Genomic DNA, 57671 nt, shown 5'->3' on the forward strand with positions numbered 1-57671 from the left:
CGGATTTTCTACATGCCTCTTACACAGACGCCAATGGTGATAATATAACCCTTAACGGGATCAATGGAACTGTAGATTTGGCTCAAATTCAAGCATCTTTTGAAGCAAACCCTGAAAACACCTTCTTGATACGACCCAATCTAGCGGGGACCAACTGGTATAAGGAAATCACCAGAATCGCTCCTGCCAACCGTGTCAGCATCGGTTTTGACGGAGGTACTGAGAATGGCCGATTTTTTATGGGCCTCAGTTTGCAAAATCTAGCCGGTATTTTGTTGGAAAATGAACAGAACAGATATACGGCTCGATTTAATTCGGAATGGGACATAACCCCTTGGTTGAGTGTCGGGGAGAATTTACAGGTAACCTATAATTCGGTCAACGGACAACAAGGTGGTAATGGAGGTTTGGGTATTTCGGATGATGAGTCGGAGGTTCTTTCCGCCTACCGGATGCCGACCATCATTCCCGTTTTTGACGAATTGGGTAACTATGCGAGTACCCGAGCGGCAGGGTTCAACAATCCAAGGAACCCGGTGCGAAGGTTGGTCCAGGACAGAGGAAATGACAACAATTATAGTGTGAGTACCTTTGGAAATCTCTATGCTTCCGTACGACCAGCCGATGGTTTGGAACTGCGAACCAGTATCGGTGGTTCGTACTTTACGTTTAACTCGGTGGATTACAACTTCAGATATCTAGGGGATTCGGAACCTCAGGCAAGTTTCTCTTTTAACGAAGCCAACCAATACGGCTTTCAATGGATATGGACCAACACTTTGACCTATGAAAAATTGTTTGGGAAGCACAAGATCAAGTTTCTGGGTGGTGTCGAAGCAATTAAAGGGGCAGATTCCCCAAGAACTCCTCCCCTGGGACGAAGAATCCAGGGATCGGGTATCAACCCATTTTCTACAGACTTGGACTTTGTCTCCTTGCAAACGGTTCAAAGCCCTGTAGTTCAAAGTTTTATTTTCAAAGGGGTGAACTTCAGTTCCCTCTTTGGAAAGTTGGACTACAACTTTGACGAGAAATACTATCTGACCGGGGTGATACGACGGGATGGTTCCTCCGTATTTGGTGAAAACAATCGATACGGGGTTTTCCCGGCAGTCTCCGGTGCCTGGAGGGTGATTGCGGAGCCTTTTATGCAGGATCAAGACTTCATTACCGACCTCAAGATACGCGGTGGATGGGGAGAAATGGGGAACTCCAACAATGTGCGACCCACCAATCAATTCACCTTGGCTGCCTCCAACCTGGGTAATACCTTTTATCCCATCAATGGGCAAAACAGTGGGGCCGACGAAGGGTTTGCCGCAAGTACCATCGGTAATCCGGATGCAAAATGGGAAACCAGTACTACCTTAAATATCGGTTTTGATGCTTCGTTCTTTAACGACAAATTGGAGGTTATCTTAGACTGGTGGAAGAAAGATACCGAGGATCTTCTTTTCGAAGTTCCCCTGGCAGGTGTTACCGGTAATTTCGCCGCTGCGCCAGCAGTAAATGTAGGTTCTATGTTGAATCGAGGGGTTGACGTACAAATCATTGGACGTGGCAACTTCACCGAAGACCTTTCCTTTGAGGTAACCTTGAACAACTCCTTCCTTAAAAACGAAGTTGTCGAATTTGCCCCCGGCATCGAGTTCTTGGATGGAGGTACCTTCAGGGGTATCGCACCGACCCGAAATCAAGTGGGAAGACCCCTCTCCTCCTTCTTCGGTTATCAGGTAATCGGTTACTTTAATAGCGAGCAAGAGGTAGCCAATTCCCCTGATCAGGACGGTAAGGGACTAGGACGTTTCCGCTATGCGGATATCAATGGGGACGGTGTTATCACCCCGGACGACCGTACCTATCTTGGCGATCCCGTGGCCGAGTATAGCGGTGGGGCCGTTTTGAACTTGAAATACAAAAACCTTACCTTGGAAACCTATTGGAACTGGGTAACCGGCGTGGAGATTTTCAATCAATCAAAATGGTTTAGGGATTTCTTTGGGACCTTTGAAGGGTCGGCAAAGGGCGTGGCCGCCTTCAACTCCTGGACTCCTGAATTGGGGAACAACGCAGGAGCCCCCATTTGGGAAAGCGTTTCGAACTTAAGTACCAGTGGAGCATCCAACTCCTGGTATGTTGAGAATGGTGATTACGTAAGGCTACAACGACTTGCTTTGATCTATTCTTTTGACGACAAAATAAAAGACGCCTTGGGCCTTAGTAAATTGGATTTCGGGATTTCCGCCAATAATATTTGGACCATCACGAATTACAGTGGTCTAGACCCAGTGGTAGGGGGTGATGCCGATACCCGTTTCGGTGTCGATGTTGGTAATTATCCGGTAACACCCTCGTACTTGCTCAACCTTAACATAGGTCTGTAAGCGGATAGGATTGTTTTGTGATATTTAAACCAAAAAAAAACAATATATTTACAACAAAAATTAAACTATGAAATCAATTAGTAAAATCAAGAAGTTTACAGGCATTGCTCTGGGAGTTCTCATGTTGGGGGTTTCCTGTAGTGATGAGTTTCTCGAAGTCGCCCCAACGGGCTCCTTGGGGGACGCACAGCTTCAAACCGTTGACGGTATTGAAGGATTGTTAATAGGAACCTATGCCGCCGTCAATGGCGTCTTTGGAAACCGATTTGAGGGTCCGAACCACTGGGTGACCGGTTCGATTATGGGCGGTGAAGCCAATAAGGGTACGGATGCCGGTGACTACTCTAGTATCAATCCGGTACAGCGCTACGAAGCCGATCCGACCCAAGGTGATTTAAACAACCTTTGGCGAGGTCGCTATGAAGGGGTAAGTAGGGCGAATAAGGTACTGGCAACACTCGCCATAACCGAAGTCCCCGAAGCCACCGCCAATCGCATTGCGGGTGAGGCAAGGTTGCTTCGTGGTCATTTCTATTTTGACTTGAAGAAGCATTTTAACAGCATTCCTTATTTTGATGAAACTGCCCTTGCTACCGATATCCCTTTGATTCCAAATACACCGGACGTATGGGATAAGATAGAAGCCGATTTTCAGTTTGCCTATGATAACCTGCCCGGGGATAACGGAGCCGGTCGGGTGAACAAATGGGCCGCTGCGGCCTATATGGGAAAGGCGAAACTGTTCCAACAAAAATGGGCGGAGGCCAAGACCTGGTTTGACGATGTAATCGCCAATGGGACCACCTCCAACGGATTAAAATATGCTTTGTTGGATGATTATTCCGCAATGTTCAACGCGGTAAACGATAACCACGCCGAGGCGGTGATGGACGTAGAATCCTCGAACGAAACAGGAAGCACCCAGAATGCGAATTATTTCGATGACCTTAACTATCCTTACAACACAGGTCCTGATGGTCCCGGTAACTGCTGCGGATTTTTCCAGCCTAGTTTTGAGTTGGCCAATTCATTTAGGACCTCTGGAGGTCTCCCACTATTGGACGGTTCTTACAATCAGGATCCCTTGGCCAACGACTATGGTGTAGAGACCAGTGATCCCTTTACTCTTGATGCAGGTCCGGTAGACCCTCGTCTGGATCATTCTGTAGGACGAAGAGGTATTCCCTACTTGGGATGGGGACCACATCCTGGAAAAGCTTGGATTCGTAGTCAGCCGTATGCGGGGCCTTATTCACCTAAAAAATATGTGTACCGTGCAGGTCAGGATAATACCTTTACCGATGGTAGCTCTTGGACTAGAGGTTATGCCACTATGAACTACATGATTATGCGCTACGCAGATGTTCTTTTAATGGCTGCCGAGGCCGAGGTAGAACTCGGGAATCTTGACCAAGCCTTGGACTACGTGAATCAGGTAAGGCGTAGGGCGGCCAATGCGGAATTCTGGGTGAAAAACGACGATGGAAGCGACGCGGCCAACTATGAAATTGCCGAATATACTGCCTTCCCTAGTCAGGAATTCGCTAGACAAGCAGTGCGTTTTGAGCGTAAGTTGGAACTGTCCGGCGAAGGCCATCGTTTCTTCGACTTGGTTCGATGGGGTGTCGCAGCCGAGGAGCTCAATGCGTATTTGGCGTACGAATCCACGCTGTTGGTGACCAAATTCGGTGGAGCTAGTTTTACTGCTGGTAAAAATGAGTATTATCCTATTCCACAAGCACAGATCGACATCCAGGGATCTGATGTATTGTCGCAGAATCCAGGATATTAATAAATTCCTTTCTTATGAAGTTAAAAGCCGCCTTACGGGCGGCTTTTTTTTGCTTCTTTCCCAAGGTTCGCGCATCTTTGTAGATACACATTTGAATCGAACCAAAACCCATGACTTCAATTGAACTATTTGTCCTCAGGCGTTACTTGGCCTACTTGGTCCCTTTACTTATGGTATTGGGGGCGTGCAGTGAAAAAACCCCTACTACCCTATTTTCCGAGGTAGCCGTAACCGAATCCGGTTTACGCTTTAACAACCAGCTCACCGAAAATGATAGTATTAACATCATCGACAACGAATTTGTATACAATGGTGCTGGGGTAGCATTGGGTGACGTAAACAACGACGGGCTCGACGACATTTTTTTTGCCGGCAACCAAGTGGCCAACAAACTATTTCTGAACAAGGGTAATTTACACTTTGAGGATATATCCGCTTTAGCGAATATTGACAAACCTGATAGCCTCATGTGGTCATCGGGCGTATCGATAATAGATATCAATGCGGATGGTAATTTGGATATCTACGTCTGCAATACCTTTAGACGGGATTCGGTACGTCGTCGCAATCTGCTGTACATTAATCAAGGAATCAAGGAAGGAATACCCATTTTCAAGGAAATGGGTCAAGAATATGGGCTAGCGGACGATAGCTATTCCTCCCATGCCCAATTTTTTGATTTTGATAGGGATGGGGATTTAGACCTGTTCATTGGGGTCAACCGTATCGATGATATTGATCCCGGAGAGTTTAGACCCTTGGATGATGATGGCACTTCCCCCAGTCGCGATCGATTGTACGAAAATACGTTTAGTGATAGTCTCGACCATCAGCTATTTGTAGATGTTTCCGAGAAGGCAGGTATTCGCTATCACGGTTATAGCCACAGTACTTTAATACACGACTTCAATGGGGACAGCTGGCCGGATATCTATGTAGCCAACGATTTTTTGAGTAACGATTTGGTCTACGTCAACAATCAAGACGGTACGTTTACGAATAGTGCCGGAGCCATTTTTAAGCACTTTAGCCTATCTTCTATGGGAAGTGATGTAGCTGATGTAGACAATAATGGCCGTATGGATATTTATACTACCGAGATGCAGCCTTACTACAACAAACGAAAAAAATTGTTTCAGGGGCCTAGCAACTACCAAAAAGAGATTTTTACCGAAAAGTATGGGTATGAATATCAATACGCCCGCAATACCCTTCAGGTAGACATGGGGACCAACCCGGAAACGGGGCTGCCTATTTTTAGCGAGGTGGGGATGTTGGCCGGCGTGCAGGAGACCGATTGGAGCTGGGCGCCATTGTTCGGAGATTATAACAACGATGGATGGCAAGACCTTCTTATAACCAACGGTTTTCCCAAAGATGTCACGGATCGTGATTTTGGGGATTTTCGAATCACGGCGAGCCGATTGCTTAGCAAAGAAAAATTGATAGCGGCCATTCCCGAAATCAAGATTCCCAACTTCGTGTTCAAAAACAACGGCGGTCTTGAATTTCAAGACCATACCAAGGAATGGGGGCTCAATTTTGGCACCTACTCAAGCGGTGCGGCTTACGGGGATTTGGACAACGATGGGGACTTAGATCTTGTCATCAATAATATCAATGATCCTGCCCTATTACTGGAAAACCACAGCGAAAAGCTGTATCCCAACCAAGTTTATTTACGGCTGAAGCTACAGGGCCCTGATAAAAACCGAAACGCGGTCGGTGCTACCGCCAAAGTTTACGCAAACGACATGATCCAACAAAAGGCGCTGTTGTCCGGGCGTGGGTATTTGTCACAACCGGAACAGGTGTTGCATTTTGGATTGGGAACTATTTCCCAAGTTGACAGTATACGAATTCGATGGCCCAATGGTGCGGAGCAGCTCATCGGTGAAACAGAAGTCGATACGGTACTGGCGATTAGCTACAATCCCAACAGAAATTTAGAGGGAACAACAATGACTGCTGACAATGAAGCCATCTATCGTGAAGTTGCGGAACAATACAACCTACAACATCTTGTCGGCGACTACGATTTTATCGATTTTAATTTTCAGACGACCATCCCGCATAAGTTCTCCCAATTCGGCCCGGCACTTGCCGTAGGAGACGTCAATGGAGATGACCTAGACGACCTGTTTGTTGCCGCAAGCCGTGGTTTTCAGGAAAAATGGTTGCTACAGACCGAAAAAGGTGCTTTTGAAAAGCGGGAAGTATCCTATAAGACCTCGGAGGGCCTCGAGGAGGAAGATGCCGGAACCTTACTTTTTGATGCGGACAACGACGGGGATCTCGACCTGTACATCGCCAGGGGATGTGGCCAATACCCTGCTGGTCATCCTTTTTATACCGACGTACTGTACCAAAACGACGGCATTGGAAATTTTACCAAAGCAATCGATGCAATTCCGTTAATTACCGCGAATTCTTCTACCGTTAAAGCGGCCGATTTTGACCAGGATGGCGATCTAGACCTTTTTGTCGGAAGCAGGGTACTCCCATTCTCCTACCCATCTTCCGATAGAAGCTTTCTACTACGTAATGAAAGCGAAAATGGAAGTATCAAATTTGTGGATGCTACTGAATCGATTTCTTCGGAACTGGTGTACGCAGGTATGGTAAGCGATGCCCTCTGGACCGATTTCAACAATGATTCCTGGCCAGACCTTGTTCTGGCAACGGAGTGGATGCCCCTACGTTTCTTCCAAAACAATATGGGAAAATTGGTAGAGGTCACTGACAGGACCGGTATCGATGATGCCCATGGATGGTGGAACAGTTTGGCCGCAGCGGACTTGGACAACGACGGGGACACGGACTATATAGCAGGGAATTATGGCAGGAATATTTATTTCAAGGGTGATGGTGAAGAGCCTGTTCGATTATACGCCAAGGATTTGGATGAAAACGGGAGTATCGACCCCTTGATTTCCTATTATTTACGGGACAGCGTTGGTACGAAGAAAGAATATCTGTACCATCCGTGGCAAGATGTCACCAAACAATATGTCGGGATTCGTAAGAAATTCAACTCCTTCGGAGAATTTGGAGCCGCTACCCTACCGGAAATGTTTTCCGACGGTTTGTTGGAAGATGCCACAAAACTTACTTTCAACTACATGACCAGTTCTTGGGTTGAAAACCTAGGAGATGGTACCTTTCGCATACATTCGCTCCCATTGGAAGCGCAATTTGCACCGGTATATGGCATCTTGCCAACGGATATTGATAGCGATGGGAATATGGATTTACTATTGGTCGGAAATGAATTTGGCATGGAAGTACAACAGGGCAAGGCCGATGCCTTCAACGGTTTGGTTCTTAGAAACAACGGGAAAGGTGACTTTTCAACGGTAGTGTTGGAAGACAGTCATTTTTTCGTGCCAGGCAATGGCAAGAGTTTGGTTTCACTGAGCTTGGCCAGTGAGCGACCCATAATCATCGCTTCCCAAAACAACGACTCATTAAGAGTTTTTGAAAGAGCACATGATAAAAAAGTGCGAATTCTAAAAATTGCACCCAACGAAGTGAAGGCCTTGGTAGAGTACGAGGATGGACAGCAAAACCTGAACGAATTCTATTGGGGAAGTAGTTTTCAATCACAATCCGGGCGCGCTATGACAATACCAATAACGGCGACAGAGATACGGCTTTTTGACAATACCGGTAAAGAGACCCGCATAATAGCCGGCAAGAGTCTTTAACGGATCCCTGATCTTTGGATAGATAGCAGCAAAGGACATCTCCGACCTCCCGGTACCATGGAATCGACTAATATTCGTTCTGATGCTTATAATCACCAAACCGGTATTTTATGGTGCGTTTTAAAGGGATGTTCATTCCTTTGGTCTCTTCCAGCCAGTCATAGATGGCCGTTGACATCGATTTAATCAACTCCTGTTTGTCAGGGTCGGCAATCAAATTATACATTTCGTCGGGATCGTTTTCAAGGTCGTATAATTCATTTCTATCCCATATCCCATGATACCTGATGTATTTGTATTTATCATTGCGCATTCCGAATACCGTAGGAGTCATGGGAAAATCGTATTCCCAATAATACTCATAGAATATTTCCTTACGTACCTTTGCATCGGTATCACCCGTCAAAATCGGAATAAAGGACACGCCGGGCATATTTTCGGGTTGCTTCACTCCGGCCTCCGCCAAAACAGTGGGGCCAATATCGATGTTCTGAACCATTTGCGCGGGAGAAATCCCTCCCTCGAAAAGCTCCGGACATCGAACCAATAGGGGAACTTTCACCGATTCTTCGTAAAAATGTCTCTTGTCTATCAAACCGTGTTCTCCCCAACTAAAGCCGTTATCCCCCATGTAAATCACCAATGTCGATTCATCCAGACCCTCCTTTTTAAGATAGTCCATGACGGTACCAATGCTTTCGTCCACACCTAATAAGGTTTCGCAGTAGTCGACCACCATTTCGTGTATGTCGCGATTATCGTGGTACATATAATCAACTCCGTGCCAGCTTATTCGTTGGTCGGCAACCCATTGTGGCCATTTTAAATCACGATATTTTCCAGTCTTGGTCTGATCATAGGTTACGGGGAGGCTAATTTTTTTGCCCTTATATTTTCCTTTATGTCGCCTTGCGGGCTGAAATCCCGCATGTACCGCTTTATGGGACAAATACAAAAAGAACGGTTTCTTTTTATCTCGTTTTTCCAACCAATCGACCGCATGCTCGGTCAACAAGTCGGTGATATAGGTGGAATCCTTATAAGACACTCTTTTCCCGTTGATATTTAAGGTAGGGTTGTAATAGACCCCCTGTCCGGGAAAGCTCTCCCAATGGGTAAATCCTGGTTGGGGATCGTCACCATGGTCACCCATATGCCATTTTCCAAAGAAACCGGTCTGATAACCGGCTTTCTCCAGATTTTCCGGGAAATAGGTGAGGTTTCCAGGGTCGGGGGCTTGATTGTCTATAATGGTATGCGAATGGGAAAACTGACCCGTCAAAATCGAGGCACGGCTCGGGGAACATAGCGAGGTAGTGACAAACGCATTGGGCAAATAAGCTCCTTCGGCTGCCAGGCGATCCATATGGGGTGTCTCGAGCCAAGGGACCTTGCCGGTAAATCCCATGTAATCATACCGGTGGTCATCGGTTAGAATAAAAATTACATTTCGTGGTTTTTTCTTTTTCGGTTTTGGTTCGGTACCCCTTGCCGTTAAAGGTAGGTTTATCAGTAATACCAAACCAAAGCAGATACCTCTCAATAGACTACCGTTTTTCATATCTCAAATTTTTATTAGGCATGTGTTGCCCCAATGGGCGTATTTATTTTGCTTCTCTTTCCAAAAACCCCAGAACATAAGTCATGGGGGCATTCCAGTTCAAACAGATTTCATTACTCGCGTAACTGGGTTCCTGATCTACCCAGCTCTGCATTGGAGCCGGATTCTGAGGGTATACCGCCCCTCCCGACACATCCTGTAATCGGCTGTTGGGACCTCCGGACAACAAGCCCGGAACCGGTTCCTCAATACCATCAGCGGCACTTTGCCGGTGATGAATGAACATCGGGGTCTTATCCCCGAAACCTGTCAGGTAACTCACGCCCATGGCATTAGTACCCAGAATATAGCCCATTGATTGCTGCACGCCATTGAGATATTCCTCTTTCGGTTCCAATCGATAGGCTTGTGCCATGATCATGGCGGCGTTCAAGACATCGCTGTTAGAACCCCATTGAAAATCATCGATGGGTTGAAAATAATCCAGATCTTCCGCCTTTTTTACCAGAGCGTCCGCAGAATTCAAGATTCCCTGCCTTACTTTGTTATAGAGTGGCTTTGGAACAACATCGGGATGATTTAAGATGGTAAACATTCCTAGAAATCGCATATAGGTCGTCCAACTTTCCCCCGGGCGGAAATCAAAATCAAAGGGCCTCTTCGTAAGACGGTCTAAATAGGTAGCGTCCTGGGTAGACACAAACAATTCGGTATCCGCCCAGAACCATTCATCATCGAAATTGGTATCCCCATACTGTCCTGTGCTTACATCCGCTGGATTTACGAAAGCTACGGCCGGGTGTTCCAAGGCCCAGGCATACGCCTTCTTCGCAGCCCGCAAACATCTAGCCGCATAAAGGGGGGCGACCTTCTCATATACACGGGAGGCCTGTGCGGCGCAAGCTGCGAAATCCAGGGTAGCGGTGGTACCCTTGCCAACGATATACCGTTGGCTGGTCGCTTCGTTCGGCATCACCATCCCTTCAAAGTTTTTGGCCGTCAGCTTGTGAAAGAGTCCGCCATCCTCATCTTGCATTGTTAGTGTCCAATCCATCCCGTATTTCAATTCATCCAGATAATCACTTCTACCGTTCCCGCTTTCAGGGATATTTAGGGTATTATCGGAAATACTGTTGGGGTATTGTTCTTCCAAAAGATACAGTTGGCCCAAGGGAAAGGTGGCATTTACGATGTATTTGTTATAGTCTCCGGCATCGTACCATCCCCCCGGTGAGGCCATATATCCTTCTTCTTTTCCACTGGAGGGATGAAACAACAGACTATCGTCCGGGTGGGCCATTTCCCGATGCCATTTTCCCGCATGCTTTTCCTCTAAAGGCACACTGACCCTCTGGTAGTACAGCCCTTTTACCGATCCCTGGAAAACATCATGTAGGACGTTTTTTCGTATTTCAAAAGGGTAGGAATATCCAAGTCCGGCCACCAGTAACAAATAAGTACCTTCCTCCGTTACCTCCGAGAAATCGGCAATCCTTACTTTCTCCCTTGAGAGTTGCCAGTCTTTCGTTTGGGAAAGTGACCCGGTCATTAACACCTTCATCGACACACTGTCAACCACTTGAAACCTGTTGGCCCCTTCAAAATCAACTACAACCGCCTTTTTAACGGCCTGGGGGTAATATCCGATCTGGTTGAGCCTGATCTGTTCGCTAAAAGTATCGGTTATGGGTGGAAGCGATTCCTCGCAATTCATAATGAACACACAGATGAATAGAACTGCGATGGATTTCAAGGAATGCATAGTGAAATGGTTTAGGTCAGTCTTGAAATTTACAAAAAATACGACAATCCCGATCACTGTGATTTCGTCGTTTCAACGCAGAAAATCATCACCGTCCTAAATATTGCCCGGATAGAATTCGATATTCCGAAAAATAAACCTAGTTTACACTCCCATGATACGGACCAATTCAAAAAAGTACGGAATATGGATTGGGCTTTTGCTGTTTCTAGTGGTCTTGTTGGCACCTTTGCCAAACGGGCTACCAGAGGAAGGGCAAAAGACGGCCGCAGTCGCCATTTTGATGATCATATGGTGGGTTAGCGAAGCCATTCCTATTTATATCACTGCTTTTTTACCTGTGGCCTTATTTCCATTTTTAGGTATCATGACCTCCACGGAGACCACTAAAAACTACGGACACGACTACGTGCTAATGCTCTTAGGGGCCTTTATTCTGGCGAAGGGCATCGAAAATCAACGGTTACATAAGCGCATTGCACTTTCGACGATTAAGCTCCTGGGCACCAGCAAACGCCATATTATTTTGGGTTTTATGCTGGTCACCGCCTTTCTTTCGATGTGGATCACCAATATGGCAGTGGTGCTCATCATGTTACCTATCGCTACCGCGCTCATCCAAAAAGAACCTTTGGAACAACGTAAGAAGTTCGGACTTGCCCTTTTACTGGGTATCGCTTACGCAGCGAGCATAGGAGGTACTGGTACCTTGATCGGGACCCCGCCCAATCTGGTATTTGCAGGTCTTGTTACGACACTATATCCAAATGCCCCGGTAATTGATTTTTTGGAGTGGATGAAAATAGGACTTCCAGTGGTAATACTGTTCGTCCCCATCGTTTGGTTCTATTTAATAAACCACTTTAAAATCCACCACCGCATGGAAGGTGGAAGTAACATCGCTACCGATACTTTGAAAACCTTGGGCAGTATTACCAAGGGAGAAAAAAGAGTTTTCTATATTTTTTTGATAACAGCTCTAGGATGGATATTCAAAAAAGATTTGGTCCTAGGATTTGTGACTATTCCCGGATGGGGAAGTTTGCTTGGAGTAGAAGCTTATATTCACGATAGTACGGTGGCACTTTTCGGGGCTATCGCATTATTCATAACCAGCGATGGAAAAGGAAACCGACTTATGACTTGGGACGCTACCAAAGAAGTACCCTGGGGGGTAGCCATGTTTCTAGGTGGGGGACTGGCCTTGGGAGCAGCATTCAACAATAGTGGACTCGCCAAATGGATAGGGAACTCATTTACCTCGCTTGCGAGCTTGCCAGATTTCATAATTATTCTTTTGATCGTTGGACTTATTATCTTCATCACCGAAGTCAATTCGAACACCGCCACGGCCACTATTTTTCTACCTATACTCGCTGCGATGGCCGTTGCCGGAAGCATACATCCGCTATTAGTAATGATTCCCGCTACTTTCGCCTGTTCCTTCGCGTTTATGCTACCTTCGGGAACCGGCACCAATACGGTGATCTTTGCTAGCGACCAGATAACCATTGCTGAAATGGCCAAAACAGGTTTTTGGCTCAATCTCCTTTTCATATTCTTATTACCCCTCCTACTCTATTTTGTGATTCTGCCACTGCTGGGCATAGATGCGGAAATACCCGCATGGGCGAATTGAGGCCGGAAAGACAAATTCTATGTTTCAAAAAATAGATGGACGGGAGTAGTACACCTCTGACTAAAAACGATTTTAGGGTCAATCGTTACGGGATTGACGCACAAACCAATCATACAATTCCTCCGTGTTGTAGGCCTGTATCCACGAGTTGTGGCCCACCCCTTTGTATCTGGTGAATTTTACATCATATCCCATCGATAAAAGGCGTTCGACCATGGTTTCCGACTCCGATATGGGAATCGATTTATCCTCCTCCCCATGAAACACCCAGATAGGCATATTTTTATCAAGCCAAGCGGCATAGGGTAAAGGGGTCATGCCGCAAACCACCGCCAAGGCCGCAAAAGTGTCCGGATACTGAACCGCCATCTCCCAGGCCGCACCCCCACCCCTACTCAGACCAGTCAAATAAATCCTTTTGGTATCGACTCGATTGTTGGCAACGATGGTATCCAATAATTGCTTTACGGCAACAGTATTCCACCATTTCTTTTTATGCGGGTTCTGTGGTGCCAAGATCAAAAACGGGAACTGTTTGCCTTCGGTAATCAACTTGGGAGGACCATTGCGTTTGATTGCGACCAAACTATCCCCAGCTTCGCCGCCCCCATGCAAAAACAAGAGTAACGGGAACTTCTCATCGGGTTGGGTCCCATATGCCTCGGGAAAATAGAGATAGTAATCGAACACCTCCTTTGTCACCGTTTCTTGCGTGGCATCGATTAATCGGGTAGCGGGTTGTGCGGCGCACCCTTGCAATAGGAATAGGAATACCATTAACTTCAGCAATCGCATGCAATTTATTCTTTAATTTACCAGTTGTAAGGTCGGGCGAAAAAAACTTGAATCAAAATGAGAAGCCCAATTTTAAGAGCCCCCCTTGCACATCTGTGTTCGCCATGAAGAGGTTCCAAAGCATTGACGTTCGGTAATTCTCAATCATAACAGGAATGGGGCCTTGGTCTATTGCCAGGTATCTAGGAACGCTCCATCCATATTGTTCGCTGAAAGCATCGAAAGGACCGTACGTACCAATCTGATCGGAATGATCCCGGTATAGGTGTCGCAAAAACCGTAAACTCTCCTCTGGAGTATAAGGCATCGAAGACAGGGCGGCGGTAGGAGAAATAACGCCAAGGTCTTCGGTAGGTCGATGGGCGGCATAACCTAGCTCTCGGGAGTAGCTAGAGGTAAGACCCCAACAGTCCTCCCCGTAGCCCTTATAATTCTTAGGGTTATCAACACAATATCGATAATGTATTAAGGCGTGATTTCGATTAACGGACCAATAATCGGCAAACGCATCCTTTAATTGGGTAGGATTCAGCCCAAGGAACGAATAATGGGCCCAGAACAGAGGGCCCACCGGGTCATCAAGAGTCTCATAGTGGTCTAAAATCGTTTTCAAGCCGTAGAATTCGGTATCCGTTGTAATCGCATTTCCCCTTGCCCAGCCTTCACTGTAAACCTCACGTGAAATGGGATGTGTTGGTGAGGCAGCTGCCAACACATACATAATTAAGGCTTCGTTATACCCACGAACCGGAAAATTCATTTCCCAGCCAAAATTCGGCGACCAATGCCAGTAAAGCACTAATTCCTTATTGGTGTACCAATCCCATTCCACCGACTCCCAAAGCTCCTGAATCCTCTCCGCCAACGGTTGTTCCCTATCGTCTGTAGTGTTAAGAAACCCTTTTACCGTCAAGAGTCCTTGTATCAAAAAAGCGGTCTCTACCAAATCACCCCCATCGTCCTTTTCACTGAAAGGTTTGGTTTTTCCCGACCTCCCATCAAGCCAATGCGGCCATACACCATGATAACGGTCACAGGTTTCCAAAAAATCCACGATTTTTTCCATTCTGCCGATGGCGGCATCCCTAGGAATAAATCCTCGTTCCACTCCAACCAAAATTGCCATCAACCCAAAACCCGTCCCGCCGGTAGTTACTATATGACGGTCATTGGAGGGATACACATTGTCCAAGTGTATGCGTTCCGGCGCCATTCCAGAATTGGGCTCGGCGCCCTCCCAGAAGTAAGCGATGGTTTGTTGTTGTACCATATTCAATAGATCCTGATCGGTTAAAAGGTATATGGCTTGGGAAGGCGGTTCTTCCAATTTCGTAGAATCTTTTGTGCCTTTATCTTCACACGCGATAATCAGCAAGGATATGGCGAAAAGAGTGGAAAGGAAAAAAAGCCGGTATCCATTATTCCAATGCATTCCCATATTCCCAATGTTATTGTTTTAAGGTGTTTTCCAAAATATAAAAGTCGGTTGCCTCGTGATTGGGATAGCGGAAGATGTCTATATCGCCATCGCCGTCGTAGTCAATGGCCTGCCCGTTGTAGATTCCATTTTTTTCAATCACCATCTCCTTATAGTCCGAATAATTTCCCTCGTTCAAGAAAATGGAAACATCAAAATTCGTTTTATTCAAATTAATCGCCCTTCCATAGTTGATTCCTGCCAACACATCGTAATCCCCATCCAAGTCGAAATCGTATACTTGTAAGGTATGACAGGCAGGGATACTATCCTTTATCGTTCGACTTTGCCATTCGTTGTTCATTTTTTTATAGGCGACCAAGGGATACCCTGCACGCTCCGAATGGGCCATATAGATTTCCACCCTTCCGTCCTTGTCGACATCCGTGGCAAAGGTTTTGGTACCGTTTCGGGACCAATCCCCTTCTTGATTGTTCCACATCTCATTTAAGTTTTCTACCCGCCATTCCTTCGTTAAATCCACACCCGGATTGTAGTAGACCAGCCCTGTAGCAACGATATCGGGGTAACTGTCATTATCCATGTTGCCAACGGCCATTCCTTCGTGTAGCACCTCATCTTGAATATATTGCACCCGTTCCCAGGAGTCGGCATTGTTTTGTCTAAAAACACTGAGCGTATGCTCGTCGAACGTAAGAATGGCGAGATCCATCTTGCCATCAATGTCAAAATCGGCAAAACTGACATCCTTTACCGCATCGGGAACCGTTCCTATCGTATGCGATTTCCACTCACTCCCGGTATTCTCATACCAGAATAGTTCTGCCGTCGCGCCCGCATCGGTCCATTCCCCTGGATGTTTTATGGCGATTACATCCATATCACCATCCCCATCGATATCATTTGCCTCCAAATCGCCTCCTGCAAAAAGTCCGCCTGTCACCGGTTTCTCAGCTATGATATTCAATTCCCAAGGACCCGTTTCGGTTTTTCCTTTGTAATATCCCAAGTAGCCACCCGCCGAATTGTTGTTGATGAACAAAAGATCGGCAATACCATCACCCGTGACGTCCGCAGGGGTGTGTGCCCACCAAAATTTGGCGCTATCTACAATTTTACGTTGCTCGAAGGCCAATTCTTTCTCGATTTCCGGTACGGTAACAGGGGTCGCTTCTTTCTTGGCTTCTTTACAGGATTGTATAATACCTGCAAAAAGCAATGCTCCCAACAGTCCAAAATGAATGGTGTTTTTCTTCATACTTCCCAATGGTTTATGGCTTGATTAATTTATTGATATGTGTGGCTATTCTTTGATGCGACTCTTTGGTGCGTACCGGATAATCGGTCAACCCGATGACAAAACTGTTTTTCCCTACTAGTAAGGGCCTCGTGTCCTTATCCCTTCCAAAACCAAAAACGGTCATACCGTCTTTGCTTGAGGCCCCATCGGCCGTATCGCCAAGATACGACATCATATCGACATGTTGGTCGGGGGTTACCTGAGCGAGATAAAAGGTGGTCGGTACACCGTTCTTATTAAAATACGCCCATTGGTAATTTCCCCAATTGATACTTCCCTTATAGAAATCGGGAATATCGGAACGGGGTCCCGCGCTGTCGGTACCATAGGTTGACGCTGCCGGTTCGTAGTTTCCACCAGGGGTTCCTTCGTAGAGGAACCAGTATGTCTTACCCTCGGCAACCTTCAGAATATTTAGCACGGCGTAGTCATCGTGAAAAATCCATTCCCATTCCCACAACCCACTTTTGGAAGTAGTCTTGATCTTATTTTCCGATACGATTTCAGAGACACATTTATCATGCCCCGGGTGTCCTGCACCCCCATCGTCGGAATTAAAGACCAGGTTTGGGAGTCCTCGAAAGGCAGAGGCCGCAGAGGCAGGGTATTGGTCCCAAGGTTCGGTTTTATAACCCACCCAATCATTCCCATATCGGTCGATAATACGCGAAAATCCGCCACCTTCTTGATCGTAGTAGTATGTTGCCTTTTGGGTATGCACGATATAATGTGGCCTATTTTCATAGCTGCCTTCGGAGATATGAATACTGGATTTCTCCTGATTTTCCTTTTTTACCTTGACCATAATCCCAGGCCATTGCACATCCATGCCATGCACCATTTGCCCCTCATGCAAAGGAGTCTTTAAGGTGGTTAATCGGTTTCTTCCCATTTTGAGGGAACCAACATTCTTCAATGCTTCTTCATGCCAGTAGGCATCGTAGCATGGGGTGTTCCTATCCGGTATTTGCACCGTTCCGTTCAGACGGATTCCCTCGGAGTAACAAGGACTCCAACTGTTCCAATATAATATTGCCTTGTCATTTTCAGATACCGCTAAAGGGATATCCAGGTATTGGCCATGCTCTCCGTTCCTAGTGGTCCAAAATGGCTCCTGCCCGTAAGGCTTCACCAGGGCCACGGTAGATGTTCGATTTAGACCGAGCCCGTGAATCGGCTCAATAACCTCAACAAAACCATTTGCATGGGTCACTAAAGCGGTCAGTTGTACCGGCATGGACTGATCTGGAAGCCATTCCGTATTCCAAACTACCTCAAACGGAGCCTTGGTGGAACTTCCGAGATGGTTGGCGATTGCACCCCGATGATGCCGAAACTGCCATTGGCGGTATTTGCCATCTCCTTGCACATTTACATCCTCGTAGAGCCCTACATAATCGACTTTTACGATATCGCCCATCGAGGTACTTTCCAATGAAAGCGTTTGATCCTTTTGAAGAAAATCACCTGGTTTGATTCCAATCAATTTGGTAGGGCCCGGTAATTCAACGGGCTTATAATAAATCCGTAGCACCACTGCGTATACGAGATTCTGTGGCCAATCCCAAGATTGATCTTCTGCCACCATAAGCTTAAAGCTGTTTTGGACACCCTGTTTTAAGTGGGTCAATGGAACGGGCATCCGAATGTTGGTATGAAACATATAATCGGTTGCCGGCTCCGATATCAATGTAGGTTCCGGTAGCAGAATTGGCTTTCCTTCATTAAATTGAATGCTTAAATCTTTCGTATCCTCATGCGATTGTACCCGTTCTACCAACACTTCCGCACCGATGGCATTGTTCAAGTCAACTTCATGACCTAGTTTGATGAAACCATTTTTATGTTTTTTTTTTGGAAAATGGTCTTTGTTCAAGGAATAGTCCAACTTTCCACCCACTCGAAGAAATTTGCCATCGTCGCTGGCATCGATAGGTGTCCAAGGATACTCTTTATAAAGCATCCCCGTCTTTAACGATTTAATGGCATCATTGCGCCAAACGTGCATGTATTGATGCTGATCCCATCCCGCCCCGATAATATCAAGGTCCCCATCGGCATCCAGATCGACCCATTGGGTACCCAGATGATTTTCCTTTCCGGTATCGATAACCGTTTTTGTAAAAACCCCGGCGCCGTTGTTCTCCCAAAGTTGGAGTTCCAAAGCCGTTCCTTTATGTTCCGCGGTCAACAAATCGGTGTCGCCATCGTTATCAATATCGGTGATATCCAGGTTGTTGATAGAAAATTGGGTCACTATTTTGTTGCGTTGCCAAGTGTCCAAATCTTGTTGGCCGAACCACCAAAAGTTGGCGTCCGGTTCCAAGCCGGGGTACCGTTCCTCGGTAACCACGATATCGGCTTTTCCGTCCCCGTTGACATCCGCAATTTCCACACGGTCAATCGGGTGGATGCTTTCGCCCACGATGGTGGGTTTCCACAAGCTATCGATATTTCCGGGGTTTTCGTACCAAACAAGAATTTTGGGCTCATCTTCCCCATCGGGTCTTCTTCCAGCAGCAATATCCAAATCGCCATCGCCATCGATATCCCCCACACCGATGCCTTCATCGGATGTATTTTTACAAATCATCGTCACCTTCCAATCGCTTGTATCCGCTTCCTTATCGGGAATCGCTATCGCGTATATATCACCGTTTCCAGCTATCACAAACTCCGATGGCCCACCGGCAACCAGTTGTGCTTTTTCAAAACCTTGACTATTCACATGACTTGTAGCGGGCACCTGCCCGATCAACTTTCTCTGGTAGCGGGTTCCATTTTCATTGGTAGCCTCATACCAGTAAAGGTCTGGCAAGGCCATCGCAATGATATCGGCATAGGGGTCGCCATCGACGTCGATATACAGAATCCCATCGACATTGTCATCGAGTACCGTACGTTTCCATGTACTTTCCATGCCCCCCCCCGGATTGTGGTAAATGTATCGGCCTGAAATAATATCCATATTGCCGTCGCTGTCCACATCCCCTGCATCCAAGCCAAAATAGCGAAGCCACTCCGGCTCTGCCCAGTCGCCCCACATTTGTTTGGTACTATCGACTTGAATGTAGTGCCAATCCTGGGATAGCTTATCCTGGGCATTGCCAATAGCCGTCGAGACTATAAAAATCAGGAAAAGAAGAGGTTGTAAGTATTTCATATTATTGTTATTCATTTTTTGCGTTTCGAATGTGGTCATACCCAAGACCGCCCATCGAACCCTGTGAAATCCTTGGTTCCTCTAATTTAAACCATATTTCTCTAACATTGGCTGCATCGCCCTAGCCCACTGGGGATAAGCAGCTGGTTTCAGGTGGGTATTGTCTTCTTGTACGTATTGAGTTTTGATATCCCCGTTTTCACAGAGAAAGGGACGAAGGTCCATATAATCATACCCCCTTTCCCGACAAAATTCTTTCATTCGTGCATTCAGCGTATCAATTTCCCTATTGCGTTCAGTGACGCCTCTTTGATACAAGGTAGTTGTGTAAACCGGGCTAGTCCCGATACTACTAATAGAATCCATCACCATGGTGATGTTCTCGTAAATTCGCTGGGTCGAAATGCCCAGTGTGTAATCGTTGATTCCCCCTTTGAAGAAGCAGATTTTGGGTCGATGGGGAACGATAAAATTCTTGATAACCCAAGAGAGTTGCTGGGTAGTCCATCCCGGTTTCCCCCCGTTAAAAACATCGTTGCGGCCAAGTACCTGTTGCCAGTCACCCTGATAGGTAATCGAATTGCCGAGCATGACAATGTTTACCGGTTCGACCGTCAGTCCCTTTTCGTCGACTACTTCTTCATCGGCTGTTGGTATTTCAATATGCTTTTTTTCAGGAAATGCATCTTTTGTAAAAAAGTTCCCTGACAAGAATACATATAATGCAAGAAGAACATTACCCAATAACGATAAGGGCAACCACAACTTTTTCATTCAATTGCTCTTTAATTGTTTGCGAGAAAGATAAAAAACCCACGCTGAACCATATACCAGCATTTTATCAAAAACCATATGTAAATGCAACCGACCATTACTATCCAAAAGGAAAATATTCCATAGAAGGCTGTTGAATGCATGCTACGGTACGAAAAAAGGCCTCCAACAATTGGAAGCCTTTTTTCAACTAAGAACCAGTTATTGGCTGGTTACCTGTATAGGGTAAAGTGACCGACAAAACGAGTGTCCCGGTCATCGTTCTGGTTAACGACGTACCAATAATCACCACTAGGGAGTTCCTTACCTTCATAGGTACCGTCCCAGTTTTTAATTTGATCCAAAATAGCGACCACCCTACCATATCGGTCATAAATCTTGACTTCGATATTGGGGAAGAATTCCCTATTGTTGATCATCCATTCATCGTTTTGGCCGTCACCGTCCGGGGTAAAGAAATTCGGAATTTCAAGCATACCGGTAAACGTAAACGGTATGGCGGCCGTAGCTTCGCAACCAAGCTCGTCGACCACTCGGACCTCCACCAAAACATCTTGATTGGATAGGAAAATATTATCATCTCCCTGAGATACTCCTTGGAAAAAGTATTCATAGGCTCCAAAACCTCCAGTTGCGGTCGCGGTTACCTCATTCGGACCTGTGGATTCCAAGCTCACTTCAAGGTTTTCGTATTCGAACATCTCGAAAGGCTCGCTGATCTCCAAACATCCATTTTGATGGAAAATATACACCTGATAGGTACCGGCTTCCAGATTTGCCCAACTTCGTTGGTCGGAAGAAAGCTCGATGCGTTTTTCGTTCCTATCGATTTCCGGAAGTACTTCCACCTCCGGGTGAAGGTCATTGACATTCTCCAAAAAGAACGTCAGTTGCGGCAGTAAAGACTCATCGACCATTTCAACCGTCACCAGGCTATTGGGCATATTCACATCACAGCCATATTGCGGATCGATCATATGTTCGAGTAACACCCCTTCTTCTATCCTAAAGACGGTAAGTTCCTCACAACCGTTGGCATCCCGCACGGTCACCTGATACTCATTACCAGTGATAAACGGGTCATTCGGGTCATTTGGCAATATCTGACCGTCGTAGTAATTAAAATAGGGAGTGTTAATATCCCGTTCATCGGTGGGGAAATACTGTTCCACCTTCATTTCGTAATAGGTACCACCGGCATCTGTAAAGGGTACTCCCCCTGTTATGGGTATCTCTACCGTACCGTCATTATCACCCAAACAAGTTTCATTCGTAACTATCGGGTCCGCAATCGCTATCGCAGTCGGTTGGGTCATCGGCACATCGAAGAAATACGGGCAGCCGTCCTCATCCTGCGCAAGGATTCTATAGGGCGATCCGTCGGGTTTCACCGGTAAATCGGTAAAGGTATACACCAACGGATTATCAGGGTCGGTGACCAGATCCGCGAAATTCGGTTCGATAGCGAATTCCACCAACCCGGGATAGGATGCATCAACGGTCATGGTGATACTTCCTGTTTCATCCCCGTAGCAAAGAACATTCTGGGCACTAGGTGTTATGAGTACCGCAATCGCCGGCTCCAACTGAAATGCTGCCTCTTCCCTACATAGGGCCGGATTACCACTGGTAACGACCGCTACATAATAATTCGGTGGAAGATTCTCAAAATTCGGACTGCTCTGTGGTCCACGGAATATGGTGGTCGGCACGGCAGGGTCGCCGGGATCTGCAAGATATAGGGAATATTCATAAATCCCGGTCCCTCCCGATGCCTTGATCTCAATTCGCCCATCATCAATGGAGCTACACGATGGCGGTGACTGCGGAGATGCAGGGTCAATTGCCAAATTCAGCGGTGACTCTACCCTTACCTCATTGGTAAAACGTTCCAAACACGGTCCATTGGCTCCCTGTTTCCGTACTTCGAATTCGTAGGTTTGTCCAACGATACCATTGATGTTTTCCACTGCAGTACCTGCTTGATCGGTCATTACGACCCAAGGATCTGCGGAACCTGCTACCCTATATTCATACGTAGCGCCTGGTTCGAAATTAAATACCCTTAACTCCAATACTCCCAGATCACCGCAGGCAGGGGCCGATACCAAACGCAACTGTGGATTGATGGGTTGTGGTGGAACCACCTCAATCGGGGGCGAATATACCTCACAACCATAGGTAGACGTTGCATGAACCGAATAGAAACCGGCAGGGATGACTCCGATACCACCGCTCCCCTCAAAGCGAGGCGAGGTTTGAGGCCCATATAAGAACTCTTGGTTAGCGGGATCGCTTGGGTCCTGATTGATCGGGTCTGGATGATTGGAATCCAATTTAATTAATTGATAGATGTAGTTTTCTCCCGGAACCCCTCCTATGGCACCCTCAGTGACCAAATCATTCGGGTCTACAGCTACCAAGATGGCATCCGTACCGTTCGGACATTCCAGTTCCTGCGTAATCGTCAAGGCCACATCAGGCTGCGGTACCGCAAGGAGTTCTCTCTCAAAGGTACCGGTACAGAGATAAATATCCCTTACCGTAACCCGATAGAAACCGGCAGGTCGATTCGACATACTTTGCTGGGGACCAAAGGCTTGTACGACCGTCCAGGGGTCAGCAGTGGTAGCCCGGTATTCTACCTGATATTCATAGGGGCTGGTATCCCAACCGTAGCGGGCGTTGAAGCTAATGATTCCCTGATCGTCGCTACAACCTACTGTTTGATCTTGTTGAATATCGATAACCTCCAACGGACCGGCCGGATTCGGACCACGAACCGTAATCACATTACTGTAAGCTCCACAATTAGGAGAATCGTCTTCCCGGACTACTATCCTAATGTTACCACTGGGCACGTCTACGATTGCGGCTGGATTGCCATCGGCACCAATATCGACCGGTAACGGTCCGAGCAATCCGGAAGCACCGGTGAGTGGCGTCGAAGCGCTAAAATCATCACTGGCAAAACCGGGGTCATTGGCATCATAGACCCAATAGGTATAGTCATTCCCGGTGTAATCGGTTATTTCTATGGAAACTACTCCGTCGCGCGCATTGAAACAGGTCTCGGGAGTTAGCTCTGCAATAGTGACCACCGGATCTACGGGGGGCACCACCGTGTATACCGGAATCGGGTACACACAACCACCGGTTACAATCTCCAAATAATAATCCCCGGCTACCGCGGGTAGGGTGATGGGATAGTTGGTTGTGCCGGCCGGTATGTTCGGGGTATCGGCAAAAGTGGCTACGGAATTCGCATTGGCCCTAATTACATAATCGGCAGGCGTGGTCATGGAAACTACCACATCGATCATCTCTCCTTGTATACAACTCATGGGGGCGACTTGGTTGATTACTCCCTGCACCTCCGAAGGTGGATTCACCGTGATCGGTGGTAAGGTAGCCGGACAACCCCTCGCATCAATTGCTTCTATGTTAAGGGTTTGCACACTTCCATTATCAAATATTTCGAAGGTTGGGTTACTAACAAAACCATCGGTTGGATTGATTCGAAAACGGTAATCTCCGGGTGTCCCTTGCAAGGCGGGATTTATCTGTATCGTAAAGGTAGCCGAACTCACTTGGTTAGAACCCGGCGAACATTGAAACTCGATGGGAGAAGGATCCAGGATTGCAAAGTCATCGGGATTTTCAATAACTGCAGGTTCGGAATCGATACAACCCCTATCCGTCTCTACTTCCACGCGATAGGTGTCGGGTCCGAGACCCGTAAAATTACCTACTACCGGATCAGAAGCTACCAATGTATTGCTACTGTCATAGAGACGATACTCGCGAATACCGTCCACATCGGTGTTTGGTTGTAGGATGACGGTAATGCTGCCATCATTGGCATTGTAACAGGTGATATCGGTCTCCCCCGTATCAACAATCACAGGTTCGGTGGGCCGTTCAGAAATAATCCCGGTCACAAGATACTGACAGGGGTTGACACCATCGGTGACCTGATTGTCCCTGACCAAAACTTCATAGGTTCCTGGCACCATTCCGGTGAACGTACCATTGTTGGTCTGGGTTATCGAAGTTATCGGATTACCGTCATAATCGTTTCCTGACAATATGAATGTAAAATCGCCACTACCACCATCGGCTGTTACCACAATTTCACCATCGGCATCGAAACAGGTAGGCGGAGTGGTCGTAAAATCTGCGGAAGCTGAGAGCACTTGATAAACCTCAGCGGAATCATTGACAAAACATCCATTAATATCTATCACATTAATAGGGTAGTTGCCGATGCTATTTACGTAAAAAATGGCCTGAGTCGGCACTCCAGGGGTATACACGGGAGTTTGGCTTACCCCATCCAAAGTAAAGGTCGGGGTATCAATATTTCCAGGCATTTCCACTGTAATCTCAAATCCTCCAACGGGTGTGGTGACATCACATTGATTATTGACAGTAATGGATGGTACAGGTAATGGCGGATCTTCTTGGATAACCGCAGCGGAAATCCTGTAGGAACATAAATTTAAATCCCTTACCCAAATGTCGTACGAGGTGCCAGGAGCCAACGAGCCCGGCAACGAGACGGTCGTAGCTGTTGTAAAATCATCCGTAGGGTCTGCGGGTGTCGCCGTGCCGTCTTCATCCACTGAAAAACCAGCTGGAACAAAAGCGTACTCGTAAGGAGAGCCATCAGGAAGAGAACCAGGTCCCGACGAAGGGTAAGGTGTACCTCCACTACCCCTAACAGTCAATAGACCCGGGGCATTACAATTAGCATTTTGATTGGAAACGATGTCCACTCGCGGGGTATTTAGGATTGCCTCATCCTCGTCCCCATCGGAGCAGTCTCCTGCATCCAGCACGGAAACACCATATCTTCCCTGCGGAACAGTCAATGGTGTGGCCAATGTGAGATCAAAGGAATTGGTTACATTGTAGACAACGGTACCCGTATTTAGGTTGGTGATCACAATGTCGTAAGGTGCCGTTCCGGCGTTACCCGGATCGATGGTGTAATTTACTCCCACGTCACCGTTTCTACAGGTAATTCCGTCGACATCCAAAGTGACGTTCAAATTTGGTCCATCAGGAAGCGTAATCACTTCTTCGTAAGTACAGCCTGTATTATCATCCATTACCTCGACCGTGTACGATACCCCCCAAAGTAACCCAGTAAAGCAATGGGTATTGAAATCCGTGTTCGGTGCTTCCCATGCCAACGGGGGATCTTGAAGCAACCGTATGCTATAATCCTCAGGAAGACTTCCTCCCACGATATCCACACAAACTGTCGTTCCACCTGGCGAACAAGTTGGCGGAGGTGGTGGATAAGTAGGAATGATATCCAAACTAGCTGTTCCTATCGTCACAGGTTGAATATCGATACAACCCCGAGCATCTATGACTATTACCTGATAACCCCCTGGGATCAAACTAGGGTCGGTAATCGCCAATGGCAAATCTCCTGGTGCCACGTTGTCTTGAGCGAAGAATTGATTCCCAAAGTTATCCTCTATAACGACTCGATAATTCGGACTACCAGGGGTAATGCTGTTTATTGTAACACCACCGGAAGCCGGGGCCCCAGCGCTGCATGTGGCATCTATAGGAGATACGGACGCAGCAGGTATCGGATCGGTATTTGCCACTACCACGATGGTCTGTAGGCTTGTAGGACATCCCCGGTCGTCAATAACCAAATATTCATAAGTACCAGCAGCCAAACCGCTATAAATGTTTTGTGCAGAAAAAGTGTAGACCACTCCATCACCTGAATTACCGTCTGGATAATTAGGATCGGTCACCACGTCTGTCAACGAGCCGACGGGCCCAAAAACATATTGAAAGGGCGCTATTCCAGGATTTACGTCAGGAATAATTTCGACGAACCCACTATTGGGATCTCCACAACTTGGCCCTGTAGCGGTTGCCGATGCAGTAATATTCGTTGGTTCTATCATGGTCAACGGCTCTGAAACATCCGTACAACCATTATTGTCTGTAAGTTCGATTGTATAATCCCCATGCTCTCCAAAAGGTACGGTATAAGTAAATGGGTTTGCAGGGAGTTGTACCCCGTTGTGACCCGGAACGGGAGTACCATCTTTTCTTAATATATATGACGTAGATGTTAAATCAGAAATATCCCCTCCCGTAACTACGATATCAAGGGAGCCATCTCCACCACAAGCAATTTCACCATTGAGATTTAGTTGTACCCGAAGTTCCGGCTCAATAGTAATCGGCGCCAAGGCCGCACTACAATCGGTGACAATATTGACCACTTCAATGGTGTAGGTACCTGGTACCAGGTTATTAAATGTATGGGCCCCAGGGGTTCCTAACGGTTCCAGGGCACCACCGTTGATACGAAATCGGTGGTCGTTGATATTTCCTGTACCTACGGCGGAAAAGACCTCGATCGAGGCAAAATTCGTCGAAGAGTAGCATCGGTCAATAGTACCTTCCGTAATCGTAGGTGCATCCAAGGATGTCAAATCGAAGGTAGTACTGGCGATACAACCTTCCGAATCCCGTACTTCCAAGGTATAGGTCCCCTGCTCGTTCAATCCCCCGAAGAAACGGCCATTTTTCCAAGGGATGACCGTTCCTCCCGGATAAGTGAGTTGGTATTGTGCCTGTCCGGAAAAGCCTCCATTCCTTTGGGCCTCCACCGAACCGATATTTCCATTTCCGCAGGTCATCGGGCTGACATTCCGAGTAACCGTTAACGGTGTGGTGGGTCCAACTATGACCAAGTCTGCCGTATCGGTGCAATTCGTATCGGCATCGGTCACCGTAATCGTATAGGTACCGGGGCCTAGGTTGGTGACCGGAATTTCCAAATCACTGCTCGTACCGCTTAAGCCTGTACCAGAAATAGTGTAACTGTAATCCGCACCAGGCGTATCCGGGGTAAAACCATCGATGATAAAGGCACCAAAACCATCGCTCTCTCCATCACAAACCCTGGTATCGCCCCCTGCCTTTACTCGCGCCTGAATGGTACTTACGCCCCCAGTAACAAAACTCGCAGGATGTGTACAGCCGTTTGCATCGGTAATAACAAAATCGTGTCGGGTATCCAACGCTAAATTCGGGAAAACATTCCCCGGTTGAGGGCCTGTTACGGCACTGGCCGGAAAGACAATCTCGTAGGAAGTCACGGCGGCCCCTCCTACCACGGTGACGGTTACCTCACTGGTACCGGTCGCACAATCGATGTTGCCTTGGCTAAAAGTGATATCATCTGGAGCGGGTGCATCGGCTATTACAATTTGTGGAAGCGGTTGGGAACAATTGGCATCGTCCCTAATATGGGGTATATAGGTCCCGGGTGTCAACCCTGGGAAACTAGTGGTCGTAAAATAATCGCTTCCATTAATACTATATTCATAACCTGAACCAGATCCCCCGCTACTCTGCGCAGGATCAAAGGTAATGGTTGCCCCCGTGGCACAGGTATAAGCCGTAGCACTTGCAAATCCGGTCAAGCCCGCTTCGGAAGTTACGGTCACCGAATTCAAGGGAAGTTCGCACTCAAAGGCCCCTTGACTGTAGCGTACCTCCAATTGGTTGTAGGTGCCGTCGGGAACCGGCAATACACTCCCACTGACCCATGGAGAGGTCGGATTCAATCGATATTCAAGGTTATACCCCGGGTTATTCGTAACGACAAACTCGATTCTTCCGCCTCCATTGCTACAAGTACCGTCAACGCCGTTTGCATTCACCACTGGTGGTGGTAAATCCGCGATATATACCGTTAAAGGCTCATCGGGCATACACCCATTGGCGTCGGTAAAAGTAAAAGTATAGTTACCGGAAGCTGTTACCGTATAAGTAGAAATTTCAGTATCAGTGTACGGGGCGGGAGACGTTCCGCTACCTCCTCCTGTAACCGTATAAGTATAAGGCGGTGTTCCACCGACCGTGGTTATATCGATACCAATGCTGGTAATATCCGCGCAACCGAAACTCTGACCGTTTAAATTCGCGTCGGGTACAATAGTCTGCAATCCTTCCCCAATGACAATGGGGTCGCCGTTGACATCCAAATCCTGTCTTGGTGCGAGAATACCATTGGCAAAATCTTCCTGACATTCAGGAGTCTCTACCTGTACAATATAGGTACCTGGACTTACCGATGAAAATACATAAAAATCCGGGGCGATCGCCGGGGTAAAGGTAATTGGTTGATTGGTGGCAGCGTCGATCAAGGTATACTCGTACGGCCCAGGAACCTGGGCACCATTGATATCGACCCTGATATCTCCATTTTGATTGGGACAGGTCGCATCGGTGACGGTCACCTGAATGTCCAGATTCTGCTCGGTTATGGTGAATGGAGGATAGGGGTATTCACAAGCGTTGGCTACATTTCGAAGACGCACCTCCACCGTGTAATTACCCGCAGGTAGGTTATTAAATTCCTTGGAGTTCTGCCATGGTCCGAAACCACCGCCCATATCGATTCGTAGTTCGTAGGCAGGTGAAAGCTCCGTGATTCGGATGCTTCCAAGGGTGCCGCAAACGGCATTCTTGACCTCGTAGTTGTAATCAAAAGAACTCTTGGTCGCCTTAATAAAATAAGTCTGTCCGCCTGCGGTCACTCGATATTCAGTGCCCGTAGCTGCCGGAACATCGGCTGGATCGATGGTGTAATTCGGGCCCGTGCCTACCTGTACCCAATTGGAAGGAGCGTTCCCGCAATTCGTTCCTGCCACCTGAAAAGACGGACAGTTGTCATCCAAATCCATAGCGCACGATCCAGTAGGAACGTAACGTTCCCAAACAGCACCTGCGGGATTTCCCTGTAAGGTAAGCGGCTTAAAATCATAATCACCACAGACGAATACCTTCGCTACAGTGATTCCCGTATTGGTACAACTGACAGTTTCATCGGCACCCTGTACGATGGTTGTGAACATTACAGGGCTGGCAATGTTCGTGTTTTTGCCTGCCTCCTTGGAAAGCTCGTCGACAGCGCTGAAGGCACTAACACCGGATACTGTTCTTACGATGGAGGTCTCCGCCTTGGCAACTACCTCTTCAAGAAATTCATAAATGCTGGGATTGGCAATAGCGGAAGTGCCTACTACCGATAGCGTCAACAGCAGTATGGCATACACAGGATGCCTTGATTTTTTTGGAAGCATAGGTTAAGTTTCTTTGGCAAGAATATGCGTGATTTGGGTACACCGGATATTCTGTAGCGTAATTGTTTAAACTTATAAAATCTCTTTATCTTTGAGCCCTGAGGCCACCTTAATAATATTTATCTAACGTTGTTTTATGAAAAATAGTGTGTTCTTTATTTGGGTATTCGTTGTAATGTTCAATCTGTCTTGTGCGCAAGATACTGAAAGTCAAGTTGTTGAACCTTCGTCTGTGCCGTTCGTCGAGGAACTGCTGATCGACGAACTGCAGATTCCATGGGGAATGGCCTTCCTACCCGACGGAAGCATTCTCGTAACCGAGAAATCAGGCCAACTGATTCACTTTAAAGATGGAGTCAAAACCTCCATTTCAAATGTGCCCGAAGTCTATAATCGAGGGCAGGGGGGACTCATGGATTTAGAACTGCATCCCGACTACGAAAACAATGGTTGGATTTATCTGACCTATTCCTCTTCGGAAGGTGACCAAAAGGGGGGGAACACTGCGCTATTGCGAGCAAAATTGCAAGGTAATTCGTTGATCGACAACCAATTACTATATAAAGCAACGCCTAATACTACAAAGGGCCAACATTTTGGGTCCCGAATCGAGTTTGATACTGATGGCTACCTTTATTTTTCCATAGGGGAACGAGGAGCGAGGGACGTGAATCCGCAGGACATTACTAGGGACGGTGGAAAAATTTACCGCTTGTTGGATAATGGGACCATCCCTTCCGATAATCCATTTGTTGGAACCAGCGGTGCAAAGACCGCCATTTATAGCTATGGCCACAGAAATCCACAAGGTCTCGTAAGGCACCCTGAAACCGGTGCGATATGGGATCATGAACACGGTCCAAGAGGTGGGGATGAAATCAATGTTATTAAAGCTGGGGCAAACTACGGATGGCCGGTCATCACCTATGGTATCAACTACAGTGGTACTCCCATTACTGACAAAACCGAAATGGAGGGCATGGAACAGCCCATTTACTATTGGGTGCCCAGCATCGCCCCCAGCGGCATGACCTTCGTAACCTCTGACAACTATAAGGGTTATAAGGGGAGCCTTTTGGTAGGGTCATTGGCCTTCCAATATCTGGAGCGTTTGGTATTGGAAGGTACCAAGGTGGTAAAACGTGAGAAGCTCCTCGAGGGCATAGGCCGTGTAAGGGATGTGAAGGAAGGACCCGATGGACTCATTTATGTGGCCGTAGAGGGAAAAGGTATTTTTAAATTGGTTCCGAAAGGCTAGCTGCAGGACCTAAATTTTCGGACAAGAAAGGAAAAATCGTTCGGCCCTTAATAGCTTAGATAACTGTCCGGCCTATAACCCAGTCCCAAAAAACGATATTTTGATTTAGAATCAGATGAATCAAAATCGTTGAAAAAGTATCGATTTAAAGTAGTAGAGCGTCATTTTCCTTCTTCCTCCAAAGTCTTCTTTACGGAACCGTATTTCTTGAGCAGTGCTTCGGCCTCGTCATAATCGACGCCGAGTCCTTCCATAACATACCTCGTTCCACGGTCGACCAATTTATCGTTGCTCAATTGCATATTGACCATCTTATTTCCCTTCACGCGACCAATTTTAATCATTAAAGCGGTCGAAATCATATTAAGCACCAATTTTTGTGAAGTACCGCTTTTCATTCGAGTGCTGCCCGTAACAAACTCCGGGCCTACGTTTACTTCGATGGGAATATCTACGGCCATGGCCAGGGGAGATCCAGGATTGTTGGTAATCCCTGCGGTGAGCAATCCATTTGCCCTGGCATCCTTGATTCCACCCAGTACATAAGGGGTCGTTCCGGAGGCCGCAATACCCACCACTACATCGTTGCTATTAATATTATGCATCATCAAATCTTTCCAAGCCTGGATCCGGTCGTCCTCGGCGTTCTCAACGGCCTTTCTTATGGCCGTATCCCCTCCCGCGATCAAACCCACTACCCTTTCATGCGGCATTCCGAAGGTGGGCGGAATCTCCGAGGCATCCAAAATCCCCAAACGCCCACTTGTACCTGCACCGATATAGAACAAGCGGCCCCCGCTTTTAAAACGTTCGGCCAAAGCATCGACCAGCTTTGAGATTTGGGGTATTACCAACGCCACGGCGTCCGCTACTTTTTTATCTTCCCCGTTCATTTTTTGAAGAATGGTAGCGGTATCCATTCGTTCCAAATCGTCATGATTGGAGGGTGTTTCGGTAATTTTAGTGTAATCCATCCTTTTAGTTAAATATTTGGTGCTGGCGTTGAGTGGGGTTCGGCAACATCTACTCCTTTGTCTTCGATTCTTCCTTATTACAACAACCGTAAATCGTGGTCCCTGAATAAGTTTAAAAGATTATTCGTCGGATCTAACTCGGTGATCATGGTATTGATCGCATTTATGTCACAGGTCTTATATCGATGTTGCGAGTTCAGTTTTTCGGATATGCACAACAGTACTGTTTTTTTTGCCGCCTTGATGACAGCTTTTTTGAGTTGTACAATATCCCAATCGAACTCGGTCAATCCATAAAGAGAATCTACATATCCTGTACCGATAAAACTGTAATCGACCCTGATTTCCGAAAGTCCGTGAATTGCGTGCGCACCGATAGCGATCTGGGCATCGCGTGAAAGCTGTCCCCCGATAAATATAACTTCCACATTTGGTTTGGCCAACAGCTCAAACGCAACAGGAAGACTCAATGTAAAGCAAGTCAGCCTGACATTCTCCGGAAGGGCTCGAGCCAATTCCAAGCAAGTAGTCCCCCCATCAATAAAAATAACCCCGCCTTCCTTCAGCAATTTCACTGCCTTTTCGGCAATCTTCATCTTTTCCTCCAACGCGTAGATGTTGGTATTTCTAATGCTTTGATTGGTAAAACCCAACGAAATCGCCCCGCCGTGGACCTTCCGAAGTTTTTGTTCGGCATCAAGTTCCTTGACATCCCTGCGTACCGTATCGATCGAGACATCCAATGCTTCGGCGATATCGGTAAGTAATACTCTATTGTGTAAGGCTACTTCGTTTAAAATCGCACGCTGCCGTTCTTCTTTTAGCATGAATTTCTAATTCTTGGACACAAAGATAAAAAATAAATCCACATGCCATTTTGTTCCGTTTTTAATGATTGATACGGTATTAAATCCTTAAAAAATGCATAAAACAGCAATTTAAACTGCAAAAAACAGCAGGTAATAAGTTATTTCACTATCTTTGTCTCGTTTAATTATTGTTTAAAACATCCAAAATGGCCGAAACATCCACAAAACCGAAGATAGGGCACTATCCAACCGATGAGGAATCCCGGAAATTCGAAAGAATCAACACGATAATCTATGAAAGCTCCCAAGAGGCTTCGTTTTTTGTTGCCAATGAAATTGCGGATTTGATACGGCAACGCCAAAAACAGGGTAAACAAGTGGTCCTAGGGCTGGCTACCGGATCGACCCCTACCAAGGTATATGACTTTTTGGTCAAGTTCCATAATGAGGAAGGGTTGAGTTTTAAAAACGTCATTACCTTCAATTTGGACGAGTATTTCCCCATGGAACCCGATTCCATTCACAGCTACGTCCGGTTTATGAACGAACACCTTTTCGACCACATCGATATCAAGAAGGAAAACGTTCATATCCCTGATGGCACTTTGGACAAAGAAGATGTAAGGGACTACTGCCATGAATACGAAGACAAAATACGCACGGCCGGAGGTATCGATATACAAGTCTTGGGTATCGGGCGAACGGGTCATATCGGTTTCAACGAGCCTGGATCTTCCCTGAAGAGTAAAACTAGGATGGTGCGCCTTGATCGTGTGACCCGTCTCGATGCGGCCAGCGACTTTTTTGGGCTAGAGAACGTACCTGCAAAAGCCTTGACGATGGGTGTAGGTACCATTATGGCCGCCAAACGCATCATCTTAATGGCCTGGGGAGAAGGAAAAGCGGAAATCATCAAGCAAGCGGTTGAGGGAAAAATTAAAGAATCCGTACCGGCTACCTTCCTTCAGCATCATGACAACTGTGACTTTATCATCGACCATGCCGCGGCTTCTTCCCTCACAAGGGTATTTACCCCATGGCTGACCAGTGAATGTGTGTGGACCGACAAACTAGTTAAGAAGGCGACCCTATGGCTCTCCGAAAAATTGGACAAGGCCATCTTAAAACTCACCAATGAAGATTATAATGAGCACGGGATGGGAAGCCTTGTTGCCGAAATCGGTTCTGCCGAACATATCAACTTAAAAGTCTTCAACGACTTACAACGCACCATCACCGGCTGGCCAGGAGGAAAACCTAATGCAGATGATAGCCAGCGACCGGAGCGAAAAGATCCCTACCCTAAAACATGCCTCATTTTTAGTCCACACCCCGATGATGATGTTATTTCCATGGGGGGAACCCTGCTTCGTTTGGTCGACCAAGGTCACGAGGTACATGTGGCTTATCAGACCTCAGGGAATATCGCGGTGTTCGATGACGAGGTAATACGTTTTATGGATTTCGCTACGGACATACAGGAAGGAAATGCAGAACTGCAACAACAGTTTAAAGACGTTCGGAAGTTCTTAAGCAATAAGTTGCCCGGGCAGGTCGATAGTCCTGAAATACAGAATTTCAAAGGACTTATCCGCAAAGGGGAAGCCTTGGCTGCCTGTCGTTATTGCGGGGTAAAGGAAGAAAATGCCCATTTCCAAAATCTACCCTTTTATGAAACGGGAACGGTCAAGAAAAAACCGCATTCCGCGGTCGATGTTCAGCTTACCTACGACCTCTTGAACGACATAAAGCCTCATCAAATCTTTGCGGCCGGTGACCTTTCGGATCCCCACGGTACCCATAGGGTATGTCTTCAAATTATTTATGAAGCGATGGACCGCTTCGTGCAAGAAGGGGCGAAATGGATCGATGACTGTTATCTTTGGCTGTATCGGGGTGCTTGGCAGGAATGGGACATTGCGGATATGGAAATGTGCGTGCCCATTGGTCCCAAGGATATGCAACGCAAGAAAAATGCTATTTTTAAACATCAATCCCAAAAAGATGCGGCCATGTTCCCAGGAAACGATGAACGGGAGTTTTGGCAACGGGCCGAGCAGCGAAACAAGGAAACTGCCCGTAAATACAATGCCTTGGGAATGGCAGAGTACGAAGCGATGGAAGGGTTTGTTCGGTATAAGTTCAAATAGACATGTTACAGTATATTTGTCATTCTTGGGCACAAGGTAATCCTACTTTCCAGGCTTGAACATCCGTCTGGATATCCTATACCTTGGAATGATAAATACAAACAATAACTCTTGAAAAAAAAGCCAACCACCATAATCGCTTTCGTAGTCTCGCTACTAGGCACTTCCTGCAGTATTTTTCAGCCTATTCCCCAACCCAAAAGCGAATTCAGGGGTTTTTGGGTAGCTACGGTGGTAAATATCGATTGGCCCCGTAACGGTGCCGACCCGGTGGAAAAACAAAAGAATGATTTTCTCGAAATCCTCGATTTTTACGACGACCTCAACTTTAATACGGCTATTGTTCAAGTTCGTACCGCGGGAGATGCTTTTTATAATTCCCACTTCGCCCCATGGTCCCGATTTTTAACGGGAACCGAAGGACAGAAACAAGAAGCCCATGAAAATCTATTGACGTGGATGATCAGGGAAACCCACAAAAGAGGCATGGAATTTCATGCTTGGCTCAATCCCTATCGCGCTACCTTCGACTTAAGGACCAACATCCTAAGCCCTACCCATGATTTCAACCTGCATCCTGAATGGATGGTCCAATATGGGAAAAAATACTATTACAACCCCGGATTACCCGAAGTACGTAATCGCATGATCCAAGTAATCGACGAAATCATTACTAACTATGATATCGATGCCATTCACTTCGATGACTACTTTTACCCCTATACCATTAATGACGAAGTATTTCAAGATTCCTTAAGTTTTGCTCATCATGGCCTCCCCAATCAGTCTTTGGAAGACTGGCGACGCAGCAATATTGATTCGTTGATCAAAAACAGCCATGAAATCATCAAGGCCCGCAAACCGTGGGTACAGTTTGGTGTTAGTCCGTTCGGAGTTTGGAAGAATCAATCAACCGACCCCCAAGGTTCGGATACCCGAGCCGGGCAGACCACCTACGAAAACCTCTTCGCCGATCCCCTGCTTTGGATGGAAAAAGAATGGCTCGATTACCTGATTCCGCAAGTATACTGGAGTATGGAACTCCCCGTGGCCTCTCATCATAAGATTGTTGATTGGTGGTCCGGGAAGGTCCAAAATACCAACTTGTACATAGGCAACGGCCCCTACAAAATAAGGAACAACAGTGACAAGGCCTGGGATGATAAGAAGGAATTACCTAATCAACTCACCTTGGCGAGAAATACCGATGCAGTAAGTGGAAATGCCTTTTTCAGCGCCAAAAGCTTGATGAAGAATAACGAGGATGTGGTAGCGATACTCAAAAAAAGACATTATAAGAGGGCTTCCATACCCCCTGCTTCACCACTGGCACGCAAAGCGGTAAAGTCCCAAATCTCGTTGAACTCACTAATCAAGAAAAACGACACCGTGTATATGGATTTTGACAATCTGGAAAACTATCGATACGCAATGGTCTATGCCTCCGGAAAAAGAAAGCGAATGGAATACCCTATTAAAAAACTTTTGGCAAAAATTCCTCTGGAAAATCGCAATGTAGTGCCCCTTCCAGTTTATCGAATAGCGGGAAAAAAACAAATGGCATTCGTTTTTATCGACCGCTATCGAAGGGAATCAGAACCGATAGTAGTTCATTTAAAACGATAAGGGGCAAAGATGAAAAAGTACGTAAAGGGGAGGGAAAATACCTTGAATTTGAACTTGACACTTGAACTTAAATTTCAACCATAACCAATGATACAAAAAAACAAATGGGCGTGGGCTTGGGTCCCGGTACTGTATTTTACCCAAGGGCTCCCCTATGTAATGGTGGTCACCGTTTCGGTCATTATGTACAAAAAATTGGGTGTCAGTAATGCCGATATCGGCCTGTATACCTCCTGGCTTTACTTACCCTGGGTCATTAAACCATTATGGAGTCCGTTCGTAGACCTTAAAAGTACCAAACGCAATTGGATCCTAGGATCTCAGTTATTCATTTCCATTGCACTTCTGGGGGTCGGACTAACCCTGCCGACCAATATATTCTTTGTCACCTCCCTCGCCTGTTTTTGGATGGCAGCCTTTGCCTCCGCGACCAATGACATTGCCTCCGATGGGTACTACATGATCGGTCTTACCGAGGAAAAACAATCGTTTTTTGTAGGACTTCGAAGTACATTTTATAAACTATCGACCGTTACGGGTCAAGGACTTTTGGTGATTCTAGCCGGTTTTTTGGAAAACCATTATGGCGATAATACCAAAGCTTGGTCATATACCATGATCTGTGCGGCTTTTTTGATGCTTTTACTTACCATATCCAATTTCTTGGTTACCCCGAAATTCGAATCTTCCTCGGCCATTACCCTCGACAAGCCAAAAAGCTTTATGGAGGTTTTCATTTCCTTTTTTAAAAAACCTGGCATCGGTATTGCTTTGACCTTTATCCTGCTCTTTCGGCTTGGGGAGTCACAATTGGTAAAAATGGCCTCCCCTTTTTTATTAGACCCGACAACAGAAGGTGGTCTTGGGTATTCCACTGCCGAAGTTGGAACCATTTATGGGACCATTGGAGTGATTATGCTCACTGTAGGCGGTATATTGGGCGGAATACTTATTTCTAGGAATGGTTTAAAAAAATGGATGCTCCCCATGCTACTCTCACTTAATGTTCCCAACGCCCTTTATGCATTTTTGGCGCTGACGCAGACCACCAATCTTGTCGCCGTGGTCGGTACCGTTGTACTGGAACAATTCGGGTATGGTTTTGGCATAGCGGGCTTTATGGTATACCTCATCTATATTGCGGAAGGAAAGTCCAAGACCTCTCACTATGCCATAGCGACCGGATTTATGGCCCTTGGCATGATGCTTCCAGGACTTATCAGCGGTTTTATGCAGGAATGGTTGGGATATGATGGTTTTTTTATATGGGTCGTCATTGCAGCTTTTCCGGCATTTTTAATGCTCAAGTACATTGATTATCCAGCCGATTTCGGTAAAGCCAAATCCGCAAATGAGAAATAGCGTGATTAAAATAGGGAAAAAGGAACGACTTTCCTTAAAAGAGAAAGTAGGTCAGCTTTTTATGCCGGCCGCATTTATCAACGATACCGAAGAGGAGATTACACAATTGGAAAATCTGATTCGGGCGCAATCCGTAGGCGGACTCTGCTTCTTTCATAGCCGTGCCAGTGCCGCCACGAATTATGAGGGTAAAAAAGAAGTCGTCTACAATGAGAGAAGCTTTACAATCCTAAAAAAACGTATTCAACGCTATCAAAAAGCAGCCAAATATCCTTTACTGATTGCTATCGATGCCGAGTGGGGGCTCGCGATGCGAATTGAAAACACTCCCCAGTACCCGTATGCAATTACCTTAGGTGCCATTCAGGAGAAAAATTTGATCTTTGAAATCGGGAGGAATATCGCTAGGGACTGTAGAGCTGCCGGTATCCATTGGAATCTGGCCCCAGTGGTCGACCTAAACAATAATCCTAACAATCCGGTTATAGGCTATCGCTCTTTTGGGGAGGACAAACTCCAAGTAACCGAAAAAGCTCTTGCTTTTATCAAGGGCACCCAAAGTGAAGGTGTATTGACTAGCATAAAACATTTTCCAGGTCATGGCGATACGGCCACCGATTCCCATTTAGATTTACCATTGATCGATAAATCAAAAGAGGAGCTGCTGAACAACGAGCTGTATCCCTTTCAAAAGCTAATTAAGGAAGGAATGGATTCCGTCATGGTCGGGCACTTGTCGGTTCCATCAATTGCCCGGGGAAACAAGATATCATCGAGCGTTTCAAAAGACATTATTAAAGGCCTTCTGCGAACCGAAATGGGGTTCGAAGGTGTCGTGGTGTCGGACGCACTCAACATGCATGCAGTATCCAAAAAATATGAGGAAAAAGGTGAATTGGAATGGCTCGCCTTCGACGCCGGAAACGATATTTTGTGCTTTGCGGAACATATCGAAGAAGGTATTGCAACCATCTTGAGGAAAGCCAGTAAAGCCCAAATTGAAGAAGGTTTTTCAAGAGTGTGGAAATTGAAGGAGAAGACCTTTGCAACGGAAGCTAATAGACGCTTTGAATTGACAAACCCAACCGATCTAAACGAACGCGTAGCGCGAAAAAGCCTTACACTACACAAGGGTGCGGAGCAGGACATTTTCGAATTTAAAGAAAGTTCTTTTTTAGGAATTTCGAATTTTCGAGATAGTGATAATCAATTTTTTAAAACTATTTATGAAAATAAAAAGTTCGAATACCTGCCTATATCCGAAGATGTTTTGAACATGCCTGAAAATAATGTGCTGATGGCCTTGTTTCCCCCACAGGTAAAACCAGCAAACCATTTTGGTCTGTCCCAGGAAGAACTTTTATGGATCAATTCACTTTTGAGGTCAAAGAATGTGGTGTTGTACCTATTTGGAAATCCGTATGTGTTGAACCATATCGAAAGTACGAATGCGAAAGCCGTGGTAATGGCCTATCAAAATTTTGATATTTTCCAAGAAGTAGCGGCCGCCCACTTTTTGGGCCATTTCAAGGCAAAAGGTATACTTCCCGTATCCATTTCTACATAAAAAACAGTAACGCAAGAAAAGAACCCTATGGTAAAAACATTTAAAATGCTGGGATTAATGTCCGGTACCTCATTAGACGGACTAGACCTGGCCTATTGCCATATTATGAAAAACAAAGACCAGTGGTCTTTCGAAATTCTGAATACCAAAAGTGTTTCCTATACGGTCGAAATGCAGGCCGAACTTAAAGATGCCATATTTCTTCAAGCGGACAAGCTCTTGGTATTCAACAATGAATACGGTACTTGGTTGGGTGAACAGTCCATAGAGTTTATCAAGGAAAACGCGCTTGAAGTCGATTATATAGCCAGTCACGGACATACCACACATCATCAACCCCAAAACGGCCTTACCTATCAAATCGGTTCCGGACAGCATTTGGCCAATGCCAGCGGACATCGGGTCGTTTGTGACTTCCGTACCAACGATGTTTCTTTGGGCGGACAAGGCGCTCCCTTGGTACCCATTGGGGACCGACTCTTTTTTGGCAATTATGACTTCTGTCTAAATCTCGGGGGTATCAGTAATGTCTCCTTTGAACAGAAAGGCAAGCGAATCGCCTATGACATCGGCTTGGCCAATATGATCTTGAACTACATCACTCGAAAAATCGACTTGGACTATGACAAAGGGGGTGAACTGGCGAGGAACGGAACTATCAATTCCAAAATGCTCGAAAAGCTGAATGGGCTTGCCTATTATCTCCTTCCCCATCCAAAATCTATCGGGTACGAGTGGTTTGTAGAGGAAGTAGCGCCTATAGTCGATGAGACCGATGACCACATAGAAAATCTGCTGCACACCGCTGTGCATCATATCTGCGAAAAAGTAGCCCAACAAATAAAACGCAACAGCACTGGAAACCGACAAAGCCTTTTTGTCTCCGGTGGGGGTGCCTTGAACCATTTTTTGATTGATACTCTCCAAGAAAAAGTAGGAAGCGATACCAAAGTTGTCGTACCGGAACCTACCTTGATCGAATTTAAGGAGGCTTTGGTCTTCGCACTAATGGGAGCTCTTAGGATGGAACAGGAAATCAATATACTATGTTCCGTTACGGGGGCTAAAAGAGACTCGTCTAGCGGGGTTTTATACCTCCCTAATTAAAGAACCATCTAAACCATCTTCTGTTTACCAAATAATTGCTTTTTTTTTGGTTAACTGCAAAAAGTTGAAGCCGGTTCGATGTTTACGTCGCAAATACCTATCTTGAAAAACCAAATAAATTACCAACATGTCTGATAAACAAAAAAAAGCGACCGCTTACTGGAAAGAGAACGTTCGTTACCTCTTTCTGTTACTCTTCATTTGGTTCGCGGTGTCCTATGGCGCAGGTATTCTTTTCAAGGATGCGCTGAACAATATAAAAATTGGCGGTTTTCAATTGGGATTTTGGTTCGCCCAGCAGGGAGCGATCTACGTTTTTGTGCTGTTGATTTTTATTTACGTACGCCTTATGAACAGGCTCGATAAAAAATATGGATATGACGAATGAAGGGTTCATTCGTTTATTCGACTGTAGCCAAAGACCATTGTTCACCTTGCCGCCAACTTCCTTGGAAGCGCTGTCTGCCAGAGTGAAAACGGAAAGACCGGCAGGCCGGGGTCACTTGCTTCAAGTAAACCGATTTAAATCTCGATCATCAAATAAAATACCAACTTTAAATCTGTAAAAATATGAACGATGTGCAACTATGGACCTATGTGCTTGTAGCTCTTACCTTTGGCCTATATATCGGTATTGCCATCTGGTCCAGAGCCGGATCTACCAAGGATTTCTACGTTGCCGGTGGCGGGGTTTCCCCCCTTGCGAACGGCATGGCCACGGCCGCCGATTGGATGTCGGCCGCCTCTTTTATTTCTATGGCCGGGATCATCGCTTTTGCCGGCTACGATGGCTCGGTCTATCTGATGGGTTGGACCGGTGGTTATGTGCTCTTGGCACTTCTGTTGGCCCCCTATTTGAGGAAATTTGGAAAGTTTACGGTTCCCGATTTCATCGGTGACCGCTATTATTCCAAGACCGCGAGGATTGTTGCGGTCATTTGTGCACTCCTAGTATCTTTTACTTATGTGGCAGGGCAAATGCGCGGTGTGGGCTTGGTGTTCTCACGTTTTTTGGAGGTCGACATCAACACCGGGGTGGTCATCGGGATGGTTATCGTATTGTTTTACGCCGTTTTAGGAGGAATGAAAGGCATCACCTATACGCAAGTGGCCCAATATTGCGTACTGATTTTTGCCTTTATGGTTCCCGCGATTTTCATCTCGATACAGATGACGGGGAATCCCATTCCGCAACTGGGTATGGGATCTACCCTGAACGACGGTTCGGGCACTTACTTATTGGATAAGCTAAACGGTCTCTCCACCGAACTGGGGTTTGCCGAATATACTTCAGGTACGAAAAGCACCATCGATGTGCTCGCTATCACCTTGGCCCTGATGGTAGGCACTGCCGGACTCCCTCACGTGATTGTCCGGTTTTTCACGGTAAAAAGAGTTAAGGATGCGCGAAAATCAGCGGGGCTTGCCTTATTGCTCATTGCCATTTTATATACCACGGCACCGGCGGTAGCGGTCTTCGCCCGTACCAATATGATCAACACGGTTAGCAACCAGGACTACACGAGCATGCCCGACTGGTTTACCAAATGGGAGAAGACCAAGTTAATTAGGTTTACCGACAAAAACGGTGATGGTAAAATCCAGTATGTGGCCGATGCCTCAAAAAATGAATTGGTGGTGGACCGGGATATCATGGTATTGGCGAACCCTGAAATTGCCAACCTTCCGGCGTGGGTCATCGCTTTGGTTGCAGCCGGAGGGCTTGCTGCGGCGCTTTCGACCGCAGCGGGATTGCTACTGGTCATTTCAGCTTCGGTATCACACGATTTGATCAAAAAAGTATTTGTCCCCACAATTACCGAAAAAGGGGAATTATGGGCCGCTCGGATTGCCGCGACCGGCGCAGTAGTGGTTGCGGGATACTTCGGAATTAATCCGCCCGGATTTGTAGCGGCAGTGGTAGCGCTGGCGTTCGGGCTCGCCGCGGCATCCTTTTTTCCTGCCATTGTCCTAGGTATTTTTTATAAAAAAATGAATAAGGAAGGAGCCGTAGCGGGAATGGTCGTGGGTATTTCCCTGATGCTGTTTTATATGCTGAAGTTCAAGTTCGGGATTTTTGATGGAGGCAAGGAAGCGGTACCGGGTCTTGCCAAGGATTGGTGGTTTGGAATCTCTCCTGAAGGATTTGGCACGGTAGCGATGATGGTGAATTTTACGGTGTCGATTGTTGTGATGCGGTTTACTTCGGCACCACCTCAAAACGTTCAGGAAATTGTAGAGGACATACGTATTCCAAGTGGGGCAGGAAAGGCTTCGGGACACTGATTTTTTGATTATTTTTAAGGGATAAAAGCACGTATAAATGAGCAACTACCATATTAAGCATCTAGAAGAATATTTTCAAGTCTACCGGAAGTCCGTTCGTAACCCGGAAGCCTTTTGGGAAGAAATCGCGGAGGAACATTTTATTTGGCGCAAAAAATGGGACAAAGTGCTCTCCTGGGATTTTAGCAAACCGGAAATCAAATGGTTCGAAGGAGCAAAATTGAACATTACCGAAAACTGTTTAGATCGACATATTCCCACCCGTGGTACTAAAACCGCCATCATATTCGAACCAAACGACCCAAAAGAGGAGGTTCAACACATTACTTATAGGCAATTACATGAACGGGTGTGCCGCATGGCAAACGTACTCATCGAAAATGGCATCAAAAAGGGGGACCGTGTCTGCATTTATCTGCCAATGATCCCGGAACTTGCAGTATCCGTTTTGGCCTGCGCCCGCATCGGCGCCATTCATTCGGTCGTGTTTGCGGGATTCTCCGCCAACGCTTTATCCACCCGTATCAACGACTCGGATTGTAAAATGGTCATCACCTCCGATGGGTCCTACCGAGGTGCCAAGACCATAGACCTTAAGGGCATTGTCGACAAGGCCTTGGAGAGCTGCCCCGGGGTGGCCACCGTATTGGTTGCCAAGCGAATCAACTCCAAAATAAACATGTTGGAAGGAAGGGATAAATGGCTCCAACCGCTACTGGATGCTGCGTATGCCGACTACGTAGCCGATGTGATGGATGCCGAGGATCCCTTGTTCATCCTATATACTTCCGGTTCTACCGGGAAACCCAAAGGCATGGTGCACACTACGGCGGGATATATGGTCTATACGGCCTACACCTTTAAAAACGCTTTTCAATATCGGGAAGAGGACGTGTATTGGTGTACTGCAGACATCGGATGGATTACCGGACATTCCTATATCATTTACGGACCCTTGGCCAATGGAGCCACCACCGTCATGTTCGAGGGGGTTCCCTCCTACCCGGATTTCGGGCGTTTCTGGGAGGTCGTCGAGAAACACAAAATCAATCAATTTTACACCGCTCCAACCGCCATTCGGGCCTTGGCCAAGGAGAATCTTGACTTCGTGGAGAAATATGACCTAAGTAGCCTAAAGGTATTAGGGTCGGTCGGTGAGCCCATCAACGAGGAAGCCTGGCACTGGTACAACAATAATGTAGGAAGAAAGAAGAGTCCCATTATCGATACCTGGTGGCAAACCGAAACCGGTGGCATTATGATTACCCCGATTCCGTTCGTGACCCCTACGACCCCGACCTATGCCACACTGCCTTTCATCGGTATCCAGCCCGCCCTGATGGATGAAAACGGGCAGGAAATCAAAGGCAATCAAGTAGAAGGACGTTTGTGTATCAAATTCCCCTGGCCCTCGATCGCACGAACTATTTGGGGCGATCATGACCGCTACCGGGACACCTACTTTTCAGCATACGAAAACATGTATTTTACCGGGGACGGGGCCCTGCGCGATGCGGTGGGCTATTACCGAATTACGGGCCGTGTAGACGACGTAATTATCGTTTCGGGCCATAACCTGGGAACCGCGCCCATTGAGGACAGTATCAACGAACACCCGGCAGTAGCGGAATCGGCTATCGTCGGCTTCCCACACGACATAAAGGGCAATGCTTTGTACGGTTACGTAATATTGAAAGAAACTGGGGAGGGTCGAGATAGGGACAACCTACGAAAGGAAATCAATCTCCAGATTACCGAACAGATAGGACCGATTGCCAAGTTGGATAAAATCCAGTTTGTTCCTGGACTTCCAAAAACCCGTAGCGGAAAAATCATGCGACGCATCCTTCGAAAAATAGCCTCCAAGGATACTTCCAACCTTGGGGATACCAGTACCTTATTAAATCCGGAGGTAGTGAAGGAAATTATAGATAATGCCCTCTAGCCCACTGCCCTTTAGCTTTATAAAAAGTTGATCAGACCATTAGTTCGAGCGTTCCAAAACCAAAATGAACACTTTACATGTGCTTACTGCTGTTGCACCCGGTCTGCGCCCGATGTAACAGTGGAGTTTAGCTTGGTGCTATATTATCGAGCAATAAGTCAGATAGGGCGACTTTCCAGTTCGCTATCGAATCACCCTACTCGTAACATTGGTCTTTCTACGAACCGCCATAAAGATCCCTAATGAAATAAGACCACAAACGGCCAGACCTACAAACATGGGCCAAATGGTGTCGTTGATAAAACTCCCGACATAAGAAGCAATGGGTATGGCGATCAAGGTCGAGACACAGCCGTTGATGGCCGCCCCTACTCCGGCAATATGGCCGATCGGTTCCATCGCAATCGAGCGAAAGTTCCCCCACAAAAAACCGAGGCAAAAGAACTGGGCCGACAAAAATAAGATTAAAACCGGTACACTGGGGTTCAATCTTCCCCAGAAGACAGCCACATACAACAGCGCAATGGCACAAAAAGCGGTCAGCGCCATAAATGCCAATCGGCGCATGCCAAAACGAAGTACCAAAGTACCGTTCAAAAAAGTAGCCGCCCCAATCGAAATGGCGAGTCCGGCAAAAATATATGGAAACTCCTCCGGCATTCCATATTGACTTTCGAACACATGGGACGATGCGCTGAGAAACACCAGAAACGCCCCGGTCACGAAACCGGAGGTAAAAGTAAAAGCGACGGTTTCACGATGCCGCAAGAACTCCTTCAAACCATCCAAAAAAATTGTTTTCGAAAATGGTACTTTATATTCCGGTCTTAAGGTTTCAGGCTGGCGTCTCCAAAACCAAATGGCGATCAACAGACCAAAAAACAACTGCATGTAAAAAATGGCTTCCCATCCAAAGGCGTCCATCACCCACTTCCCAATCGCAGGAGCTACCACGGGAATGAGAATAAAGAATGCCGTGACGAACGACATAATCCGGGCCATGTGATCACCCTTGTAGGTGTCTCGAATAATCGATATCGCGATGGACCGAGGGGCAGAAAGTCCGATACCCTGTAAGACACGACCAACAATCATGATTTCCAGGGAAGGGGCCAACACACAGACCGTACTGGCAATGACAAACACGATGAAGCCAAGATACACAATAGGTTTCCTACCAAAACTATCGGACAAGGGTCCAAAAAATAATTGTCCGACTCCCAGTCCCAAGAAAATCATGGTAATCAATAGCTGGTTGTCGGTGGGATCCACGCTATTTATAGCGATTCCAATGGTAGAGATAGCCGGTAAAATAGCATCGATGGCCAACGCTACAATCGACATCAATGCGGCCATCAACGCCACAAACTCAAAAGCAGGCCTTGCATTCGTATTTTGCATTCGGCAAAAGTAGGCATATCCGCAGCAAACGAAACAAAAAGAACGGTCAAAATAAGGAAGCCTGTCCCAAAATAGGCTATCATTCTTTCATCGGACCAATAATGGCCATTCAGACATTTGCTTACCGTTAGCGGACCGCTCGGGAATTACAAGGGAATATTACCGTGTTTTCTTTTAGGTAACGGTACTTCTTTATTTTCGAGCATGCTGAATGCCTTGATCAATTTTCTACGGGTGTTCTTTGGCAGAATCACCTCATCGACGAACCCTCGACGAGCAGCTCTAAACGGATTGGCAAATTTTTCGGCGTACTCGGCCTCCTTCTCCGCTAACTTTTGAACGGGATCATCAGCAGCCCCGATTTCTTTTCTAAAAATGATTTCACTTGCCCCCTTTGCACCCATTACCGCAATTTCCGCCGTTGGCCATGCATAGTTAAAGTCTGCCCCGATGTGTTTGGAATTCATCACATCATACGCCCCACCATAGGCCTTTCTCGTAATTACCGTTACCCTGGGGACCGTAGCTTCGCTGAACGCGTACAATAATTTGGCGCCGTGTACGATGATCCCATCCCATTCCTGATCGGTCCCAGGCAAAAATCCCGGTACATCCACCAATACCAACATTGGAATATTGAAAGCATCGCAGAAACGTACAAATCGGGATGCTTTTCTAGAGCTCTTTACGCCCAGTACTCCTGCTAGGAACATGGGCTGGTTGGCGATAATACCGATACTACGACCGGCCAACCGCCCAAAACCACACAACATGTTCTCGGCGTAGTCCTTATGGATTTCGTAAAAGGAATCCGAATCGATGATACCTTCGATAACGTCGTGCATATCATACGGTTTATTGGGGCTGTCGGGTACGATACCTTCCAACATTTCCCGTACCTCGTCCCCCAAGGTGTACGCAAGCTTTACTGGTTTTTCCCTATTGCTCTGGGGTAGATAGCCCAACAGTTTTTTGATATCTTCCAAACAGACCACGTCATTGGCAGAAGTCCTGTGTGCCACCCCGGATTTGATGGCATGTGTCGTTGCCCCACCCAATTCCTCGGCGGTTACTTCCTCATTGGTCACCGTTTTGACCACGTTCGGACCCGTAACGAACATATAACTGGTCTGCTCGACCATAATGGTAAAATCGGTCATCGCGGGGGAATAGACCGCCCCCCCTGCACAAGGACCCATGATGGCCGAAATCTGGGGGATTATTCCCGATGCCTGGACATTTCGATAAAATATATCGGCATAGCCCCCCAGGGAACGCACTCCCTCCTGGATTCTGGCGCCTCCCGAATCATTCAAACCTATGACAGGCGCCCCTACCTTCATAGCGAGGTCCATGACCTTGCAAATCTTCTCGGCGTGTGTCTCCGACAGTGCGCCACCAAAGACCGTAAAATCCTGGGCATACACATAGACCAAACGCCCATCGACAGTACCATAACCAGTGACCACCCCATCCCCGAAGTAAATTTCTTTTTCCATTCCGAAATCGGTGGTGCGGTGGGTAACCAAAATTCCCATTTCCTCAAAGGAACCTTCATCCAATAAATAGTCGATCCGTTCACGGGCCGTTAGTTTCTTTTTTTGGTGCTGCTTGTCTATCCGGGCCTGTCCGCCACCTTGATGGGCCAGTGCAATTCTTTCGTTCAGTTTTTTCAGTTTCGGATCCATAATCTAATTTGTTGGTGTTCTTAGCAGGTTTTGGTCTTCCTTGTATCTTTTCAACGCTATGATTGCAGCTATTTTTGCTTCCTCGGCCGTTCTTTCCTTCAACTTTTCAGGAGAATAATAGTTCTTTACAAAATGGGTATCGAAATTTCCGGAACGAAATGCCTCATGTTCAAAAACAAATTTTCCGAAAGGCAAGGTGGTTTGGACGCCCTCGATATGATAATCGCTTATTGCCTTCAACATCAATTGAATGGCCTCTTCCCTGCTCGCGCCGTAGGTAATCAATTTCGAAAGCATGGGATCGTAGTAAATGGGTACATCCATGCCTTCCTCAAATCCGTTATCCACACGAACGCCCTTGCCATTGGGGAGCTTATAGGTCTCCAAGGTACCCACACTTGGTAGGAAATCGTTCAATGGATCTTCTGCATACACCCGTAGTTCCAGGGCATGGCCCTTTATTTTTAAATCCTCTTGTCTGATTTCCATGGCTTCTCCCCGAGCAATCTTGATCTGTAGTTCTACCAAATCAACCCCTGAAATCAATTCACTGACCGGATGCTCTACCTGCAACCGGGTATTCATTTCAAGAAAATAGAATTTATGGTCGGCGTCCATCAGAAACTCTACCGTACCCGCCCCTAAATAGTCACAGGATTTGGCCACTTTTACCGCTGCGTCTCCCATTTCGGCGCGTAATTCGGGAGTAAGAATCGAGGAGGGTGCTTCTTCGACCACCTTTTGGTGACGACGCTGAATACTGCACTCACGCTCAAAAAAATGAAGGATATTTCCATGGCTATCGGCCATCACCTGAATTTCGATATGTCTGGGGGAGGTCACATATTTTTCGATAAATACCGATCCATCGCCAAAGGCCGAAGTGGCCTCACTGATAGCCCGGTTCATCTGGGATTCCAAATCCTTTTCCCGTTCTACGATCCGCATACCCTTTCCGCCACCGCCGGCCGAAGCCTTGATGAGGATGGGGAATCCGATTTCCTTGGCGATTTCCATGGCCTTTTTAACATCGGTAATTGCCTCGTCGATTCCTGGTACCATAGGAATGTTATATTGCTTTACCGCTTCTTTGGCGGCCAGTTTGCTACCCATCATCCGTATCGCCTTCGATTTCGGACCGATGAAAATAAGTCCGTTTTTTTCGACCTCCTCGGCAAAATCCGCATTTTCGCTCAGGAATCCGTATCCAGGGTGTATACCGTCGACATTCAGGTCTTTTGCCACCTCAATTATTTTGCCCCCCAATAAATACGACTGGTTCGAGGGCGGTTCCCCGATGCATACAGCTTCATCGGCAAATCGTACATGTGGGGCATTCCTATCCGCTTTTGAATATACGGCTACGGTCTTGATACCCATTTTTTGGGCGGTTCGCATGACACGGATGGCAATCTCGCCGCGGTTGGCTACTAAAATTTTTTTCATTCTCGCTATTTTATTCAAATTCGATCAACAAGTTTTTTTTGTCCACAGTATCTCCTTGGTTCACGGCAATCGATTTGATTGTTCCGTTTCTCGGGGAAGTAATGATATTTTCCATTTTCATGGCTTCCAAAATCAATAAGGGATCATCTTCGTGAACCTCTTGACCTTTGGTCACGTTGATTTCCAGAATCAATCCAGGCATCGGTGCCGAGATCGATGTAATATTTTTGGACGAAGCCAAGGAGAAGCCCATTTCGTCGATCAGCATATCCAACCCGCCCAAAATATCCACTGAATAGCTATTATTGTTGACTTTTAGGACATATCTTTTTCTATTGAAATCGGTGTTTATCAACTCGACCGAAAATGGCTTGTGGTCTTGAAGTATGTGGTAAGAATCATCTGAAATTTGCAAGGCATCCATTTGGGAGAGGTCTTCCTGTGTGATATCGAACGATAAACTTTCGTTCACCGTTACCTTGAAAGTAGTGTCCATAGGCGGTCGTTTATTTTTTTTGTCAATTATGTTTTATAGCAAAAGCATTAAGTTACACAATTTCCTAAGTATGGTCGTTACGCATGGTGGTTAAGCTTATGTAAAGTTTAGATCGTTTACATCAGTTTACCTATAATAAATATATTGTTCAAAAGTACTTCCACAAATGAAACCGTAATATGAGTCCTGTCATATTTTAAAAAATAATGATGTAGTTCCAAAGCGCGATTGCAAAATAGTTGTTTTGGACCCAAATATGTATTTTTGAACCAAAGGAACGAGTATGTTGATTATTGGGATAGCCGGGGGAACGGGCTGTGGTAAAACCACGGTAGTAAATCAGATCATCAACGAACTACCCAGGGGCGAGGTGGGGGTGATTTCGCAGGATTCCTATTACAACGACCTTTCCCATCTTAGCTTGGAGGATCGGAGAAGAACCAACTTTGACCACCCCCAATCCATCGATTTCGAACTATTGGAGGAGCACTTACAAGAACTGACCGCAGGACGATCCGTAGAACAACCCGTCTACTCTTTTTTGGAGTGTAACCGTACGGAAAAAACGATTCCTACGCATCCCAGCAAGGTAATGATCGTAGAGGGCATCTTGATTCTTACCAACGCGCGCATTAGGAATATGTTCGACATCAAGATCTACGTGCACGCCGATTCCGACGAACGTTTGATAAGAAGGTTAAAAAGGGATGTGAACGAGCGTGGTTGGAACCTGAATGAGACCCTTGAAAAATATCAGTGCAACATCAAACCCATGCACGAACAGTTCATCGAGCCTACAAAGGAGTATGCAGACATCATTATTCCCAATAATAAATACAATACCGTAGCCGTTGACATTGTACGTACCATCATCAACGAAAAATTAGGGTAATAGTCCATGGGCTTGAAGAGTATAAAAAAGAAAAAGTGGTTTCGGATATTGACCAATATGTATGTATTGGTATTGACCGTTTTTGTAATATGGATGGTATTCTTTGATCAAAATTCACTCCTGATCCATTTAGAGCTAAAAAGACAGATCGATAAACTTGAAAAAACCCAGCAATTCCTAAAGGAAGAAATTGAGAAGGATAAAAAAATCATTGAACAACTCTCAGACCCCAAACAACTGGAAAAATTTGCACGGGAGCAATACTATCTCAAAAAGAAGAACGAGGAAATCTACTTGATCGAGTATGAGGACAGCCTGAAGCTACAAGAGCAAGAGGACAAATAGAGTGCTATTGGTACGAAACCTCGATGCAGCACCTGCCTTCCTGTCGGTAGGCCCCGCTACCAAACACCTTTCGTAGGAACCTTCAAGATGGGGACTACCTGTCAAAAATAGGGAGTCCCTACTTTCTTAACTTACTTTAACACAGGACTATATACTTATTCACTTCATGTTAACAAATTCCATTTTTTGGCATCGTAAATAATCGTATTTTTACCCCCTAACTTACTAGGATAATGGGCAAGATTATTGCTATTGCGAATCAGAAGGGGGGGGTAGGAAAAACAACCACGACAGTTAATTTGGCAGCTTCTCTCGGGGTGTTGGAAAAGAAGGTCCTTTTAATCGATGCAGATCCACAGGCGAATGCTACCTCAGGGATGGGTATCGATGTGGACAATGTAGAACTGGGCACATATCAGCTATTGGAGCATACGAAAAGCGCTTTGGAGACCATCGTAAAAACCGATTCCCCTAACGTCTACCTTATTCCTGCCCATATCGATTTGGTGGCCATAGAAATCGAACTGGTCGATAAGGACCAACGGGAGTATATGATGAAACAGGCCATTGTGGAGTTGAAGAATACCTACGATTATATTTTGATAGACTGTGCTCCCTCTTTGGGTTTACTAACCTTAAATGCGCTCACCGCGGCCGATTCGGTAATTATCCCTATCCAGTGTGAATATTTTGCATTGGAGGGCTTGGGAAAATTGTTGAATACAATTAAAAGCGTTCAAAAAATACACAACCCGGATTTGGATATCGAAGGCATGTTGCTCACCATGTTCGATTCGAGATTAAGACTTTCTAACCAAGTAGTGGAAGAAGTGCGTAAACACTTTGCCGACATGGTCTTTAATACCATTATTCAACGAAATGTACGCCTAAGCGAAGCACCCAGTTATGGGGAAAGCATCATAAAATATGACGCGAGCAGCAAAGGGGCCGAAAACTATCTGAATCTCGCCAATGAAATGGTGAAACGCAACAAGGAGAAAGTATAATGGCGAAGGCTACAAAAAAACAAGCGCTTGGCCGAGGCTTGTCGGCCCTGTTAAAAGATCCGGAAAACGATATCCAATCCGCCTCCGATAAAAATGCCGACAAGGTAGTAGGAAATATTGTCGAACTTGATTTGGACACGATCGAGGTGAATCCCTTTCAGCCACGTTCAAACTTCAATGACGAGGCCTTGAGGGAACTGGCTACCAGTATTAGGGAATTGGGGGTCATACAACCCATTACCGTCCGAAAAATCGATTTCAACAAATACCAGTTAGTGTCAGGTGAACGTAGGTTCCGAGCCTCCAAACTGGTAGGCCTGGCCACCATACCTTCCTATATCCGGATAGCGAATGACCAAGAGTCGCTGGAAATGGCTTTGGTAGAAAACATACAGCGCCAAGACCTCGACCCCATCGAGATTGCCTTAAGCTACCAACGATTAATCGACGAAATCGAATTGACCCAAGAGAAGTTGAGCGACCGAGTCGGCAAAAAAAGATCGACCATCACCAATTACCTCAGGTTGCTGCGGTTAGACCCTATCATCCAAACAGGAATCCGCGACGGATTTGTAACTATGGGGCATGGAAGGGCCTTGGTGAATATCGAAAAAAAGGAGGACCAAATCTCATTATACGAGCGTATTGTGGGCGATAATTTATCGGTACGGGATACTGAAAAGGCCGTAAAGGCCTATCATGAAGGGTCGGCTACCAAGAAAACATCGCCAAAATCCGATCAGGGGGCAGCGTTCGTGAAATCAGGAACCAATGCCTTGACCGAACGACTTTCGGTGAAGGTGGCCATTCAGGCCAACCCAAAAGGAAAAGGCAAGATTACCATTCCTTTCCACTCAGAAGAGGAATTCAACCGAATTAAAAAATTGATCATAGGTGAGTAACAACCTATATATCAAAATCTTACTGCTACTTCTGCCTCTAGGGCTTTTAGCACAGGAAAAGGAACCCCAGGACCGGGAGGTTGACTCCCTGCAGAACGATTTGAAGAAAAAGGGTATCGTGGTGCAGGATTCCGTAATAGAAAAAAGAAAACCCATAAATCCCTTGGCCCCAAGCCGAGCGGCTTTCTACTCGGCGGTGCTTCCAGGAATGGGACAAATCTATAACAAACGGTATTGGAAAGTTCCTATTATTTACGGGGTACTGGGTGCCGGAGTCTATATTTACAACTGGAACGATGAACGCTATGACCGTTTTCGAACAGCTTTTAAAAGAAGACAAGCTGGTTTTATCGATGACGAATTCTATGATCCCAACGGGGACGGCTCTGGACCTGATTTCGACGATGATGTCCTTCAAGACCAACAAGAACGATTCCAACGAGATCGTGACTTGGCCTTGGTAATTACCATCGGACTATATATCCTAAACATTGTCGATGCCAACGTAGATGCACATTTAAAACAATTCAACATCAGCGATGACCTTAGTTTTGATGTACAACCATTTTTGGAGCTTAATACCGTTGACCAAAATCCAAATTATGGGATGGCTTTTGTTATCAAGTTCTGAATGTGTAATAGGAATCTTGGTTTTTTAATAATACAGAGATACATTTATTCATGAATATTGGGCTTTTCGGATATGGGAAAATGGGAAAGATAATCGAGCAAGTCGCCATTGATCGAGGGCACTACATTGTAGCGAAAATCGATGTGGATACCAAGGAAATCGATTTTTCCGAAATGGACGTGGCCATCGATTTCAGTACGCCCGATGCCGCCTTTGGGAACATTTCCAAAAGTCTTGAAAAAGGTATCCCCGTAATTTCAGGCACCACTGGATGGTTAGACCGGTACGATGAAGCGGTAAAGATTTGCGAGAAACGGCAAGGAGCGTTTATTTATGCCTCCAACTTCAGTTTAGGGGTGAATGTTTTTTTTGAACTCAATGCCCATTTGGCAAAAATGATGGGAAATCTGAAAGAGTACGCCGTCTCCATGGAAGAGATTCACCACGACCAAAAACTCGATGCCCCAAGTGGTACCGCCATTACCTTGGCCGAGGGAATTATGGCGAATACCGACTACGGCAAATGGACCTCTGGAAAAGCGGAAAAAGATGAAATTCCCATCAGCTCGAAACGCACGGGGTCGGTCCCGGGAACCCATATCATCGATTATAGTAGTTCCGTAGATAGTATCGAAATAAAGCATACTGCCCACAACAGGGAAGGTTTCGCACTGGGAGCGGTCATTGCCGCAGAATGGATTGTAGGCAAAACAGGGGTATTCGACATGAAGGATGTGTTGGGTCTATAAGCGGCGATACTAAATAATTTAATTCAAACGTTCTCTTACATCGTGAGGAACAGACAACCAAACACGAAGAATTAGTCATATGGACGGAACACAGTGGATCATATTTATCATCATAGTACAGGTCATCCATTTTTTAGGGACTTGGAAACTATACGTAAAGGCGGGAAGAAAAGCATGGGAGGCAGCTATTCCCATCTACAACGCCATTGTCTTAATGCAAATTATCAATAGGCCTAGATGGTGGGTTGTTTTGCTCTTTATACCGATTATTAACCTGTTAATGTTTCCGGTAGTTTGGGTCGAGACCATTCGCAGTTTCGGACGAAACACCCTCTTGGAAACCTGGTTGGTCATCCTCACCCTAGGATTTTACATTTATTACATTAACTACGCCCTCGACGTGAAATACGTCGAAGATCGTAGTTTACATCCCAAAACTGGTTTAGGCGAATGGGTAAGCTCCATTGTATTTGCGGTAGTGGCCGCTACCCTGGTGCATACCTATTTTATCCAACCGTATGTAATTCCCACCCCATCCCTTGAACGAACTTTGCGCGTCGGGGATCTCCTGTTCGTAAGCAAGTTTCACTTTGGGGCACGTACTCCGATGACGACGATCGCCGCACCAATGGTACACGATACCTTACCGGGACTCGGTATAAAATCATACCTGAAGAAACCGCAATTGCCCTATTTTCGACTACCGGGATTTACCAAGGTCGACCGAAACGATATTGTGGTATTCAGTTGGCCTGCCGACACAGTTCGACAGTTCTTTAAAAAGGAAAAAGGAGTCATCAAACCCATCGATAAAAAATCGAACTACGTAAAGCGTTGTGTCGGTATCCCGGGAGATTCCTTAGAGGTAATCGATGGTTATGTATATGTGAATGGGGAACGATTGAAACTTTCCGATCGGGCGAAACCGCAATTCGAGTATATGATCTATGCCAATAAAGGGGTCTCGTCAAATCTATTAAAAGAAATTGGCGTAAGTGGCTTTCAAAGAAAGTACATCACTCCACAAATAAGCCAGCAACAAGCAGAGGCTTTGCAAAAGCACGTGCTGGGGTTCAACAGGCGTCCCGACGGACAAATAGAGATATATACCAAAGAGGCGGGTATATCAGTGGAGCTGATGAGAAGGCTCAATTTGTCTTTAAAGGAAGAGACCGGAAGACAACGGCAGGCACCCCTCACAGACGAAATGGTCGCAAGACTTAAGAACGATTCCTCTATCGACTCGGTGGTACGCATTATCCAACCCAAAGGCCAAAGGGGTACAAACCTTTTTCCACAAAGTCCCGATTATCCATGGAACTATAGTCAAATGGGGCCAATTTACATTCCCGAAAAGGGGAAGACCGTTCCCTTGAACTTAAAGGTCTTACCACTTTATAAAAAAATCATTCAAGATTATGAGGGAAATACCATCAGTGTTTCAGGTAATCAAATCAGTCTGAACGGTGGGGTGGTAGACTCCTATACGTTCAAGCAGGATTATTATTGGATGATGGGTGATAATCGGGATCATTCCGAGGACAGCCGAGCCTGGGGCTATGTTCCTGAAAACCATATTGTAGGTACCCCGATATTCATTTGGCTCAGCTTCGATAATTTCAATGATGGCATTCTGAACTGGCGGCCCCGATGGGACCGGATTTTTACCACTGTTCACGGAGAGGGCGAGCCCCGTTCCTACTTCAGGCACTTTCTGGTTGCACTCGCCGCCTACTTCGTTGGAAGCTGGTTTTGGCGCCGAAGAAAACAAAAAAGTAAACAGTAGCCAATCGCGGCAGGAAGAACCAAGCCAAAAAAATACCTGTTGCCTCTTTCTACCTAGTTTTTGAATCAGTAATCGATACCTTGAAAGTCTTACTCCATCCCGCTTATTTTCCCAATATTGCTACCACTGCTGTCATGGTTCAAAACGAGGCATATTGGGAAGTATGGGATAGTTTTCAAAAACAAACCTATCGCAACCGCTGTCATATCTGTACCGACTTGGGAAGACACTTACTCAGCATCCCCATTCGGCATGTAGGTGGTACGCATGGTAGGCAATTATATAAGGATGTTAGAATCGATAATTCGTATCCGTGGCAACGACAGCACTGGCGCACCTTGGAGACCGCTTATAGAACCTCGCCATTTTTCGAATTTTATGAAGACGACTTGTTACCCTTGTTCAAAACAGAACACGAATTTCTGCTAGATTTGAACCTCAAGACCATATTCCTGATTTGTGAATGTTTGCAGATAGCGCCTCCTTTGGCCAAAACGGAATCCTATCAAACGAATCCTAAATCTTATAGGGATGCCCGTTTTTTGGTAAATGCCAAGAAAAGCATTGACCTTAGTCAAGAGCCCTATGTGCAGGTTTTTGGTGACCGGCATGGTTTTGTGGGGAACACCAGCGTGCTGGACTTGCTATTCAACGAGGGCCCTAACGCACTATCCTATCTAAAAGCCCAACCAACCAGTTTTTTAAATGGATAGGTTTCTCATTCACTATGGTATACATTTTATCGTTCCTTTGGCTATCGCTTTCCTACTATTCAAGGAACACAAAGTAAAGGTACTGCTCATACTATGGACGGGAATCCTGATCGATATAGACCATCTGCTGGCGACCCCCATTTTCGACCCGAATCGCTGTAGTGTAGGCTTTCATCCTTTGCATACCTATTGGGCGATGACGGTCTATCTTTTTTTGTTCCTGATGCGGAAAACTAGAATTATAGGGCTGGCATTGATTCTGCATATCATAGCGGATTCGGTAGATTGTTCCCTATTGTTCCTTCAATCGAAATGAGGCCATAATCGGAAAGTGATCGGAAAATGGTAGGTTGTAGTTCTTGTGGGCACGAACTTCAAAAGCCGGATCAGCCAGAATGAAATCGATACGAAAGGGGAAGCCCAAAAAGCTATAAGTACTACCCAAACCTTTTCCCTTTTCATTAAATGTATCTTGCATATCCCCTTTAATGAGCCGATAGGGGTTTGAAAACTGTGTGTTATTAAAATCGCCGCACACAATGGTCTTATATGAATTATTTTCCTGGAGACCATTAAAAATTTCGGCCTGTTCCTGCTGTTTTCTGAAGGCCCCTCTAAGTCTGCCATATAATCTCAGGTATGGTTCATCTATAATGGTCTCCTTATTCGGGGTAACCCCCATCGATTCCATGTGCAAACTATAAACTCTGATGGTATCATTTTTATAGGTTATATCGGCATAAACACCCATGTTAAACGAATTAGGAAATTTCAGGTTTCCTTCGGCAATTATAGGGTATTTTGAAAAAACACCCAATACAGACTTTTTAAAACCATCAATTTTGGAATTGCTTACATAAGAATAGGGATACTGATCGAGCAGCTCATGGTATCGATGGGAAAATTCTTGAAAACAAATGATATCTGGACTTTTCCTTTTTGTGAAACTAATGATACTATCACCTACATTACCTTCACCATAAATCCGTCCATACTTATTGAAACCCTGTGCATTATAACTCAGGACTGTAAGGTCTTCTTCATTTATTTCGTATTCCGATAGTTTGATTTTGAAAAAA

37 protein-coding genes (2 of these 37 cut by a window edge) are annotated in these 57671 nt (G+C 46.1%); 22 read left to right on the forward strand and 15 right to left on the reverse strand.

Features of this window, described 5'->3' with window-relative positions:
• The 3 genes from FK220_RS17295 to FK220_RS17305 form a co-directional block, all read left to right on the forward strand.
• Positions 1-2384, forward strand: the 3' portion of a protein-coding gene (locus tag FK220_RS17295; RefSeq protein WP_152575614.1) for a SusC/RagA family TonB-linked outer membrane protein. Its footprint begins 973 nt before the window's first position; the window shows 2384 of its 3357 coding nt (coding positions 974-3357); its start codon lies beyond the left edge, outside the window; it ends in the stop codon at positions 2382-2384.
• 67 nt (positions 2385-2451) lie between these two features.
• Positions 2452-4176 (forward strand): RagB/SusD family nutrient uptake outer membrane protein, encoded by a 1725-nt coding sequence (locus FK220_RS17300; RefSeq protein ID WP_152575615.1) that lies wholly within the window; start codon positions 2452-2454, stop codon positions 4174-4176.
• Positions 4177-4286: 110 nt separating this feature from the next.
• The gene (locus FK220_RS17305) at positions 4287-7883 is read left to right on the forward strand and encodes an FG-GAP-like repeat-containing protein (protein WP_152575616.1); all 3597 of its coding nucleotides are present in this window, start codon (positions 4287-4289) and stop codon (positions 7881-7883) included.
• A 67-nt stretch (positions 7884-7950) separates the two neighbouring features.
• Here FK220_RS17305 and FK220_RS17310 read toward each other — a convergent pair whose 3' ends face one another.
• Together FK220_RS17310 and FK220_RS17315 are read right to left on the reverse strand one after the other, a co-directional pair.
• Entirely contained in the window at positions 7951-9444 is a 1494-nt protein-coding gene (locus tag FK220_RS17310; RefSeq protein WP_152575617.1) for a sulfatase family protein, read from the reverse strand.
• A 43-nt stretch (positions 9445-9487) separates the two neighbouring features.
• Positions 9488-11206, reverse strand: coding sequence for a glycoside hydrolase family 9 protein (locus FK220_RS17315; protein ID WP_152575618.1), 1719 nt, complete (start codon positions 11204-11206; stop codon positions 9488-9490).
• A 154-nt stretch (positions 11207-11360) separates the two neighbouring features.
• On the opposite strand from FK220_RS17315, the gene FK220_RS17320 reads away from it, so the two are divergent.
• Complete coding sequence (locus FK220_RS17320; protein ID WP_152575619.1) at positions 11361-12845, forward strand: SLC13 family permease; 1485 nt, start codon at positions 11361-11363, stop codon at positions 12843-12845.
• Positions 12846-12923: 78 nt separating this feature from the next.
• Here the strand turns inward: FK220_RS17320 and FK220_RS17325 are convergent, their stop codons facing one another.
• The 6 genes from FK220_RS17325 to FK220_RS17350 form a co-directional block, all read right to left on the reverse strand.
• Positions 12924-13640: a carboxylesterase family protein gene (locus FK220_RS17325; RefSeq protein ID WP_152575620.1), complete on the reverse strand. Its 717-nt coding sequence runs from the start codon at positions 13638-13640 to the stop codon at positions 12924-12926.
• 52 nt (positions 13641-13692) lie between these two features.
• Complete coding sequence (locus tag FK220_RS17330; RefSeq protein WP_152575621.1) at positions 13693-15078, reverse strand: glucoamylase family protein; 1386 nt, start codon at positions 15076-15078, stop codon at positions 13693-13695.
• Positions 15079-15088: 10 nt separating this feature from the next.
• Entirely contained in the window at positions 15089-16336 is a 1248-nt protein-coding gene (locus tag FK220_RS17335) for an FG-GAP repeat domain-containing protein (protein ID WP_152575622.1), read from the reverse strand.
• Between the two features lie 13 nt (positions 16337-16349).
• Positions 16350-19541, reverse strand: a complete 3192-nt coding sequence (locus tag FK220_RS17340; RefSeq protein ID WP_166204978.1) for an FG-GAP repeat domain-containing protein — start codon at positions 19539-19541, stop codon at positions 16350-16352.
• Between the two features lie 81 nt (positions 19542-19622).
• Positions 19623-20315 (reverse strand): SGNH/GDSL hydrolase family protein, encoded by a 693-nt coding sequence (locus tag FK220_RS17345; RefSeq protein ID WP_152575624.1) that lies wholly within the window; start codon positions 20313-20315, stop codon positions 19623-19625.
• 212 nt (positions 20316-20527) lie between these two features.
• Complete coding sequence (locus tag FK220_RS17350; RefSeq protein ID WP_152575625.1) at positions 20528-29452, reverse strand: T9SS type B sorting domain-containing protein; 8925 nt, start codon at positions 29450-29452, stop codon at positions 20528-20530.
• Positions 29453-29588: 136 nt separating this feature from the next.
• Between FK220_RS17350 and FK220_RS17355 the strand changes: the two genes are divergently transcribed.
• On the forward strand, positions 29589-30710 hold the full coding sequence (locus FK220_RS17355) for a PQQ-dependent sugar dehydrogenase (protein ID WP_152575626.1): 1122 nt from the start codon (positions 29589-29591) through the stop codon (positions 30708-30710).
• Between the two features lie 161 nt (positions 30711-30871).
• Here FK220_RS17355 and murQ read toward each other — a convergent pair whose 3' ends face one another.
• Entirely contained in the window at positions 30872-31684 is an 813-nt protein-coding gene (murQ, locus tag FK220_RS17360; protein WP_152575627.1) for an N-acetylmuramic acid 6-phosphate etherase, read from the reverse strand.
• Between the two features lie 77 nt (positions 31685-31761).
• Positions 31762-32511 (reverse strand): DeoR/GlpR family DNA-binding transcription regulator, encoded by a 750-nt coding sequence (locus tag FK220_RS17365; protein ID WP_152575628.1) that lies wholly within the window; start codon positions 32509-32511, stop codon positions 31762-31764.
• 188 nt (positions 32512-32699) lie between these two features.
• On the opposite strand from FK220_RS17365, the gene nagB reads away from it, so the two are divergent.
• The 8 genes from nagB to acs all read left to right on the forward strand — a co-directional run bounded on the left by nagB (position 32700) and on the right by acs (position 44536).
• Positions 32700-34643 carry a glucosamine-6-phosphate deaminase gene (gene nagB / locus FK220_RS17370; RefSeq protein WP_152575629.1) on the forward strand — a complete coding sequence of 648 codons (1944 nt, stop codon included), beginning with the start codon at positions 32700-32702 and terminating at the stop codon, positions 34641-34643.
• A 111-nt stretch (positions 34644-34754) separates the two neighbouring features.
• Positions 34755-36269 (forward strand): glycoside hydrolase family 10 protein, encoded by a 1515-nt coding sequence (locus FK220_RS17375; protein ID WP_238719090.1) that lies wholly within the window; start codon positions 34755-34757, stop codon positions 36267-36269.
• Between the two features lie 87 nt (positions 36270-36356).
• Positions 36357-37631, forward strand: a complete 1275-nt coding sequence (locus tag FK220_RS17380) for an MFS transporter (RefSeq protein WP_152575630.1) — start codon at positions 36357-36359, stop codon at positions 37629-37631.
• Complete coding sequence (locus FK220_RS17385; protein ID WP_152575631.1) at positions 37621-39198, forward strand: glycoside hydrolase family 3 protein; 1578 nt, start codon at positions 37621-37623, stop codon at positions 39196-39198. The genes FK220_RS17380 and FK220_RS17385 overlap by 11 nt, the downstream gene beginning before the upstream one ends.
• Before the next feature lie 45 nt (positions 39199-39243).
• Complete coding sequence (locus tag FK220_RS17390; RefSeq protein ID WP_238719091.1) at positions 39244-40305, forward strand: anhydro-N-acetylmuramic acid kinase; 1062 nt, start codon at positions 39244-39246, stop codon at positions 40303-40305.
• A gap of 127 nt (positions 40306-40432) precedes the next feature.
• Complete coding sequence (locus FK220_RS17395; protein ID WP_152575633.1) at positions 40433-40693, forward strand: DUF4212 domain-containing protein; 261 nt, start codon at positions 40433-40435, stop codon at positions 40691-40693.
• A gap of 182 nt (positions 40694-40875) precedes the next feature.
• Positions 40876-42591, forward strand: a complete 1716-nt coding sequence (locus FK220_RS17400) for a sodium:solute symporter family protein (protein WP_152575634.1) — start codon at positions 40876-40878, stop codon at positions 42589-42591.
• Positions 42592-42628: 37 nt separating this feature from the next.
• Entirely contained in the window at positions 42629-44536 is a 1908-nt protein-coding gene (acs, locus tag FK220_RS17405) for an acetate--CoA ligase (RefSeq protein WP_152575635.1), read from the forward strand.
• A gap of 183 nt (positions 44537-44719) precedes the next feature.
• Here the strand turns inward: acs and FK220_RS17410 are convergent, their stop codons facing one another.
• The 4 genes from FK220_RS17410 to FK220_RS17425 form a co-directional block, all read right to left on the reverse strand.
• On the reverse strand, positions 44720-45937 hold the full coding sequence (locus FK220_RS17410) for a multidrug effflux MFS transporter (protein ID WP_152575636.1): 1218 nt from the start codon (positions 45935-45937) through the stop codon (positions 44720-44722).
• Between the two features lie 146 nt (positions 45938-46083).
• Positions 46084-47625 carry an acyl-CoA carboxylase subunit beta gene (locus FK220_RS17415; RefSeq protein ID WP_152575637.1) on the reverse strand — a complete coding sequence of 514 codons (1542 nt, stop codon included), beginning with the start codon at positions 47623-47625 and terminating at the stop codon, positions 46084-46086.
• Between the two features lie 3 nt (positions 47626-47628).
• On the reverse strand, positions 47629-49071 hold the full coding sequence (gene accC / locus FK220_RS17420) for an acetyl-CoA carboxylase biotin carboxylase subunit (RefSeq protein WP_152575638.1): 1443 nt from the start codon (positions 49069-49071) through the stop codon (positions 47629-47631).
• 10 nt (positions 49072-49081) lie between these two features.
• A complete protein-coding gene (locus tag FK220_RS17425; protein ID WP_152575639.1) occupies positions 49082-49567 on the reverse strand; it encodes an acetyl-CoA carboxylase biotin carboxyl carrier protein subunit in 486 nt (161 codons plus the stop codon).
• A 283-nt stretch (positions 49568-49850) separates the two neighbouring features.
• Between FK220_RS17425 and udk the strand changes: the two genes are divergently transcribed.
• From udk to FK220_RS17470, 9 genes are all read left to right on the forward strand, one after another.
• Positions 49851-50459 carry a uridine kinase gene (gene udk, locus FK220_RS17430; RefSeq protein WP_152575640.1) on the forward strand — a complete coding sequence of 203 codons (609 nt, stop codon included), beginning with the start codon at positions 49851-49853 and terminating at the stop codon, positions 50457-50459.
• Positions 50460-50465: 6 nt separating this feature from the next.
• On the forward strand, positions 50466-50804 hold the full coding sequence (locus FK220_RS17435; protein ID WP_152575641.1) for an FtsB family cell division protein: 339 nt from the start codon (positions 50466-50468) through the stop codon (positions 50802-50804).
• Positions 50805-51037: 233 nt separating this feature from the next.
• Positions 51038-51811: a ParA family protein gene (locus tag FK220_RS17440; protein ID WP_152575642.1), complete on the forward strand. Its 774-nt coding sequence runs from the start codon at positions 51038-51040 to the stop codon at positions 51809-51811.
• Positions 51811-52713, forward strand: a complete 903-nt coding sequence (locus FK220_RS17445; RefSeq protein WP_152575643.1) for a ParB/RepB/Spo0J family partition protein — start codon at positions 51811-51813, stop codon at positions 52711-52713. The genes FK220_RS17440 and FK220_RS17445 overlap by 1 nt, the downstream gene beginning before the upstream one ends.
• Positions 52706-53344, forward strand: coding sequence for a DUF5683 domain-containing protein (locus FK220_RS17450; protein ID WP_317168346.1), 639 nt, complete (start codon positions 52706-52708; stop codon positions 53342-53344). Before FK220_RS17445 ends, FK220_RS17450 begins: the two co-directional genes overlap by 8 nt.
• A gap of 50 nt (positions 53345-53394) precedes the next feature.
• Complete coding sequence (gene dapB / locus FK220_RS17455) at positions 53395-54093, forward strand: 4-hydroxy-tetrahydrodipicolinate reductase (protein ID WP_152575644.1); 699 nt, start codon at positions 53395-53397, stop codon at positions 54091-54093.
• A 79-nt stretch (positions 54094-54172) separates the two neighbouring features.
• Positions 54173-55879 carry a signal peptidase I gene (gene lepB / locus FK220_RS17460; RefSeq protein WP_152575645.1) on the forward strand — a complete coding sequence of 569 codons (1707 nt, stop codon included), beginning with the start codon at positions 54173-54175 and terminating at the stop codon, positions 55877-55879.
• Between the two features lie 80 nt (positions 55880-55959).
• Positions 55960-56592 carry a WbqC family protein gene (locus FK220_RS17465; protein WP_152575646.1) on the forward strand — a complete coding sequence of 211 codons (633 nt, stop codon included), beginning with the start codon at positions 55960-55962 and terminating at the stop codon, positions 56590-56592.
• Positions 56585-56908 carry a DUF6122 family protein gene (locus tag FK220_RS17470; RefSeq protein ID WP_152575647.1) on the forward strand — a complete coding sequence of 108 codons (324 nt, stop codon included), beginning with the start codon at positions 56585-56587 and terminating at the stop codon, positions 56906-56908. Before FK220_RS17465 ends, FK220_RS17470 begins: the two co-directional genes overlap by 8 nt.
• Here the strand turns inward: FK220_RS17470 and FK220_RS17475 are convergent.
• Positions 56885-57671 carry the 3' portion of an endonuclease/exonuclease/phosphatase family protein gene (locus FK220_RS17475; protein WP_238719092.1) on the reverse strand. The gene runs 242 nt beyond the window's last position, so only the last 787 of its 1029 coding nucleotides appear in the window; its start codon lies beyond the right edge, outside the window; its stop codon occupies positions 56885-56887. The genes FK220_RS17470 and FK220_RS17475 overlap by 24 nt on opposite strands.

It is taken from the genome of Pelagihabitans pacificus (assembly GCF_009371985.2).
Classification (GTDB): domain Bacteria; phylum Bacteroidota; class Bacteroidia; order Flavobacteriales; family Flavobacteriaceae; genus Pelagihabitans; species Pelagihabitans pacificus.

Bases quoted from the DNA above. Each gene is read 5' to 3' on its own strand.
- FK220_RS17300 (WP_152575615.1), top strand. From the start codon at position 2,452: ATGAAATCAATTAGTAAAATCAAGAAGTTTACAGGCATTGCTCTGGGA.
- FK220_RS17305 (WP_152575616.1), top strand. From the start codon at position 4,287: ATGACTTCAATTGAACTATTTGTCCTCAGGCGTTACTTGGCCTACTTG.
- FK220_RS17310 (WP_152575617.1), bottom strand. From the start codon at position 9,444: ATGAAAAACGGTAGTCTATTGAGAGGTATCTGCTTTGGTTTGGTATTA.
- FK220_RS17315 (WP_152575618.1), bottom strand. From the start codon at position 11,206: ATGCATTCCTTGAAATCCATCGCAGTTCTATTCATCTGTGTGTTCATT.
- FK220_RS17320 (WP_152575619.1), top strand. From the start codon at position 11,361: ATGATACGGACCAATTCAAAAAAGTACGGAATATGGATTGGGCTTTTG.
- FK220_RS17325 (WP_152575620.1), bottom strand. From the start codon at position 13,640: ATGCGATTGCTGAAGTTAATGGTATTCCTATTCCTATTGCAAGGGTGC.
- FK220_RS17330 (WP_152575621.1), bottom strand. From the start codon at position 15,078: ATGGGAATGCATTGGAATAATGGATACCGGCTTTTTTTCCTTTCCACT.
- FK220_RS17335 (WP_152575622.1), bottom strand. From the start codon at position 16,336: ATGAAGAAAAACACCATTCATTTTGGACTGTTGGGAGCATTGCTTTTT.
- FK220_RS17340 (WP_166204978.1), bottom strand. From the start codon at position 19,541: ATGAAATACTTACAACCTCTTCTTTTCCTGATTTTTATAGTCTCGACG.
- FK220_RS17345 (WP_152575624.1), bottom strand. From the start codon at position 20,315: ATGAAAAAGTTGTGGTTGCCCTTATCGTTATTGGGTAATGTTCTTCTT.
- FK220_RS17350 (WP_152575625.1), bottom strand. From the start codon at position 29,452: ATGCTTCCAAAAAAATCAAGGCATCCTGTGTATGCCATACTGCTGTTG.
- FK220_RS17355 (WP_152575626.1), top strand. From the start codon at position 29,589: ATGAAAAATAGTGTGTTCTTTATTTGGGTATTCGTTGTAATGTTCAAT.
- murQ (WP_152575627.1), bottom strand. From the start codon at position 31,684: ATGGATTACACTAAAATTACCGAAACACCCTCCAATCATGACGATTTG.
- FK220_RS17365 (WP_152575628.1), bottom strand. From the start codon at position 32,511: ATGCTAAAAGAAGAACGGCAGCGTGCGATTTTAAACGAAGTAGCCTTA.
- nagB (WP_152575629.1), top strand. From the start codon at position 32,700: ATGGCCGAAACATCCACAAAACCGAAGATAGGGCACTATCCAACCGAT.
- FK220_RS17380 (WP_152575630.1), top strand. From the start codon at position 36,357: ATGATACAAAAAAACAAATGGGCGTGGGCTTGGGTCCCGGTACTGTAT.
- FK220_RS17385 (WP_152575631.1), top strand. From the start codon at position 37,621: ATGAGAAATAGCGTGATTAAAATAGGGAAAAAGGAACGACTTTCCTTA.
- FK220_RS17390 (WP_238719091.1), top strand. From the start codon at position 39,244: ATGCTGGGATTAATGTCCGGTACCTCATTAGACGGACTAGACCTGGCC.
- FK220_RS17395 (WP_152575633.1), top strand. From the start codon at position 40,433: ATGTCTGATAAACAAAAAAAAGCGACCGCTTACTGGAAAGAGAACGTT.
- FK220_RS17400 (WP_152575634.1), top strand. From the start codon at position 40,876: ATGAACGATGTGCAACTATGGACCTATGTGCTTGTAGCTCTTACCTTT.
- acs (WP_152575635.1), top strand. From the start codon at position 42,629: ATGAGCAACTACCATATTAAGCATCTAGAAGAATATTTTCAAGTCTAC.
- FK220_RS17410 (WP_152575636.1), bottom strand. From the start codon at position 45,937: ATGCAAAATACGAATGCAAGGCCTGCTTTTGAGTTTGTGGCGTTGATG.
- FK220_RS17415 (WP_152575637.1), bottom strand. From the start codon at position 47,625: ATGGATCCGAAACTGAAAAAACTGAACGAAAGAATTGCACTGGCCCAT.
- accC (WP_152575638.1), bottom strand. From the start codon at position 49,071: ATGAAAAAAATTTTAGTAGCCAACCGCGGCGAGATTGCCATCCGTGTC.
- FK220_RS17425 (WP_152575639.1), bottom strand. From the start codon at position 49,567: ATGGACACTACTTTCAAGGTAACGGTGAACGAAAGTTTATCGTTCGAT.
- udk (WP_152575640.1), top strand. From the start codon at position 49,851: ATGTTGATTATTGGGATAGCCGGGGGAACGGGCTGTGGTAAAACCACG.
- FK220_RS17435 (WP_152575641.1), top strand. From the start codon at position 50,466: ATGGGCTTGAAGAGTATAAAAAAGAAAAAGTGGTTTCGGATATTGACC.
- FK220_RS17440 (WP_152575642.1), top strand. From the start codon at position 51,038: ATGGGCAAGATTATTGCTATTGCGAATCAGAAGGGGGGGGTAGGAAAA.
- FK220_RS17445 (WP_152575643.1), top strand. From the start codon at position 51,811: ATGGCGAAGGCTACAAAAAAACAAGCGCTTGGCCGAGGCTTGTCGGCC.
- dapB (WP_152575644.1), top strand. From the start codon at position 53,395: ATGAATATTGGGCTTTTCGGATATGGGAAAATGGGAAAGATAATCGAG.
- lepB (WP_152575645.1), top strand. From the start codon at position 54,173: ATGGACGGAACACAGTGGATCATATTTATCATCATAGTACAGGTCATC.
- FK220_RS17470 (WP_152575647.1), top strand. From the start codon at position 56,585: ATGGATAGGTTTCTCATTCACTATGGTATACATTTTATCGTTCCTTTG.